Origin of the sequence: Streptomyces cyaneofuscatus (assembly GCF_000718135.1) — a bacterium.
GTDB classification, from domain to species: Bacteria; Actinomycetota; Actinomycetes; order Streptomycetales; family Streptomycetaceae; genus Streptomyces; species Streptomyces cyaneofuscatus.
On sequence record NZ_JOEM01000022.1, the window covers coordinates 1 to 57,671 of the forward strand.

General features: G+C 70.4%; 41 protein-coding genes (1 of these 41 running past the window's edge). 18 read left to right on the top strand and 23 right to left on the bottom strand.

Annotated elements, in window-relative coordinates; genetic code table 11:
• Positions 1-150 precede the first annotated feature (150 nt).
• Together IF17_RS0129520 and IF17_RS1000000137250 are read right to left on the bottom strand one after the other, a co-directional pair.
• On the bottom strand, positions 151-348 hold the full coding sequence (locus IF17_RS0129520; protein ID WP_030572325.1) for an acyl-CoA carboxylase subunit epsilon: 198 nt from the start codon (positions 346-348) through the stop codon (positions 151-153).
• A gap of 73 nt (positions 349-421) precedes the next feature.
• Complete coding sequence (locus tag IF17_RS1000000137250; protein WP_030572328.1) at positions 422-1,318, bottom strand: aromatase/cyclase; 897 nt, start codon at positions 1,316-1,318, stop codon at positions 422-424.
• Between the two features lie 234 nt (positions 1,319-1,552).
• Here IF17_RS1000000137250 and IF17_RS0129530 point away from each other — a divergent pair, with 234 nt between their 5' ends.
• The 4 genes from IF17_RS0129530 (at position 1,553) to IF17_RS0129545 (ending at position 6,545) form a co-directional block, all read left to right on the top strand.
• Entirely contained in the window at positions 1,553-2,299 is a 747-nt protein-coding gene (locus IF17_RS0129530) for a DUF4142 domain-containing protein (protein WP_030572330.1), read from the top strand.
• Positions 2,300-2,435: 136 nt separating this feature from the next.
• Positions 2,436-3,731, top strand: a complete 1,296-nt coding sequence (locus IF17_RS0129535; RefSeq protein WP_030572333.1) for an MbnB/TglH/ChrH family RiPP precursor modification enzyme — start codon at positions 2,436-2,438, stop codon at positions 3,729-3,731.
• 5 nt (positions 3,732-3,736) lie between these two features.
• The gene (locus tag IF17_RS0129540; protein ID WP_030572335.1) at positions 3,737-4,783 is read left to right on the top strand and encodes a TIGR04222 domain-containing membrane protein; all 1,047 of its coding nucleotides are present in this window, start codon (positions 3,737-3,739) and stop codon (positions 4,781-4,783) included.
• 193 nt (positions 4,784-4,976) lie between these two features.
• Complete coding sequence (locus IF17_RS0129545) at positions 4,977-6,545, top strand: alpha/beta hydrolase (RefSeq protein ID WP_030572338.1); 1,569 nt, start codon at positions 4,977-4,979, stop codon at positions 6,543-6,545.
• A gap of 168 nt (positions 6,546-6,713) precedes the next feature.
• Here IF17_RS0129545 and hemQ read toward each other — a convergent pair whose 3' ends face one another.
• Together hemQ and hemG are read right to left on the bottom strand one after the other, a co-directional pair.
• Positions 6,714-7,442 (bottom strand): hydrogen peroxide-dependent heme synthase, encoded by a 729-nt coding sequence (gene hemQ / locus IF17_RS0129550; RefSeq protein WP_026241928.1) that lies wholly within the window; start codon positions 7,440-7,442, stop codon positions 6,714-6,716.
• A gap of 4 nt (positions 7,443-7,446) precedes the next feature.
• On the bottom strand, positions 7,447-8,934 hold the full coding sequence (gene hemG / locus IF17_RS0129555) for a protoporphyrinogen oxidase (protein WP_030572340.1): 1,488 nt from the start codon (positions 8,932-8,934) through the stop codon (positions 7,447-7,449).
• 126 nt (positions 8,935-9,060) lie between these two features.
• Here hemG and IF17_RS0129560 point away from each other — a divergent pair, with 126 nt between their 5' ends.
• Both IF17_RS0129560 and IF17_RS0129565 read left to right on the top strand, forming a co-directional pair.
• The gene (locus tag IF17_RS0129560) at positions 9,061-10,095 is read left to right on the top strand and encodes a DUF4349 domain-containing protein (protein ID WP_030572343.1); all 1,035 of its coding nucleotides are present in this window, start codon (positions 9,061-9,063) and stop codon (positions 10,093-10,095) included.
• A 61-nt stretch (positions 10,096-10,156) separates the two neighbouring features.
• Entirely contained in the window at positions 10,157-11,536 is a 1,380-nt protein-coding gene (locus IF17_RS0129565; protein ID WP_030572346.1) for an FAD-dependent oxidoreductase, read from the top strand.
• A gap of 44 nt (positions 11,537-11,580) precedes the next feature.
• Here the strand turns inward: IF17_RS0129565 and hemE are convergent, their stop codons facing one another.
• The gene (hemE, locus tag IF17_RS0129570; protein WP_030572349.1) at positions 11,581-12,669 is read right to left on the bottom strand and encodes a uroporphyrinogen decarboxylase; all 1,089 of its coding nucleotides are present in this window, start codon (positions 12,667-12,669) and stop codon (positions 11,581-11,583) included.
• A 92-nt stretch (positions 12,670-12,761) separates the two neighbouring features.
• Here hemE and IF17_RS0129575 point away from each other — a divergent pair, with 92 nt between their 5' ends.
• The 5 genes from IF17_RS0129575 (at position 12,762) to IF17_RS0129595 (ending at position 19,339) form a co-directional block, all read left to right on the top strand.
• Complete coding sequence (locus IF17_RS0129575) at positions 12,762-13,427, top strand: DUF3000 domain-containing protein (protein ID WP_030572352.1); 666 nt, start codon at positions 12,762-12,764, stop codon at positions 13,425-13,427.
• Positions 13,428-13,640: 213 nt separating this feature from the next.
• Complete coding sequence (locus tag IF17_RS0129580; protein ID WP_003965521.1) at positions 13,641-14,303, top strand: response regulator transcription factor; 663 nt, start codon at positions 13,641-13,643, stop codon at positions 14,301-14,303.
• A gap of 116 nt (positions 14,304-14,419) precedes the next feature.
• On the top strand, positions 14,420-15,694 hold the full coding sequence (locus tag IF17_RS0129585; protein ID WP_076968504.1) for an HRDC domain-containing protein: 1,275 nt from the start codon (positions 14,420-14,422) through the stop codon (positions 15,692-15,694).
• A 298-nt stretch (positions 15,695-15,992) separates the two neighbouring features.
• Entirely contained in the window at positions 15,993-17,213 is a 1,221-nt protein-coding gene (locus IF17_RS0129590) for a thiolase family protein (protein ID WP_030572358.1), read from the top strand.
• Complete coding sequence (locus IF17_RS0129595; RefSeq protein WP_030572361.1) at positions 17,210-19,339, top strand: 3-hydroxyacyl-CoA dehydrogenase NAD-binding domain-containing protein; 2,130 nt, start codon at positions 17,210-17,212, stop codon at positions 19,337-19,339. The genes IF17_RS0129590 and IF17_RS0129595 overlap by 4 nt, the downstream gene beginning before the upstream one ends.
• Before the next feature lie 66 nt (positions 19,340-19,405).
• On the opposite strand, the gene IF17_RS0129600 is transcribed toward IF17_RS0129595, so the two are convergent.
• From IF17_RS0129600 to galE, 7 genes are all read right to left on the bottom strand, one after another.
• Positions 19,406-20,149, bottom strand: coding sequence for an Ig-like domain-containing protein (locus IF17_RS0129600; protein ID WP_030572363.1), 744 nt, complete (start codon positions 20,147-20,149; stop codon positions 19,406-19,408).
• Positions 20,146-20,964: a rhamnogalacturonan acetylesterase gene (locus tag IF17_RS0129605; protein ID WP_030572366.1), complete on the bottom strand. Its 819-nt coding sequence runs from the start codon at positions 20,962-20,964 to the stop codon at positions 20,146-20,148. The genes IF17_RS0129600 and IF17_RS0129605 overlap by 4 nt, the downstream gene beginning before the upstream one ends.
• Positions 20,954-25,486, bottom strand: a complete 4,533-nt coding sequence (locus IF17_RS1000000137255) for a bifunctional glycosyltransferase/CDP-glycerol:glycerophosphate glycerophosphotransferase (protein ID WP_030572369.1) — start codon at positions 25,484-25,486, stop codon at positions 20,954-20,956. The genes IF17_RS0129605 and IF17_RS1000000137255 overlap by 11 nt, the downstream gene beginning before the upstream one ends.
• 10 nt (positions 25,487-25,496) lie before the next feature.
• Positions 25,497-26,756 carry a CDP-alcohol phosphatidyltransferase family protein gene (locus IF17_RS0129615; protein ID WP_030572372.1) on the bottom strand — a complete coding sequence of 420 codons (1,260 nt, stop codon included), beginning with the start codon at positions 26,754-26,756 and terminating at the stop codon, positions 25,497-25,499.
• Between the two features lie 184 nt (positions 26,757-26,940).
• The gene (locus IF17_RS0129620; protein ID WP_030572375.1) at positions 26,941-28,467 is read right to left on the bottom strand and encodes a DUF8189 domain-containing protein; all 1,527 of its coding nucleotides are present in this window, start codon (positions 28,465-28,467) and stop codon (positions 26,941-26,943) included.
• Positions 28,464-29,561, bottom strand: a complete 1,098-nt coding sequence (locus IF17_RS0129625; RefSeq protein WP_030572378.1) for a PLL family lectin — start codon at positions 29,559-29,561, stop codon at positions 28,464-28,466. Before IF17_RS0129625 ends, IF17_RS0129620 begins: the two co-directional genes overlap by 4 nt.
• A 103-nt stretch (positions 29,562-29,664) precedes the next feature.
• Complete coding sequence (galE, locus tag IF17_RS0129630) at positions 29,665-30,675, bottom strand: UDP-glucose 4-epimerase GalE (protein ID WP_030572381.1); 1,011 nt, start codon at positions 30,673-30,675, stop codon at positions 29,665-29,667.
• A 178-nt stretch (positions 30,676-30,853) separates the two neighbouring features.
• Here galE and IF17_RS0129635 point away from each other — a divergent pair, with 178 nt between their 5' ends.
• Both IF17_RS0129635 and IF17_RS0129640 read left to right on the top strand, forming a co-directional pair.
• A complete protein-coding gene (locus tag IF17_RS0129635) occupies positions 30,854-31,933 on the top strand; it encodes an LCP family protein (protein WP_030572385.1) in 1,080 nt (359 codons plus the stop codon).
• Between the two features lie 39 nt (positions 31,934-31,972).
• Positions 31,973-32,356 carry a hypothetical protein gene (locus tag IF17_RS0129640; RefSeq protein ID WP_030572388.1) on the top strand — a complete coding sequence of 128 codons (384 nt, stop codon included), beginning with the start codon at positions 31,973-31,975 and terminating at the stop codon, positions 32,354-32,356.
• A gap of 32 nt (positions 32,357-32,388) precedes the next feature.
• Here IF17_RS0129640 and IF17_RS0129645 read toward each other — a convergent pair whose 3' ends face one another.
• The 9 genes from IF17_RS0129645 to ngcE form a co-directional block, all read right to left on the bottom strand.
• Positions 32,389-33,855 (bottom strand): amino acid permease, encoded by a 1,467-nt coding sequence (locus IF17_RS0129645; RefSeq protein ID WP_030572390.1) that lies wholly within the window; start codon positions 33,853-33,855, stop codon positions 32,389-32,391.
• 216 nt (positions 33,856-34,071) lie between these two features.
• Positions 34,072-35,985, bottom strand: coding sequence for a 1-deoxy-D-xylulose-5-phosphate synthase (dxs, locus tag IF17_RS0129650; protein WP_030572393.1), 1,914 nt, complete (start codon positions 35,983-35,985; stop codon positions 34,072-34,074).
• A gap of 165 nt (positions 35,986-36,150) precedes the next feature.
• Positions 36,151-37,464: a sugar ABC transporter permease gene (locus tag IF17_RS0129655; RefSeq protein ID WP_030572396.1), complete on the bottom strand. Its 1,314-nt coding sequence runs from the start codon at positions 37,462-37,464 to the stop codon at positions 36,151-36,153.
• Complete coding sequence (locus tag IF17_RS0129660) at positions 37,461-38,249, bottom strand: ATP-binding cassette domain-containing protein (RefSeq protein WP_026241920.1); 789 nt, start codon at positions 38,247-38,249, stop codon at positions 37,461-37,463. Before IF17_RS0129660 ends, IF17_RS0129655 begins: the two co-directional genes overlap by 4 nt.
• Positions 38,250-38,529: 280 nt before the next feature.
• Positions 38,530-39,642: a sugar ABC transporter substrate-binding protein gene (locus IF17_RS0129665; RefSeq protein WP_030572399.1), complete on the bottom strand. Its 1,113-nt coding sequence runs from the start codon at positions 39,640-39,642 to the stop codon at positions 38,530-38,532.
• Between the two features lie 120 nt (positions 39,643-39,762).
• Positions 39,763-40,962, bottom strand: a complete 1,200-nt coding sequence (locus IF17_RS0129670) for an ROK family transcriptional regulator (RefSeq protein WP_018514490.1) — start codon at positions 40,960-40,962, stop codon at positions 39,763-39,765.
• Positions 40,963-41,198: 236 nt separating this feature from the next.
• Positions 41,199-42,149 carry a carbohydrate ABC transporter permease gene (locus IF17_RS0129675; RefSeq protein ID WP_030572402.1) on the bottom strand — a complete coding sequence of 317 codons (951 nt, stop codon included), beginning with the start codon at positions 42,147-42,149 and terminating at the stop codon, positions 41,199-41,201.
• Positions 42,149-43,069 carry a carbohydrate ABC transporter permease gene (locus IF17_RS0129680; protein WP_030572405.1) on the bottom strand — a complete coding sequence of 307 codons (921 nt, stop codon included), beginning with the start codon at positions 43,067-43,069 and terminating at the stop codon, positions 42,149-42,151. The genes IF17_RS0129675 and IF17_RS0129680 overlap by 1 nt, the downstream gene beginning before the upstream one ends.
• Positions 43,070-43,118: 49 nt before the next feature.
• Positions 43,119-44,564 (bottom strand): N-acetylglucosamine/diacetylchitobiose ABC transporter substrate-binding protein, encoded by a 1,446-nt coding sequence (ngcE, locus tag IF17_RS0129685; protein WP_030572407.1) that lies wholly within the window; start codon positions 44,562-44,564, stop codon positions 43,119-43,121.
• Positions 44,565-45,073: 509 nt separating this feature from the next.
• Here ngcE and IF17_RS0129690 point away from each other — a divergent pair.
• Positions 45,074-48,946 carry a GH92 family glycosyl hydrolase gene (locus IF17_RS0129690; protein ID WP_030572410.1) on the top strand — a complete coding sequence of 1,291 codons (3,873 nt, stop codon included), beginning with the start codon at positions 45,074-45,076 and terminating at the stop codon, positions 48,944-48,946.
• 72 nt (positions 48,947-49,018) lie between these two features.
• Here IF17_RS0129690 and IF17_RS0129695 read toward each other — a convergent pair whose 3' ends face one another.
• On the bottom strand, positions 49,019-49,636 hold the full coding sequence (locus tag IF17_RS0129695; RefSeq protein WP_030572413.1) for a histidine phosphatase family protein: 618 nt from the start codon (positions 49,634-49,636) through the stop codon (positions 49,019-49,021).
• A gap of 95 nt (positions 49,637-49,731) precedes the next feature.
• On the opposite strand from IF17_RS0129695, the gene IF17_RS0129700 reads away from it, so the two are divergent.
• The 4 genes from IF17_RS0129700 (at position 49,732) to IF17_RS0129715 (ending at position 55,647) form a co-directional block, all read left to right on the top strand.
• A complete protein-coding gene (locus tag IF17_RS0129700) occupies positions 49,732-50,340 on the top strand; it encodes an FxLYD domain-containing protein (RefSeq protein WP_030572416.1) in 609 nt (202 codons plus the stop codon).
• 377 nt (positions 50,341-50,717) lie between these two features.
• A complete protein-coding gene (locus IF17_RS0129705; protein WP_030572418.1) occupies positions 50,718-52,982 on the top strand; it encodes a transglycosylase domain-containing protein in 2,265 nt (754 codons plus the stop codon).
• 50 nt (positions 52,983-53,032) lie between these two features.
• Positions 53,033-54,319: a polysaccharide deacetylase family protein gene (locus IF17_RS0129710; protein ID WP_030572421.1), complete on the top strand. Its 1,287-nt coding sequence runs from the start codon at positions 53,033-53,035 to the stop codon at positions 54,317-54,319.
• A 149-nt stretch (positions 54,320-54,468) separates the two neighbouring features.
• Complete coding sequence (locus IF17_RS0129715; protein ID WP_030572424.1) at positions 54,469-55,647, top strand: amidase domain-containing protein; 1,179 nt, start codon at positions 54,469-54,471, stop codon at positions 55,645-55,647.
• Positions 55,648-55,740: 93 nt separating this feature from the next.
• Here IF17_RS0129715 and acnA read toward each other — a convergent pair whose 3' ends face one another.
• Positions 55,741-57,671: the 3' portion of an aconitate hydratase AcnA gene (gene acnA / locus IF17_RS0129720; protein ID WP_030572427.1), read on the bottom strand. It continues 787 nt past the right edge of the window; the window shows 1,931 of its 2,718 coding nt (coding positions 788-2,718); the start codon falls outside the window, past its right edge — the gene reads right to left on this strand; it ends in the stop codon at positions 55,741-55,743.

Sequence of the window (57,671 nt, forward strand, 5' to 3'; positions counted from 1 at the left end):
TGCCCTTGGCGTGCTGCGCCTGGGTCGCGCGCTCACTCGGGCCACGCCGGGCCTGCTCACGCAGGGCCAGCAGTTCGGCCACCCGGCCACGCGTGTCGCGGTGGGTCTGCACCATATGCCCCTCCCCTCCTTCGTCCTGCCCGAACGGCCCTACCGCCAGCTGTGCGGGGCCCGGTAGGGCGGGGCGCTGTCCCACCGCCGCCACCGAGTGCCGGGGCGCGGCTTCGGCTGCTCCCTGCGCCCGGCGGCCAGGCAGAGCAGGGTCACGGCCACCGCGGCCAGGTCCTCCTCGGCAGGCCGGCCACGCTCGACACGCAGGACGGTCAGGATATCGCTCGCATCACTCACTACGCCTCCTCCGGCTGTCCCATCACGGTCTCCGCTGCCCCTCGACACCCGCTCGCACCTTTCTGGAGCCGGCTCAGGAGGCCTCCACGACCTCTTTGGCCCGGTCGAGGATCAGGCGCACCTTGGCGCTCAGCTCCCGCCGGACGAACGCCGTGACCGCGGCCACGTCGACCGCCGCGGGAGAGAGGACGACGGTCTGCTCGGAGGTGACCGCGACGCCTCCACGCGTGGGCTCCAGGCGCCAGCGCACGGTGTGGCTGCTCCCGATCGGGGGCAGCACCAGCTGTTTGTAGGCGATGAGGTGTTCCGGCAGGGCGACGCGCGCTGTCCTCATCCGCAGGAGGCTGCCGTCGGCTTCCCGGGTGTCGATCTCCACCAGCTGCAGCCCCTTCTCGTCCTGGAGGGCGTCCGCCCGCACCACATGGGGCAGCAGCTCCGGCCAGGCCGTCACATCGTGGAGCACCGCGTGGACGGAGGCGGTGTCGCCCCCGATCGTGACCTGGTCGTTGACGACGACCCGCCGTTCCGGCTCCAGTTCGGCGGCGGTGCGCAGTGCTTCCGTCTCGGCGTCGGCGATCGCGTCGATCACTCCGGTGGTCGCGATCAGGGACTCGGCGTCGTTCCCCTCGACCTCGTAGCGGTGTTCGAGGCGCACGAGACTCTCCTGCGGGGACAACGGCACGACCACCCAGGACCGTTCCATGAGGGTCAGGGGCGGCGCCGGCTCCTCCGGCCGGAAGTCGATCCGCAGGGCCGCGGCATCCGTGCGCCGCATCGCCACCCACTGCTCCACCCGCTCGTCGGACGTCGTCCACATACCGCAGCGCTCGAAGCCGTCGGCCTGGCCGATCACCTCCGCATGGACGAACGCCCTGAAGATCCACGGCCAGTTCGCGAGGTCCGCGAGCAGCCGGTAGACCTCCTCCGCCCCCGCCGCGACCTTGACCTCGTGCACGCGCGTCTCTGTCATCCCGGGCCTCCCGCTCCGTTTCGACGTACGGCGCGCATCCTCACGCACGGCCCTGGACGCCCACTCGAACCGTCGGCGTCCCGGACGGGAGAAGCTGAACATTCCCGCGCCCGATGACGTATCTCCCGATACCGCCCCACCGGCACCACCGCCAAGTAGCCTGCGGGACACGCCGGTCGGCGGTTGACTGACGCCTGATCAACGCTGTCACGCTTCGTCCCGGGAGACACCTTGTTGCGACGCATCAACGGAACGGCCCTCATCATCGCGGCACTGGTCGCCACGGTGGGCGCACTCGCCTTCCCCGTCTGGTCCTACGCGGACCGCTCGGGCACCGGCGAGGCGAATCTCAACGCCTCCAGCGTCGCCACCCAGTGGGGCCCGCTCTCCGCGACCGACCGGGACTTCCTGGTCAAGGTGCGGCTCGCCGGACTGTGGGAGCTCCCCGCCGGGCAGCAGGCGATCGAACGGGCGCCCAGCGAGGCGACGAAGGCCGCCGGGGACCACCTGGTCGTCGGCCACACGGACCTGGACCGGCGGGCCCGGGACGTGGCGGCGAAGCTCGGGGTCGAGCTGCCCAACCAGCCGACCGACCAGCAGCAGGCGTGGCTCAACGAGCTGACGGCGGCGAGCGGGGACGAGTACGAGCGGAAGTTCGCCAACATCCTGCGGGCCGCGCACGGCAAGGTCTTCGGCCTGATAGGCCAGGTCCGGCACACCACCCGCAACACCCTGATCCGGCAGCTCGCCAGCGACGCCAACCAGACCGTGCTGGACCACATCACCATGCTGGAGGGCACCGGCTTCGTCGACTTCGACGCCCTGGCGCGCGAGGCGGCCGGCGGGTCCACCGCCAGTCCCTCGGGGCCGTCCATGCCGCAGGGCGGACGGGTGCCGCCGGTTCCCGTACCGGTGACGCCGACCGGCGACCAGTCCTTCACCTCGCGCCCGGTGCCGCCGACGATGCCTCCGATGCCGTGACGCGGCCGCCGAAGCCGATGCCGTAACGACACCGAAGCACCGGAACCTCAAATCCTCCTCTGAACGTCCCCCGGTTCGGGTTGGACTCCGCTCGCCGGGGCCATCACCCCGGGACAGAGCGGAGGAGGGGGACACCATGAAGCTGGGCATCGGAATCGGCTGGCGGCCGGAGATCGCGGCCGAGGTGGAGGCGCTCACGGGGGTCGACTGGGTCGAGGTGGTGGCGGAGAACCTCTGCGCCGACCACCTCCCGGACTCCCTGGTGCGCTTGAGGGAACGGGGCGTGACCGTCGTACCGCACGGCGTGTCGCTCGGCCTGGGCGGCGCGGACCGCCCGGACGCCGAGCGGCTCGCCGGTCTCGCGGCGCGGGCCGAGCTGCTGGGGACGCCGCTGGTGACCGAGCACATCGCGTTCGTACGGGCCGGGGGGCCGCTGACCGCGTCGCCGAGGCTGGAGGCGGGCCACCTGCTGCCGGTGCCGCGCACCTGGGACGCGCTGGAGGTGCTCTGCGAGAACGTGGCGATCGCCCAGGACGCGCTGCCCGTGCCGCTGGCGCTGGAGAACATCGCGGCAATGGTCTCCTGGCCCGACGAGGAGCTGACGGAGGGGCAGTTCCTCGCGGAGCTGGTCGAGCGGACCGGGGTGCGGCTGCTGATCGACGTTGCCAACCTGCACACCAACCACGTCAACCTCGGCCAGGACCCGGCGAAGGCGCTGGACGAGCTGCCGGTGGAGGCGATCGCGTACGTCCATGTGGCGGGCGGCGTCGAGAAGAACGGCGTCTGGCACGACACCCACGCCCACCCGGTCACCGCCCCGGTCCTGGACGTGCTGGCCGAGCTGCGCTCCCGGGTCGACCCGCCGGGCGTCCTGCTGGAGCGCGACGACGCCTTCCCGCCCGGCGCGGAGCTGGCGGCCGAGCTGGAGACGATCCGGGGAACGCTGCGGGCGGCGGGCGGCCCGAGCGGGACCGAGCGGCGCAACACCGGCCCGCATAGGGGGACGCCCGCCCCCGCGCGCCCCGGAGCCCGTGACCGTACCGCCGTCGCCCAGACCGCACTGCTCTCCGCGCTCGTCGCGGGCACCCCGGCGCCCGAGGGCTTCGACCACCGGCGGCTGCACGTGCAGAGCCGGGCGCTGGCCGCCAAGCGCGCCGATGTCGTCGCCAAGGTGGCGCCCGAGCTGCCGGAGATCCTCGGCGACGGCTACCGCGCCGCCTTCCTCGACTACGCCAGGACCCGTCCGATGAGCGACGGCTACCGGCGCGACGCCCTCGACTTCGTGGAGCGGATCCTGGTCCACGGCGGCCTCCCCGACCCCGTGGCGCAGCGCCGGCTGACCCACTGGTGGGAGGACCGCTCCGGGCCCCGCCCGCCGAGCCGGACCACCCGTATCGTCCGGGCGGCGCGCGCCGCCCTCGCAGGGAAGTGACCGCCATGGACACGCTCGCTCTGGCACTGACCCTCGCGGTCGCGCTCTCCACCGTGCTGCTCCTGGCGAAGGTGGGGCTCTCCCGGTCCCGCCGCCCCTCGGCCGGCCCCTCCCCCACCGTCCACGACCTCTACGAGGCGGCGTTCCTGAACGGCGGCCCGGCCAGGGTCACCGACACCGCGCTCACCGCGCTGTACGCGGACGGCCGGGTGCTCATCGGCGGCCCCGGCATCATCTCCGTACAGCGTGCGCACGCGCAGGACCCGGTGGAACGCGCCGTACTCCAGGCGCTGTCGGCCGCGCCGAGCGGGGCGCTGCACGCGGTACGGGAGGCCGTGATGCACCACCCGGCGGTGCAGGAGATCGGCGACGGGCTGGCCCAGCGCGGGCTGCTCGTCCGGCCCGCCGAGAGCCGTCCCGTACGGCGGTGGGCGCAGATCCAGGGCGTGAGCTGCTTCGTCGCGTTCCCCCTCTCCATCATCCTGACGGTCATCCAGTACACGTCGCTCGACGACCCGTTCGACATGCCGGTCCCGTTCGTCCTGAAGATGCTGCCCGCGATCCTGCTCGGCGGGATCGGCGGGTTCGTCGTGGCCGCGTCCGCCGCCAACCGGATCACCCGGGCGGGCCGCCGGGCCGCGCAGGCGTTCCGGACCGCGAACGCGTCCGTGCTGACCCCGCCGTACCTCGTCGCCAACCGGGGGCTGCGCGCCCTCCCCGACCCCGTGCTCCAGGCCCAGCTCATCGCGGCGGCCCGGCAGCACACGCGGACCCGCCGGTCGCGGTCCGGCTCCTCGGGGCGCCGGTCGACGGGGTACGTGGGCGGCGCGGCAGGGGCGTCGGTCTTCGCGGCGACCACCGTGTGGTGCGCCGACGCGGGCCCCGGACACACGAGTTGCGGTGGCGGGGGCGGAGGGGGCTGCGGCGGAGGCTCCGGGTGCGGTGGCTCCGGCTCCAGCTGCGGGGGCTCGGGATCAAGCTGCGGTGGCAGCTCGGGAGGCTCCAGCTGTGGCGGGAGTTCGGGCGGCTCCAGCTGCGGCAGCAGCTCCTGAGCCACTACCTGTAGCAGCTCCTGAGCCACTACCTGTAGCGGCTCCTGAGCCACGAACCGTAAGGCTCCCGAGTCACGAACCGTAAAAGGAGTGCGGCAACCGGGTCGTTCCCCGCAACACACCGGCCCGGTGCTGTACTTCACCTTTCCCGCACCCCATCCTCCCCTCTCCGCATCCGCAGAGAGGTCCCGCCGTGAGAGCAGTACCGCTGTACGCAACGATCGGCTCCCTGGTCCTGTCCGCCCTGGCCGCCGTCCCCGCCACCGCCGACGGCGGCCCCGGACCGGCCTCCTCCGCCGAGGAGCGCGGTACGGCGGTGGCGGCGGCCCGCGCCTCGGCCGCCGGGATCTCCTTCGGCGCGTGCCCGGAGGAGGAGATGCTGCCGGACACCCTGAAGTGCGGCACCGTCAGCGTCCCGCTGGACTACGCGCGGCCGGACGGGCGGACCATCGACCTCACCGTCAGCCGCACCCTCGCCACCGGACCGGCGGCCGGCCGGCAGGGCTCCTTCGTCTACAACCCGGGCGGCCCCGGCGCCTCCAGCATCACCTTCCCGCTGATGGGCGAGATGTCCGAGTGGAAGGAGGTCGCCGAGGCGTACGACATGGTCGGCTACGCCCCGCGCGGTGTCGGCGCCTCCGCCCCGCTCTCCTGCCAGAACCCCGCCGCCTTCGCCAAGAGCCCCACCGACTCCCCCGCCCACCCCACGGCCGCGTACAAGGAGCAGCGGATCGCGCAGGCGCGGGCGTACGCGCGGGGGTGCGAGAAGCACGCGGGCGAGGCGCTGCGCCACTACACCTCGCTCAACAACGCCCGTGACCTGGAGGTGCTGCGCGCCGCCCTCGGGGACGAACGCCTCACCTTCATGGGTGCCTCGTACGGCACGTACCTGGGTTCCTTGTACGCGACCCTCTTTCCCTCACGCGTACGCCGTATGGTCTTCGATTCCGCGGTCGACCCGGACCCGGAGCAGATCTGGTACCGCTCCAACCTCGACCAGTCGCTCGCCTTCGAGTCCCGCTGGGAGGACTTCCGGCGGTGGGTCGCCAAGCACGACGACGTGTACGGGCTCGGCCCCACGCCCGAGGCCGTGCAGGGCCACTACGAGGAGGTCCGCACCGCCCTCGCCACGGAGCCGGCGGGCGGGAAGGTGGGGCCGGGGCAGTTCCACGCGGCGTTCCGGGAGGCGGCGTACTACGACGACTACTGGGCGATGCGGGCCACCGCGCTCTCCGAGTACGTCCGGGGCAACCCGGAGCCGCTGGTCACCCAGATGTCGCCGCGCGCGATCACGGCGAAGGACGACGAGAACGCCCGGGCCGTCTACACCGCGATCGAGTGCAACGACGCGCCGTGGCCCGAGGAGTGGGAGGTCTGGGACCGCGACCACACCGACCTCGCCCGTATCGCCCCGTTCCAGACCTGGGACAACGCCTTCACCAACCTGCCGTGCGCCTTCTGGCCCGCGCCCCGGCAGCAGCCGTTGGACGTCTCCACCGGGTGGGGCGAGCTGCCGCCGGTGCTGATCCTGGCGGCGGAGCGCGATGCGGCGACCCCGTACAAGGGGGCGCTGGAGCTCCAGCGACGGCTGCGCGGCGCGGTGCTGGTGACCGAGCGGGACGCGGGGACGCACGGCGTCGGCGGGGCCGGGAACACCTGCGTGGACGAGTACATGCGGCGCTATCTGCTGACGGGCGCGACACCGGACGGGGACGCGGAATGCGCCCCGCGCGCGGAGCCGAACCCCGTCTCGCTGGACTAGAGAAGTGACTGAGCCAGGAACGCGGAAGGGCCCTGCCGGAGTGCGGTGAGTGCACTCCGGCAGGGCCCTCAAGCCGAACCCGGTGTCGCTGGAACGGCGGGCGGCACGGTCGGTGCCTGGTGCCCGTCTTCTGATCTTCCGGGTTGGGGTGGTGCGGGAACTCGCTGGCTATGCGAGCCCGGCCACCAGGTCTGCGACGCTCTTCCTGCGGCCCGTGTAGAACGGGACCTCCTCGCGCACGTGGAGCCGTGCCTCGGAGGCGCGCAGGTGGCGCATCAGGTCGACGATGCGGTACAGCTCGTCCGCCTCGAAGGCGAGGACCCACTCGTAGTCGCCGAGCGAGAACGAGGCGACGGTGTTGGCGCGTACGTCCGGGTAGCCCCGGGCCATCTTGCCGTGGTCCGCGAGCATGCGGCGGCGGTCCTCGTCGGGCAGCAGGTACCAGTCGTAGGACCGGACGAAGGGGTAGACGCTGATGTAGTCGCGGGGCGTCTCGTCCGCGAGGAACGCCGGGACGTGCGACTTGTTGAACTCGGCGGGCCGGTGCAGGGCCATGTTCGACCAGACCGGTTCCAGAGCGCGCCCGAGCTTCGTGCGGCGGAAGAGGTTGTAGGCCTCCTGGAGCTCGTCCGAGGTCTCCGCGTGCCACCAGATCATCAGGTCCGCGTCCGCGCGCAGACCCGAGACGTCGTAGGTGCCGCGCACGGTGATGTCCTTGGCCGCGAGCTGGTCGAACAGCTCCTGGACCTCGTCCGCGTACCCCGCCCGGTCCAGCGGCAGGACGTCGCGCAGTTTGAAGACCGACCAGAGGGTGTAGCGGATGACCTCGTTGAGGTCCTTGGCCTTCTTCCCGGCGTTCGGACTCTTGCTGGATGTCACAGTCTCAGGAGCACTCATACGGCTATTGTCCCGCCTCGCTCCCGGTGCCCTGAACCAGGGTGGGCGTGGCGATGATCTCCCCCGCGATCTTCCCGGTGATCTCCCCGGCGATCTCGTCGGCCGCGCGTTGCGCGCTCGCGATGCAGGCGGGGATGCCGACCCCGTCGTAGACCGCGCCGCAGACCCGCAGGGCGGGCAGCTTCGCGACCTCGTCGCGGATGCGGGCGACCCGGGTGTGGTGGCCGACCGGGTACTGCGGCAGTCCGCCGATCCAGCGGGTGACCTCGCTGTCGACGGGGCGGGCGGCGAGTCCGGTGGCCGCCCGGAGGTCGCGCAGGGACACGGCGACGAGTTCGCCGTCCTCGCGGTGCAGGTGGTCCTCCTCGCCGTACCGGCCGACGGAGGTGCGGAGCACGAAGAGGCCGGGGGCGGCGTCGGCCACCCACTGCCACTTGTTGCTGGAGAAGGTGGAGGCCTTGATGGTGCGGCCGTCGACCGGCGGTACGAGGAAGCCGGAGCGGCCGCGCAGGGCCTCGTACGCCTCGATGTCGCTGCGGCGGAAGGCGAGGGTGACCAGGGCCATCGACGCGTACTCGACGCCGGTCAGCTCGGCGGAGGCGGCCGGGGACTCGGCGGCGAGCAGGGCGGAGGCGGACCAGGCGGGGGTGGCGAGGACGATGCCGTCGGCGGTGATCACCCCGGTGTCGGTGCGGACCGCCCAGCCCGCGTCCGTACGGGTCAGACCGAGGACGGGGGTCTCGGTGAGGATCTGGCTGCCCCCGGCCCGTACGGCGTCGCCCACGGCGTCCGGCAGGGTGCCGATGCCGCCCTCGATGCCCTGGAAGACCGGGCCGGTCTGCTGCCGCGCCGCTGCTCGCTCCTGGATGCGGCGGACGGCCTCCAGCAGCGGGCCGCCCTCCTTCACCGCTTCGAAGAGCTGCGGTACGGCGGCCCGCATCGAGATCCGGTAGGCGTCGCCCGCGTAGACCCCGCCGAGGAGGGGTTCCACCAGGCGGTCGACGACCTCGCGGCCGAGCCGGTCGGCGACGTACGCGCCGACCGCCACGTCGTCGCCGACGGGGGTCGGGGTGAGGTCGCGCTCCTCGGCGATCCGGGCGAGGCCTTCGGGGGACAGCACCCCGTCGAGGGCCGCCGGATCGCCGGGGACGCCCATCACGTGCCCCTTGGGCATCGGGCGCAGCGCGTCGCGCGTCCAGAGGGAGGCGGTCGCGGTGGCGGGCGGCTGGAGTCGGCCGCCGAGGCCGACCGCCTCGGCCAGCGAGACCGCCTCGGGGCGGCGGGCGAGCATCGACTCGGCACCGAGGTCGACCTGGACGCCCGCGACCTCGCCGGTCATGAGCTTGCCGCCGAGCCGGTCCGTGGCCTCCAGGAGCGTGACCCGCAGGCCGGTGGCGACCAGGCGGTGGGCGGCGGCCAGTCCGGCGATGCCGCCGCCGATGACGACGACGTGGCGGGCGGGCGGGTCCGCATCCTGATGTGAACGCTGCATGGGTCCACTCTCTCAAACCCTCTCCGGGCACCGACCGTGACCACTTCGAAACGTACGGCCGGAAACCGGTTCGGGAGGGCCTACGTCGAACCGGCAGTATCAACACACGTCCTGGGGGGACCTGTTATGAACAGCGACAACGACCGCCGCTTCCACCACCGCCGCTCCCGTCTCCGTGCCGCTCTGACGGCAGGCGCGCTCGGCGCGGTGCTGCTCGTCGGCGGCTGCGGGGCCGGCGACGCGTCCGACGCGGGCGGGGGGTCGAACGACCTCAAGGCGAGCGCGCAGAAGGGGGTCGTGGACGAGCAGTACGCCCCGGGCGACGCGGCGGCGTCCGCCGCTCCGGGGGACACGGCGGAGGAGGCCGAGGAGGCGGAGGACGGCAAGCAGACGGAGAAGGCGCCGAAGGCGGGGGTCGCGGGCAGCCATGTCATCCGGACCGCCGAGCTCCTCGTCGAGGTGAAGAGCGCGCCGAAGGCGGCCGCCGCCGCCCGGAGCGCCGTGGAGGCGAGCGGGGGCCTGGTGGCGTCCGAGAACACCGAGCGGATCGACGACCGGCACGAGTCCTCGAACCTCGTGCTGCGCGTACCGCAGGACAGCTACCAGGAGGTGCTGCGCAAGCTCGCCGGCTCCGGGAAGCTGCTCTCCCGCTCCTTGAACGCGAAGGACGTCACCGAGCAGGTGGTCGACGTGGAGAGCCGGATCGCCACCCAGCGCGCGAGTGTGAAGCGGGTGCGGGAGCTGATGGACAAGGCGGAGAAGATCACCGATGTCGTCGCCCTGGAGGGCGAGCTGAGCAGTCGTCAGGCCGATCTGGAATCGCTGCTGGCCCAGCGGTCGAGCCTGAAGGACCGCACCTCGCTGGCGACGATCACGCTGGAGCTGACCGAGCCGGACGCCCCGCGCAAGGGCGGGAAGGACGACGACCCGGGGTTCCTGGACGCGCTGGGCGGCGGCTGGGACGCGTTCGTGACGATGTTCCGGTGGATCGCGGTGGCGATCGGGGCCTCGGCCCCGTTCCTGGTGACGGCCGCGCTGCTGCTGGTGCTGTGGCGGGTGCTGCGCGCCCGGCGGACGGCCCGTACGGCCCCTGCTCCGGCCCCGGCGGCACCGAAGCCGGAGCAGGAGACCAACCGGCCCCCTGAGGCCCTGGCGCCGTAGCCTGGGCTCCCTGACGGCTGGTACAGGCTGGTACGGCCGGCACGGCGAAAGGGACCCGGACATGGCAGCGGAGCGACTCGTGGTCATCGGCGGCGACGCGGCGGGCATGTCCGCCGCGTCGCAGGCCCGCAGGCTGAAGGGGCCGGACGAGCTGGAGATCATCGCCTTCGAGCGCTCCACGTTCACCTCGTACTCCGCCTGCGGCATCCCGTACTGGGTGAGCGGCGATGTGGCGGGGCCTGACGACCTCATTGCCCGGACCCCCGAGGAGCACCGCGAGCGGGACATCGACCTGCGGATGCGCACCGAGGTCACGGAGGTCGACGTGGCGGGGCAGCGGGTGCGGGCGGTGGACAGGGAGAGCGGGGACACGTACTGGACGGGCTTCGACAAGCTGGTGATCGCCACCGGGGCGCGTCCGGTCCGCCCGGAGCTGCCCGGCATCGACGCGCCGGGCGTGCACGGGGTGCAGACATTGGGCGACGGGCAGGCGCTGCTGGACTCGCTGGACCACGCCGCCGGCCGGCGGGCCGTCGTGGTGGGCGCCGGGTACATCGGCGTCGAGATGGCCGAGGCGATGCTGAAGCGCGGTTTCGAGGTGACGGTCCTCAACCGGGGTGAGCAGCCGATGGCGACGCTCGACCCGGACATGGGCAAGCTCGTCCACGACGCGATGGACGGGCTCGGCATCACCACGGTCAACGGCGCCTCCGTCACCAAGATCCTCACGGGTCCCGACGGCCGGGTCAGCGAGGTGGCGACCGAGGAGCGGACCTACCCGGCGGATGTGGTCGTCCTCGGCATCGGCGTGGAGCCGGAGGCGGAGCTGGCCCGGGAGGCGGGTCTCACGGTGGGCCCGCACGGCGGGATCCTCACCGACCTGGCGATGCGGGCCGTGGGCCACGAGAATATCTGGGCGGGCGGCGACTGCGTGGAGGTCCTGGACCTGGTGGCGGGCCGCAGCCGCCACATCGCGCTGGGCACCCACGCCAACAAGCACGGCCAGGTCATCGGGTCGAACGTCGGCGGCGGCTACGGCACGTTCCCCGGCGTCGTCGGTACGGCGGTGAGCAAGGTCTGCGACCTGGAGATCGCCCGGACCGGGCTGCGGGAGAAGGACGCGCAGGCCGTCGGGCTGCGCTATGTCACGGCGACCATCGAGTCGACGCAGCGGGCGGGGTACTACCCGGGCGCGAAGCCGATGACGGTGAAGATGATCGCGGAGCTGCGTACGGGGCGGCTGCTCGGGGTGCAGATCGTCGGCCGTGAGGGGGCCGCCAAGCGCGTGGACGTGGCGGCCGTGGCGCTGACGGCCGGGATGACGGTGGAGCAGATGACGGCGCTGGACCTCGGTTACGCCCCGCCGTTCTCACCGGTCTGGGATCCGATCCTGGTCGCTGCCCGTAAGACGGTGGCGGCGGTGCGGGGCGCCGGAAGCTGACGGGTGGCCCCGGGGGCTCGGAAGCCCCCGGGACACGCCTGCCGTCAGCGCGCGGTCTGCTCGTGCACGTACTCCACGAGCCGGGTCAGCGCGTCCGGGTCCATCGACGGCATGACGCCGTGGCCGAGGTTGAAGATGTGGCCCTCCAGACCGGCGGCGGCGTCCAGCACCTCGCGGGTCTTCTCCTCGACCGCCGGGGTGGGCGCGAAGAGCACGGCCGGGTCCAGGTTGCCCTGGAGCGCCTTGCCGGGGCCGACGCGGCGGGCGGCCTCGTCCAGCGGGACCCGCCAGTCGACGCCGACGACGTCCGCCCCGGCCTCGCCCATCAGCCCGAGCAGCTCGCCGGTGCCGACGCCGAAGTGGATGCGGGGGACGCCGTACGGGGCGACGGCGTCGAAGACCTTCGCGGAGGCGGGGAGCACGGCGCGGCGGTAGTCGGCGGGGGCCAGGGCGCCGACCCAGGAGTCGAAGAGCTGGACGGCGGAGGCGCCGGCCTCGATCTGGACCTTGAGGAAGGCGCCGGTGATCTCGGCGAGCCGGTCCACGAGATCGGCCCAGAGCTGCGGGTCGCCGTACATCATGGCCTTGGTGCGCTCGTGGTTGCGCGAGGGGCCGCCCTCGACGAGGTAGCTGGCCAGCGTGAAGGGGGCCCCGGCGAAGCCGATGAGCGGGGTGGCGCCCAGCTCGGCGGTGAGCATCCCGATGGCCTCGGTGACGTACGGGACGTCCTCGGGGGTCAGGTCGCGCAGCCGGGCCAGGTCGGCGCGGGTGCGGATGGGCTCGGCGATGACGGGGCCGACGCCGGGCTTGATGTCGAGGTCGATACCGATGGCCTTCAGCGGGACGACGATGTCGCTGAAGTAGATCGCGGCGTCGACCTTGTGGCGGCGTACCGGCTGGAGGGTGATCTCGGTGACCAGCTCCGGCATCATGCAGGAGTCGAGCATCGCGATGCCCTCGCGGACCTTCAGGTACTCGGGCAGCGAGCGCCCCGCCTGTCGCATGAACCAGACCGGCGTGTGCGGCACGGCCTCGCGCCGGCAGGCCTTCAGGAACGCCGAGTCTTGGGTGGCGTCGTTGCTGGCGGCGGTCGTCGTCTGCTGCTGGCCCGTGGGGCTGGTGTTGGCACTCACGCACCAAATCTTCGCACGCATGGCGAAGGAGCCCGGCGCCGCACGGGTGTCTCTCCCTGCACGAGGCCCGCGTTCCGCCTACTCTTCCCGGCATGGCTCCGGCTCAGGGACAATTTTCCGATCATTCCGACAGTGTTGACAGCAAGGACAAGGACGCGGCGAAGGACCCTCCCGTCCCGCCCGCGTTCCGATCGGCGGTCGACGCGCTGCGCTCGGCCCGGCTCCGCCCGGAGCTGGAGGTGGAGACCACACGGCCCCCGCAGCGCCTCGCGCCCCACGCGTACGCCCTGGAGGCGGCGGTGGTCGACGGCGAGGACGATCTCGCGGACGGCCGGCTCGTCCTGCTGCACGATCCGGCGGGTCACGACGCCTGGCAGGGCGCGTTCCGGCTGGTGACCTTGGTGCGGGCGGAGCTGGAGCCGGAGATGGCCGCCGATCCGCTGCTGCCGGAGGTGTGCTGGTCCTGGCTGACCGGGGCGCTGGACGCACGCGGATTGTCGTACGGGGAAGCCGGAGGGACGGTGACACGCGCCGGATCGCACTACTTCGGTGCGCTCTCCGCGCGCCGTCCGGCGACGCAGATCGAGATCCGGGCCTCGTGGACGCCGCGCGAGGGGCGCGGCGGGGTGCCGGACGCGGCGTCGCACCTGATGGCCTGGGGTGATCTGCTCTGCCAGATCGCGGGGCTGCCGCCGTCCGACCCGACGGACGCGGCGGTGGTGACGCTGCCGCAGCGGCGCGGGCCGCAGGTTTCGTAACACCGCGTCACCCATTTCGCACACCTGCCGACTCTCTTTTCGTACAATCGATCGCGCGTCCTATTTGCCCGAATTGTTACTCACCAAATCGTGATCTTCCTCTAAAGGAGGACGGGTCTGCTGCCGAAGAGGTCAATGACCCTTCAAGCACGGTTCGCCCCGGCTTCATCCCCCGAGCCGGCCCCCGTCCCGCCACTCCCCCCAGGAGGCCTGGTGTCCGTTCTCCTTGAGCAGCCCGCAAGCCTGGTCGCCTACCGCCCGAACAAGCCGACGGCCATGGTCGTCGTGGCCGACCCGCGCGTCCGTTCCACCGTCACCCGCCATCTGTGGGCCCTCGGAGTACGTGACGTCATCGAGGCGTCGTCCATCGCGGAGGCACGTCCCCGCGTCGGCAACCCGCGCGACATCTGCATTGCCGACGTCCACCTGCCCGACGGTTCCGGGCTGACCCTGCTGTCCGAGACCCGCGCCGCAGGCTGGCCCAACGGTCTCGCCCTCTCCGCCGCCGACGACATCGGCGCCGTTCGCAACGCCCTCGCGGGCGGTGTGAAGGGGTACGTCGTCACCGGCACCCGAACCAACATCGGCCACCCCACCCGCCCCGGCGTCGCCCCCATCGGCGCCAATGCCGCACGTATGCACCGCCGGCCCCCCGGGTCCCCGAGCCACCCGGGCGGCTACCGCGAACTGTCCGGACGTGAGGTGGAGGTGCTCCGCCTGGTCGCCGAAGGCCAGTCCAACAAGGCCATCGGCGTCTCGATGGGCCTCTCCGCCCTGACCGTCAAGTCCCACCTCGCCCGCATCGCCCGCAAGCTCGGCACCGGGGACCGCGCCGGCATGGTCGCCGTCGCCCTGCGGACGGGCATCATCCACTGACCCCCACCCCCGCCGGGACGTGCACCGATGCGTCTCCGGCTGGATTACGCGCATGGCCACCCGTCGACGGAACGTTCCGTCGACGGGTGGCGCGTATACACAGATACCCTTGACGCGTGACCGACGCCCAAGAGACCGCAGCAGACAGTTCACTGCGAACCACCGGGGGCGCTCCCCCGGACGACGTCGCCCCGGCGCCGATCCCCTTGCTCGAACCGCGCGAGGGCATTCCCCCGGTGGTGGCCTCCGACGACGCCCTCGCCCGGGTGGTCGCGGCCTTCGCCGCGGGCACAGGACCGGTGGCCGTCGACGCCGAGCGCGCCTCCGGCTACCGCTACGGCCAGCGCGCCTACCTCGTACAGCTGCGCCGCGACGGGGCGGGCAGCGCGCTCATCGACCCGGTCGGCTGCCCCGACCTCACGGGGCTGTCCACCGCGCTGACCGGCTCCGAGTGGATCCTGCACGCCGCGACGCAGGACCTCCCCTGCCTGCGGGACATAGGCATGGCTCCCACCTCGCTCTTCGACACCGAGCTGGCCGGACGGCTCGCGGGCTTCCCGCGCGTCGGCCTCGGCGCCATGGTGGAGAACGTCCTCGGGTACGCCCTGGAGAAGGGCCACTCCGCCGTCGACTGGTCCACCCGCCCGCTGCCCGAGCCCTGGCTGCGGTACGCCGCGCTCGACGTGGAGCTCCTGATCGACCTGCGCGACGCGCTGGAGGACGAGCTGGAGCAGCAGGGCAAGCTGGAGTGGGCCCGGGAGGAGTTCGACGCCATCGCCTCGGCGCCGCCCGCCCCGCCCCGCAAGGACCCCTGGCGCCGCACCTCGGGGATGCACAAGGTCCGCCGCCGCCGTCAGATGGCGGTCGTCCGCGAGCTGTGGAACGCCCGGGACCAGGTGGCCCAGCGCCGCGACGTCTCCCCCGGCAAGGTGCTCGGCGACGCCGCGATCGTCGAGGCCGCTCTCGCCCTGCCCGCCAACGTGGCTGCGCTCACCGCACTGCCGGGATTCGGCCACCGGATGGGCCGCCGTCAGCTGGAGCAGTGGCAGGCGGCCGTGGAGCGGGCGAAGGCGCTGCCGGAGTCGGAGCTGCCGCAGCCCGGCCAGCAGCCGGCCGGTCCGCCGCCCCCGCGCTCCTGGGCCGACAAGGACCCGGCCGCCGCGGCCCGGCTCTCGGCGGCCCGCACGGCCGTCTCCGAGCTGGCCGAGCGGCTCCACATGCCGCAGGAGAACCTGATCACCCCGGACACCGTGCGCCGGGTCTGCTGGGAGCCGCCGAAGATCGTGACGCCGAGCGCCGTCGAGGACACGCTCGCCGGGTACGGGGCCCGGCACTGGCAGATCGAGCAGGTCGGCCCGCTCCTGGTCCGGGCGCTCGCCGCCACCGCCTGACCCGCTCACGCGGATGCCACCCCCGGTCACCGGCCGGGGGTTTTCCGCTGTCCGGAGCCTGTCCCGGCCCGTCCGGGCCCTGTTCGCGGTCCGAACCGATGGTCGAAATCGCGCCAGGTTCGGAGCCTCTTCCTCCGCCTCACGAGCGCTTCGGCGGATACCGGACCGATGTGACCTTCGACGCTCCGGCCATGGGGGGTGGGCAGTCTGGTTACCCGCAAGTAGCATGAGGGCAGGCGGTGCGCCCCACGGGCGTGCCCCGCAGCAGTGCCATCCCGCACCCTGGAGGAGAGCCATCGTGCCTCGTACCATCCGGGACGTCGTCTTCGTCGACGGCGTCCGCACCCCGTTCGGCAAAGCGGGCCCGAAGGGCATCTACCACGAGACCCGCGCCGACGATCTCGTCGTGAAGGCCATCCGGGAGCTGCTGCGCCGCAACCCGGACCTGGACCCGAAGAAGATCGACGAGGTCGCCATCGCCGCGACCACCCAGATCGGCGACCAGGGCCTCACCCTCGGCCGTACCGCCGGAATCCTGGCCGGTCTGCCGCAGTCCGTCCCCGGCTACTCGATCGACCGCATGTGCGCGGGCGCGCTGACCGCCGTCACCTCGACGGCAGGTTCCATCGCCTTCGGCGCGTACGACATCGTCGTGGCCGGTGGCGTCGAGCACATGGGCCGCCACCCGATGGGCGAGGGCGTCGACCCGAACCCGCGGTTCGTGTCGGAGAAGCTGGTCGACGAGTCCGCCCTCTTCATGGGCATGACGGCGGAGAACCTGCACGACCGCTACCCCACGATCACCAAGCAGCGCGCCGACGAGTACGCGGTGCGTTCGCAGGAGAAGGCCGCCAAGGCGTACGCCAACGGCAAGATCCAGCAGGACCTCGTACCGGTTTCGGTGCGCCGCACCAACGCCGAGGCCGGTGAGACGGGCTGGGGCCTGGTCACCGCCGACGAGCCGATGCGCCCGGGCACCACCATGGAGTCCTTGGCCGGTCTGAAGACCCCCTTCCGCGCCCACGGCCGCGTGACGGCCGGTAACGCCGCGGGTCTCAACGACGGCGCCACCGCATCCCTGCTCGCCGCCGAGGACGTCGCCCGCGAGCTGGGCCTCCCGGTCAAGATGCGCCTCGTCTCCTACGCCTTCGCGGGCGTCGAGCCGGAGGTCATGGGCTACGGCCCGATCCCGGCGACGGAGAAGGCGCTGGCCCAGGCCGGTCTGACCATCGACGACATCGGTCTCTTCGAGATCAACGAGGCGTTCGCCGTGCAGGTGCTCGCCTTCCTGGAGCACTACGGCATCGCCGACGACGACGCCCGCGTGAACCAGTACGGCGGCGCGATCGCGTACGGCCACCCGCTCGCCTCCTCCGGTGTCCGGCTCATGACGCAGCTGGCCCGGCAGTTCGAGGAGCAGCCCGAGGTCCGCTACGGCCTGACGACGATGTGCGTCGGCTTCGGCATGGGCGCCACGGTCATCTGGGAGAACCCGAATTTCGACGGAGGCAACAAGTGAGCTCCACCACTGAGCTTCTGAAGGGTGCGGCCGAGCTGTTCCCGGGCGAGGTCGTCACGCAGGCGCACGTACGCCACCTGGACCTGCCCTCCGGTGCCGGGCGGTTCGCGCTCATCACGCTGGACAACGGCCTGGACCACACCAAGCCGACCACCTTCGGACCGCAGTCGCTGGCGAACCTGAACGCCGCGATCGACCAGGTCGAGAAGGAGGCCGCCGACGGCACCATCACCGGCGTCGGCATCACCGGCAAGCCGTTCATCTTCGCCGTCGGCGCCGACCTCAAGGGCGTCGAGCTGCTCGGCCGCCACGAGGACGCGCTCGCCATCGGCAAGGGCGGCCACGACGTCTTCCGCCGCCTCTCCGGCCTCGCGGTTCCCACCTTCGCGTACTACAACGGCGCGGCGATGGGCGGCGGTGTCGAGGTCGGTCTGCACTGCTCCTACCGCACCGTCTCCACCGCCATCCCGGCGTTCTCGCTGCCCGAGGTCTTCCTCGGCCTGGTCCCCGGCTGGGGCGGCTGCGCGCTGCTCCCGAACCTGATCGGCGCGGACCGCGCGGTCTCGGTGATCATCGAGAACTCGCTCAACCAGAACCGTCAGCTCAAGGGCAAGCAGGTCTTCGAGCTCGGGATCGCCGACGCGATCTTCGAGGGCGCGGACTTCCTGGAGCAGTCGCTGATCTGGACCGCGGCCGTCCTCAAGGGCGAGCTCGCCGTCGAGCGCCCCGAGATCGACCGCGGCGAGGGCTGGGACGCGGCTGTCGCCCGCGGCCGGGCCATCGCGGACTCCAAGGTGCACGGCGCGGCCCCGGCGGCGTACCGCGCGCTGGACATCATCGCGGCGGCCAAGGACGGCGACCTGTCCGCCGGCTTCGACGCCGAGGACCAGGCCCTCGCGGACCTGATCATGGGCGGCGAGCTGCGCAGCGGCATCTACGCCTTCAACCTGGTCCAGAAGCGCGCCAAGCGCCCGGCCGGTGCCCCGGACAAGAACCTGGCCCGCCCGGTCACCAAGGTCGGCGTCGTCGGCGCCGGTCTGATGGCCTCGCAGCTGGCGCTGCTGTTCCTGCGCCGCCTTGAGGTCCCGGTCGTCCTCACGGACATCGACCAGGAGCGCGTCGACAAGGGTGTGGGCTACGTCCACGCCGAGATCGAGAAGCTGCTCGGCAAGGGCCGCATCAACCAGGACAAGGCCAACCGCCTCAAGGGCCTGGTCTCCGGTGTCCTCGACAAGGCCGAGGGCTTCGCGGACGCGGACTTCATCATCGAGGCCGTCTTCGAGGAGATCGGCGTCAAGCAGCAGGTGTTCGCGGAGGTCGAGGCGGTCGCCCCGGCGCACGCGATCCTCGCCACCAACACCTCCTCGCTCTCGGTCACCGAGATGGCCTCGAAGCTGAAGAACCCCGAGCGGGTCGTCGGCTTCCACTTCTTCAACCCGGTCGCGATCCTCCCGCTGCTGGAGATCGTGCGCGGCGAGCAGACCGACGACGCCTCGCTGGCGACCGCGTTCGGTGTGGCCCGCAAGCTGAAGAAGACCGCGGTCCTGGTGAAGGACGCCCCGGCGTTCGTCGTCAACCGCATCCTCACCCGCTTCATGGGCGAGATCCAGAACGTCATCGACGAGGGCACCCCGGTCGAGGTCGCGGAGAAGGCCGTCGAGCCGCTCGGCCTGCCGATGTCCCCGCTGGTCCTTCTGGAGCTGGTCGGCCCGGCGATCGGCCTGCACGTCTCCGAGACCCTGAACCGCGCCTTCCCGGAGCGCTTCACGGTCTCCGAGAACCTCGCGGCGGTCGTGAAGGCCGGCAAGCGCGGCTTCTACGTCTACGACTCCGGTGCGCCGGTCCTCGACCCCGAGGTCGCCGCGCTCCTCAAGCAGGGCGACACCGTCCTCACCGAGGAGCAGACCCGCGACCGCGTGCTCGACGCGGTGGCGCAGGAGATCGGCCTGATGCTGGACGAGGGCGTCGTCGCCGAGGCCCAGGACATCGACCTGTGCCTGATCACCGGTGCGGGCTGGCCCTTCCACCTGGGCGGCATCACGCCGTACCTGGACCGTGAGGGCGTCTCCCAGCGGGTGAACGGCAAGCCGTTCCTGGCGCAGGGCGTGGCGAGCGTCCCGGCCTAGCCTCTGCTACGGGTGGGGGCCCGGCGCACCGTTCGGTGTGCCGGGCCCCTTGGCGTATCCACGGCGTCAGCGTCCCGGTGCCGTGGTGCGCAGCACTCCCGGTGCGGCGCCCAGGTCACCGACGTGGACCGTCACCCGTCCCCGCACGGGGACACCGGTGCCCGGGTCGAGGACGTAGTCGAACCAGTCGTACCCCAGGTGGCCGTGGAACGGGTCGTAGATCACCGATCCGTCCGGCTCGACCGCGGTGACCCCGTGGCGGGCCGGGCCGACGCCGATGAGCCGTACGCCCTCCCCCAGTCCGTCGGCGAGGCCCTTGAGGACCCCGCGGTGTCCCGGCAGCAGCAGCATGCTGCGGCCCTGCGGGGGCAGGGCGGCGATCCGGAAGCCGCGGTCCTTGAGGGAGGAGGTCGTGGAGGTGAGGCTCGTACCGTTGCCGGCGATGATGCCCGCGCGCAGGACGGGGACCAGGAAGGCGTCGGGCGGCACATAGGCGTTCACCCGGAGGGTGAACCTGGCGATCCGCTCCACGCCAGGTGTGGTCGATGTGGCGTAGCGGTCGCCGGTGGGCAGCAGCTTGAGACCGGCCAGGTTCTCGATGGTGGCGACCCGGGTGAACGATTCCGCCATGAGGTAGCCGTAGAAGCGGGCGCCGTCGCCCTCCGGGGTGAGGATCCACTCGCAGGCGATCTGCTCACCGGGCCGCACCGGCAGCGCGGGGTCGCGGTCGCAGCGGAGCTCCGAACGGCAGACGATCGAGGGGGTGTCCTGCTGGACGCTGTGCAGGCGCGCCAGGGTGAAGGTGCTCATGAGGGTTCCGCCTCCCAGCCCGTGCCCAGGGTGCGTGCCCGTGTCAGCTCGTGGTGGGTCGCGTCGTCGGGCCAGGTCACCGCGTCCGGCGGGAAGTGCGCGCGGTCGAGGTCGACGGCCCAGTGCGCGGGCACGACCTGCTCCGCCACCAGCGAGTAGGCGACGAAGCGGGCGCAGGCGAGGGCACCGTCCGGCGTCATATGGACCGGGTCGCGCAGCCCTTCGGGGTAGTTCGGGTGTTCGCCCGGCTCCAGGTTGACGAAGAAGGGCCGTACGCCTTCGGGCCCGAGCTCCGCCCACCACTGGTGGCTCCGGTTGTACAGGTCGATGTAGGGGACGCTGCATTCGGCCGCCACGTCGGCCATCGCCATCGGGTACTCCGTGATGCTCCTCGGCAGGTTGCCGTGCACGTCGTGGGTGTCGCGTTCCGGCGGGCTGACGAGAACCGGGTGGGCGTTGCGCTCGCGGGCCCCGTCGATGAACGCCCGCAGGTGCACGGGGAAGTCGCCGTAGGCCTCGGCGTGGAGCCACTCGTCCGGTTTGGCGTCGTTGATCCCGAAGCAGATGAGCAGGTAGTCACCCGGGGAGATGTTCGCCAGGATCCAGTCGAGCCGGCCCCGCTCGTGGAAGGTCCGCGCGCTCGCCCCGGCCCGGGCACAGTTCACGACCTCGATCTCAGGCGTGAGGAAGAAGTGCAGCACCTGCCCCCAGCCGGTCATGGGGGCCTTGCCGGCCTCGCGCGTCACGGTGGACGAACCACCGGCCAGGAAGATCCTGGGCGGCCGCGGCGGCTGGTGGAACCCCTCAGACAGCACGCTCCCAGCTGCCCTTCTCCTGGATGTGCGGAGCGCCGTGGAGGCCGGCGTCGGCCAGCGGCGCCACCTCGGGGGCCGGCAGCAGTTCCGCCACCGGGCCGGACGGGCCGAGGTCGATGGCGCTCGCGTCGCCGAGGGCGTCGATCTCCTCGTACACCCGCTCGCAGTTCCCGTCGCCCCGGTGGGCGAAGAAGAACTCGGCGCGCTCCCGGTAGGGGCTCTGGACCGTGAACTTCCGGGCCATGGCCGCGATGATCTCGTCGACGGCGGCGTCGACGGTGCGGCAGACCGGGCCGAAGCCGTCCTCCGACAGGTTGAAGTAGCCCCGCTTGTAGTGCCGTCCGTAGAAGTCCTCCTCGTCGAAGGGGACATGGACCAGCGGGATGCCCATGTAGGCCACGTCGAAGAAGACCGAGGAGTAGTCGGTGACCATGAGGGAGCACTCCTTCATGGCCTGCTGGACGTTGCGGGTCTTCGGGTCGGCGACCTGGATGGCGGGCGAGTCCAGGCGGAAGTGGTGCAGGTGCGGCCGGATCTCGTAGTGGGGGAAGAACTCCAGGTCGACGCCGAAGTGTTCCAGCGCCTGCGCGAGTCTCCGGTCGGAGAGCAGCGACCGGTAGAACCGGAAGTACTCGGACTGGGTGAAGGCCGTCTTGGCCGGTCCGGCCGCCTTCTTGTAGGAGGCCGTCACGATCCACTGCCGCCAGGTCGGCATGAGCAGGATCCGCGGCCGTTTCGTGGGTTCCCGGCGCAGGGCGTCGAAGCGGGGCAGGCCGGCCAGCACCGCGCGGTCACCGAACCCGGCCTCCAGCGCCAGGTATTCGCGTTCCTGGCGGCCGGCGGCGACGATCAGGTCGTAGCTGGTGATCCGCTGATCGATCCCGGACGTCACGTCGTTGTAGCTGATGCCGTGCGTCAGGAAGACCCGCTGGTACTTCACCAGCTCGCCGAAGCGGTGCAGGAAGAGCACCTTCCGGTAGCCGTCGGGCACCAGATAGGACTCGGAGTCGTACGAGCCGATCAGCTTGGTCGCGTGCAGCAGGTACATCCGGTGCTTGAAGGAATTGAGCTTGAGCACCCTGCCGAACCCGGCGACCTTGGCGTGGTCCGGGGACTTCCCGTCGATGACGTAGTAGGCCTTGCGGCGCTTGCGGTTGGTCCGGATCCACTTGAAGAAGTGGTACGAGTTGTCCTGGGCGGTGTCCGACCGCTCGCCGATGAGCCAGATCTCCCGGGAGTTGAGGAACGGATAGGTCAGCCAGTAGGCCAGCCGCATCCGCCAGCCCGGGTTGCGGGTCTTGAGGATGCGGATCTCGCGGGCCGTGCGCCACAGCGCGTGCTTGGCCCGGGCCCGGAGCTTCCGGTCGACGAACCGCAGGTGGAGCGCCTCCTGCGCGCCGATGGTGAGCATGTAGGGGTGCCGGCCGATCCGCCCGGGGCCCTTGAGACGGTGGAGCGGCAGCCGCGCCTTCATGACGACGTTGCGGTGGCGCACCCCGTCCACCCGGTGGACGCGGAGCCGGAAGTCCCCGACCCCGAAGCCGCCGCGGACCAGGTCCGCGAGAGGGATCTCGGCGTACCAGCCGGCGTACAGGTCACGGTTGTTGCGGGTGTTCCACAGGTCGCGGCGGGCCACCTGCCGCAACGGGACGCTGATCTTGGCCTTCGCCGTCTGGTGGACGAACTCCAGCCGGTTGTCGAGGGGGCCGCTGATGTCCATGCCGGGGAAGGCCATGCAGCCCTCCACCACCAGCACATCGCCTCGGGTACGGACCGACTCCACCACGACGTTGGGGTCGTTGACCCGGGCGGTCCGGGTGTTCCCGGCACCGCCGTCGAAGTCGCGGTGGAACCCGTCGTCGTCGATCTCCAGCCGCAGGGGCGCCTCGGCGAGGGCGGGTGCCGGATCGCAGAAGAGCTCCAGGTTGCCGCTCTTGGCCGCGTAGTGGTCGAGCTGCTGGGCCGGGTTGGTCGCGTACTCCAGGATGATGTCGTCGGGTATCTCCGCGTAGTGGCGGTGGAGGTCCGGAAACATCTCCTCCAGCTGCCTGCGGCCCATGACGCTGCGGGCGTTGCAGAGGAAGCCCTTGTAGGTGCGCGTCACATAGCGCTGGAACATGCGCCGGACGTCGGCCGGCTCGGTGACGGTGTAGTTCAGCAGGAAGTGGTTGAGCCGCAGGTGGTCCCGGTAGTTCGCCGGTTTGCTCCACAGGGAGTCCATGATGGACGACCCGTCCGGGCGGCCCCGGTAGTAGTAGACCGGGCGGTCGACGATGCTGATCGCCTCGGCCCGCAGCATGCTCGGCAGGGTGACCCAGGCGTCCTCGAAGTGGACCCCCTCGCCGAAGCGCACCCCCAGGCGGCGCAGCAGGCCGGTGCTGAACACCTTGTTGCAGGCGGACCCGCTGAAGATCAGGTCCGGCACCGCGGCCAGGTCGTCGATCCGGCGGTCCCCGCTGCCGAAGTACTGCTTCCAGGGGCCGTAGGGGCGGTCCGGGAAGTTCACCAGATCCCCGACGACCACCTCGGAGCCGTCCCGCCAGGCGGCCTGGAGCATCAGGGAGAGGGCCTGCTCGCCGAGGATGTCGTCGGAGTCGAGGAAGGTGACGTAGGGGGCGGTGACGAGGTCGAGGCCGTTGTTACGGGCGTTGCCGAGCCCGCCGTTCTCCTGGTGGACCACGGTCACGTTGGCGTAGTGGAGCGCGAAGTCGTCCAGGATCCGCGGCGTCTCGTCGGTCGCTCCGTCGTCGACCAGGATGACCTGGGTGGCGGCGAAGCCCTCCTGGGCCGCGATGGAGGAGAGGCAGTCGTCGAGGTACTGGGCGACGTTGTAGCAGGGGACGACGACGGCCATCTCGAAGGGGTGGTCCTGGGTGGCGAAGGGCCGGTGGAGCCGGCCGCGCCACCACATCCACGGTGCGTCGGGGTCCATCTGGGCGGACTCGAAGGTCCGGTGGCCGGCGGTCGCGGCGCGCAGGGCCAGGTTACCGCTGACGGTGCGGTAGCCCTCGAACTCCTCGTCGTCCGAGGTGAAGCGGAGCCCGCCGAGTTCGGCGTCGCGCACGTTGAGGGGCGATCGCGACCTGGCCCGGTTCCATTCGACGACGAGGGAGACGTTCCAGACGGTGCTCTCCGCGTACGTGTCGCCGATGAGGGCCGCGAGGTCCGCCGCCCCGCCGAAGGAGACGAAGCGGTCGTCGATCTCGACGCCCGGGACGGGGGCCGTGATGTCCTTCTTGGTGTGCCGGTTGCGCACGGCCAGGGTGAGCTTGAGGTCGTCACCGGACGTGATGCGCCCGAACCGGTTGACCAGCCGGCCCTGGAACCGGAACTTCGACGGCGCGTCGAGCGACCAGGTGTCGAGCTGGGCGAAGAGCGGCTCACGGGCGAGCTTGTCCTGCGTCAGTCCGAGCTCGGTGACGTCGAGCATGCGCCGGGCGTCCGGCAGGTGCAGGTGGTCGCCCGACCAGTAGACGCGGCCCTCGTCCTCCAGGAGGAAGGACGACAGCACGCTCTTGCGCTGGGCGTAGTCCAGCGTCGTCAGCGCCGCCTCGATCTCCTGGTACATGACGAGGTACGCCCGCACGCGGTCCACCGGGTCGCACAGCTCGAAGGCCTCGTCGCTGACCGTGCGGAGATAGCTGCTCGCGATCTCGGCGAAGCCCTGCTGGAACTCCGGGTCGCCCTCGGAGAGCGCCCGCATGTAGAGGCGGAGGTCGTGCGCGAGGAACTTGGAGTCCTTGCGCACCTTGAGCTGCCACAGGCCCCGGTCCAGGAGGAAGGCGTCGGTGGCGCGGTGCACGGCGACCCGGTCCGTGATGCTGCGCAGCTCACCGGTGCGGCCGGTGATGGATGCGCCGTCGGGCTCCCACATCCACCGGTACACGGGGTCGGTGATGATGGTGATGCCGTCGGCCAGGCAGCCCGCGACGGTGGAGAAGTAGGTGTCCTCGTAGAACACCCCTTCGGGGAACCACACGCCCGACCCGCGCAGGAAGTCCACCCGGTAGAGCTTCGCCGCCGCGATGGGGTCGGTCAGCATCAGGGGGAACTCGGCGAGGCCCGGCACCGTACGCGCCATCGCGTACACCTCCGGCGCCCATCCCTCGGTGTCGCCGGTCGCCCGGTTGACCCGGACCGCCCGGCCGGCGGTGATGTCGCTGCCGCTCTCCAGCGCCCCGGCGAGCAGCAGTTCGCAGGCGCGCGGCGGCAGTTCGTCATCCGCGTCCAGGAACGTCACGTACCGGCCGGCCGCCTGCGCGATGCCCAGGTTGCGGGGTGCGCCGACACCGCCGCTGTTGGTGGGCCTGCGCAGCACGCGGACGCGGTGGTTGTCACCCGCGAAGCTCTTCACGACGTCGAGGGTGCCGTCGGTGGAGGCGTCGTCGACGACGATCACCTCGACCAGTTCGTACGTCTGGTTGACGGCCGACTGGAGGGCCTTGCCGATCGTCGTGGCCGCGTTGTAGGCGGGGATGACGACGGTGACCCAGACGTCGGGGGTGTCCTGTTCGTAGCTCATCGAGGCTCCCTCACTCGCCCGGGTGACCGTGCTGCTGCGGCTGGTGGGTGTGGGGGGCTGTGTACAGGGGCCGGATCTGTGTCCGGGTGGCGGCCCCGTGGTCCGAGGGCCGCTCGTAGGCCTGCGGGAAGTCCTGCGCGTACGGCGGCGGCCACGCGTCGCGGACCGGCGGCTCGTAGGGGTCCGTGTAGGGCTGGTCCGCGTAGGGCTGGGGGTACGGCTGGAAGCCCGGGTCGTCCTCCGGCTGCGGGTTCAGCAGCTCGGCGTCGGCCAGGATCTGTTCCGGCACTCCGCGGCGGTGCCGGCCGCGGTGGAGGTGGGGGGATATGGTCCCGGACGTGCTCGGGGCGTTCGCGTTCAGCTCGGCCATGACCTCGGTGAAGTCGCGGGTGGAGAGCCAGAACTTGTACATGATGATGAGCTCGAAGATGCCCATCAGCACGGCCGAGACCAGGACCGTCATCAGGATGTGGCCGATCAGCGGCCCCACGATGAAGATGAACATCTGGAACTCGATGCCGCTGATGAGGTGCGGCCTGATCCGGCTGCGCAGCAGGGCCTGGCGCACCCTGCGGTACCAGGGGAACCGGTGGCGGAACTGGGCGTGCAGGTCGACGACCTGACCGGCGCCTGCCTGCTTGAGCAGCTCGGCCTCGGCCTCGGGGTTGTCGCGCAGGAGGTCCTCCATGAACTGGACCTTCGGCGCCTCCTCGTCGGCCCGGGAGGCCTCGGCGGCGAGCTCCGCCTCCCGCTGCTCCTTGGTGACCTTCTCGATCTTCGCCCGCATCGACATGCGCATCTTGTAGATCTGGAGGGCGTCGACATAGCGGAGCATGTCGAGGAAGACCACCACCAGGGCGGCGAGGAGAAACCTTTCGTCCTCGGTGCTGAGGTACTGGCCGCCCATCAGGGCCAGGGCGCAGAACAGCACCCGGATACGGTCGAAGACGTAGTCGAGCCAGCCGCCGAAGACCGTGCCGTTGCCCTTGAGCCGGGCGAGCTTTCCGTCGATGCAGTCGAGGATGAAGCTCAGGTGGTAGAGCGCCGCCCCGATGACGAGGGACTGCGTGTCCCCCTTGAGGAAGAACCCGGCCGAGCCGAGGCCGATGAAGAGCGCCGCCCAGGTGACCCGGTTGGGGGTGATGAAGTCGAACCGCGCCATGACGATGAGCATGCGGGTCGCGACCGGGTCGACCAGGGCCACCGTCCACCAGGCATCACGTTTCTTGCAGGTGAGCTTCTGGACAGCACGCAGGGAGAGTTTGGCCATGACCCCTCAGTCACGAGAACGACAGCGAACACCCCCCGGGCCACGCACAGGGAGCCTCCATGTTCACGTAACCCCCGCGGGTTCTTCACATGAGAGATACTTGGACTTTATCAAAACCTGAACAGCGAACCGTCAGGTTTGTTGTCAAGAAGGTCTCCGAGCGATCAAGAATGATGAGCCGTCGTCACACTGCGTTCCACTCGCCGAAGTGGAAGGCCCCGGTCGGTGACAGACGGTTCGCCACCGACAGCCGGGCCCCCGCGCCGACGGTTGCCAACGTCACTCCCCCGGTGCGGTCGCGGACCATCGCGGGCATCAGGGCTGAGGGGGCGCCGAGGTCGTTCCACCAGACCCCCGCGTCGGGCCGACCCTGGGCATGGGCGCCCACCACACACGCGCCGTCGGGCCCGGAGCGTACGAGAGCGGAGAAGGTCCAGCCCTCCGACTCGACGCCCGGCACCCCGGTGACCGGTCCCCCGCCGTCCGCGCCGCCGAGCGGGAGCACGGACGCGGTGTCCGGCTGCCAGACGCAGGGCTCGTTGGTGCGCAGGTCCCGGAAGAGGAGCGTGCCGGGCTCGGGGCCGGCCGCCAGCGATCCCGGCGCCGGGGAGACGGTGATGCTCCGGTCCTCGGTCCAGGGCGCGCCGGCCCCGGGCCGGAACCACCGCACCACGGTGGCGGAGTCCCGGGCGCGGGCGAAGACCTCGACGTCCCCCCGGGCGGTGACGACGGTCACGATCTCGTCCGCGATCCGGACCCCGCTCAGGTGCTGCCACGGCGTCCAGCTCCCGTCCGCCCCCTGCATGCGGTAGCTGACGCTGTGTCCGAAGTTCCGGGCGAAGACGAGGAGCGCGCCGGACGCGTCGAAGGCCGCCGCCGGAAACCCGCCCTCGCGGCTCTTGTGCCGGTCCCCGGGGTTGGGGCTGCCGAGGGAGTGCCACGGGGTGAGGGGACCGCCGGTGCGGTACTGCGCGGCCCGCACGACGGACACGTCCTCGCCGCCGTCCTTACGCGGCGTCCTGCGGAGCGCGAAGAGGTGTACGAATCCCTGCGGGTCACGGCAGACGGTCAGGGCGGGCATCAGCCGGGGTCCGGCGAGGGTCTCGGGCCCCCGCCAGACGCGGCCGCCCGGTTCGGCCTGGGTCCAGCGCAGCACTCCGCCCGCCGAGGGCAGGAAGGCGGTCAGCCTTCCGTCGAAGCCCTCGGCCAGCCAGTTCACCGTCGGCGGGTAGCGCAGCGGAGCGGTGATGTCGCCCCGCTCGTCCGCACCCGCCCTGCGGCACTCGACGAAGACCGGCTCCCCCGTGGCGAGTTGGTGGTCACGGGCGGCCGCGAGCGCGTCGAGGGCCGTGGCGGCGTGGCCGGGCGGTACGTCGTACGCGGGCACGCCGGTGCCCTCGTCGTACGCCGACCGGACCGGGTCGGGGTCCTGTACGAGCAGCCGCTGCGGGCGGACCTCGCGGAACTCCTTGAGCAGGCTCTCCCGGCCACGCCCCTGCTGCCCGCCGAGCGTGCGCGGGGCGTGGGCCACCCGGCAGCCGCGCCCCTCGGCTTCGGCGAGTGCCCGGTCCAGGGCGGTCCGGCCCTCCTTGCCGTCCTCCTCGGAGCAGATCACGCCGATGGCGACAGCGCGCTGCCCGGCGACGAGCGGCACCGCGTCCCGGTGCTTCGCGACGACGACCGTCACCGTCGGGAGAGCGGCGGTACTCATATCCGCCGCCAGTCACTGAGGGTCAGGCCCTGGCCGTCCTCCTGGCGGGCGACCGCCGGCCGCCCCTCGGTGTCCAGGGCCGCCACCACCACGCGCCCGTGGCCGTCCCGAGCGAGCGACGGATCCCCCTGGCAGCGCATCGCGGTGTCGGTCCACCACACACCGGACTGCTCGCCCTCGGTCGCGCACACCCCGAGGGTGACGGTCCCGGCGATGCCCCGGACGGCCAGCACCGTGCAGTCGATGCCGTCCAGTTCGGTCCGGAGAGCGGCGATACGGCCGTCCGCCGGGGCCCCGCCCAGCGGCACGGGCCACGAACCGGGACGCAGGGCGACCACACCCCCGCCGGCCGCGTCGGTCAGGTAGTACGTGATCCGGCCGGCCGCGGTCTCCAGCGGGGCCACCGAACCCGGCACCGGTACCACCTGTGCCTCGTCCCCCCGCTCCATGGGCCTCCCGGGCGTCATCTGGCGCAGGTGCAGGGCCGACACCCGGGTGGGGACGAGAACCTGGACCAGGGCGTCCGAGGTCGCCGCCGGGACCGGGCCGTCCGTCGCCCCGGCCGCGTCGAGCACGGACCAGGGGACCCAGGCCCCCTTCCGGTTCTCACGGCGCAACGCCACACCGCCGGGACCGGTCGGGACACAGACGTAGAGAGCACCGTCGGACCGGACGGCCCCCGTCGGCGCACCCACCTCCACGGCCTTCTCGATCTCCTTGAAGGGGTTCCCGAGCGAGTGCCACGGGGTCATGGGCCGGCCCGTCTGGTACTGGGTGGCGTACATGACGTCGACGTGGGACAGGCCGTCGGCCCTCGGCCGGGTCCGGAGCCCCAGGAAGTGCACGTAGCGGTCCTGTCCGTGCACCACGCCGAGGTGGGTGATCCCCTTGGCGGGGAGGGATTCCGGCCCGTGCCACCGGGAGCCGCCCGCCGTGGTCTGCGTCCACCGCAGGATCGTGTCCTCGGCATGGACGTAGACCGTCAGCCTGCCGTCGTATCCGGTCACCAGCCACGGGCCGCCCAGGGGGCGGGGGGAGGCGGCCGCGGCGGAACCGTTCCGAGGTCCGGCGAGGCGCGGGGAGGCGCTTGGCATGCTGGTGGTCACCCTCCGGGGCTGGTGGCCCTCGCCGGGCGAGGGGACAGGTCGGTCGTGGGGGCAGGGCAGGGTCGGTCAGCGTGGGGCAGGGCAGAGCCGGTCAGGCGGAGGGGGACTCGGCGGACGGCCGGCGCGCGGCCGGGTGGAGCCCGCACCAGCCTTCCCAGGCCGAAGCCACCATCGCGCGGACGTCGTGGCGGGCCGACCAGCCCAGCTCCCGCGCGATGCGGTCGGCCGAGGCGACGACCCGGGCCGGGTCGCCGGGCCTGCGGGGGGCGGAGACCGGCTCGGCGGCGGGGCCGTACCCGGTCACCTCGCCGATCAGGTCGATCATCTCGCGTACCGAAACGCCTTCCCCACGGCCGATGTTGACCGTCAGATCCGTTCCGGGAGCGCGGCCGAGGAGAGCCTTCGCCGCCGCCAGATGGGCCGAGGCGATGTCCTCGACGTGGATGAAGTCGCGCTCGCAGGTGCCGTCCGCGGTGTCGTAGTCGTCGCCGAAGACCACCGGCGCCGCGCCCTCGGTGAGCTTCTCGAAGACCATGGGCACGAGGTTGAAGACGCCGGGGTCGACGAGGTGGGGGGCCGCCGCGCCCGCCACGTTGAAGTAGCGCATCGAGGCGGTCGCCATGCCGTGGGCCCGCCCCGCCGCCCGCACCATCCACTCACCGGCCAGCTTGGTCTCGCCGTACGGGTTGACCGGGGCGCACGGCGTGTCCTCCGTGACCCGCTTCACGTCCGGCATCCCGTACACGGCGGCCGACGAGGAGAACAGGAACGCGCGCACCCCGCTGTCCGCCGCCGCCTCCAGCAGCGTCCCGAGCCCCTGGACGTTCTCCCGGTAGTAATGGAGGGGCCGCTCCATGGACTCCGCGACCTGCTTCTTCGCCGCGAGGTGCACGACTCCGCGCACCGACAGATCGCTCATCGCACGCCGCAGGCAGGAGGCGTCGAGCGTCGACCCGTGCACGAAGGGCACCCCGTCGGGAACGCGCGCACGGTCTCCGGTGGAGAGGTCGTCGTAGACGGCGACGGGCTCACCGGCCGCCGTCATGGCGCGCACGACATGGGCCCCGATGTAGCCTGCACCGCCCGTTATCAACCAAGTCATGAGCGAATAATAGTTCGACGCGCCCACGGCCCCTTATCCACGTCGGCCCATCCGCGCCAGGGCTCATCTGTTCTATAGTGCTCGGTCTGTCGAACATTCACGGACCGGTCACACCCCCCACCCGAGTCCCCCGTACTCCCCTGCTCCCTGGGCGAAGAGATTTGAGGACTCGAGCACGATGAGCCATGACGAGACGACACCCGGCCCCCGCGCCTCCCGACGCGCGGCGAAACCGCTCAAGCGCCGCCGCGGCCTGAAGTTCACCCTCGGTGTCCTGCTCGTCCTGCTGCTCGCCGGTGGCGGCACCGTCTACTGGCTCTTCAGTCAGCTCGACGGCAACATCAAGGGCGTCGACATCAACAAGGCGCTCGGCGAGGACCGTCCGGAGAAACTCCCCACCAGCGGGCAGAACCTGCTGGTCCTGGGCTCGGACTCGCGGGCCGGGGCGGAGAACAAGGAGCTGGGCGGCGGTGGGAGTGTGAGCGGCGCCCGCTCCGACACCGCGCTGGTCGTCCACATACCCGAGGGCCGGGCGAAGGCCGTCGCCGTCTCCATACCGCGCGACACTCTGGTGACCCGGCCCGAGTGCGTCAAGGACGACGGAACGACGGTGCCGGCCAAGGAACGCGAGATGTTCAACGCCGTCTACTCCCTGGTCGGTCCGGCCTGTGTGGTGAAGACGGTGGAGAAGATGTCCGGCGTCCGCATCGACCACTACCTGGAGATCAACTTCGCCGGGTTCAAGGACCTGGTCGACGCCATCGGCGGCGTCACCGTCGACGTACCGCAGGACATCAAGGACAAGGCGAGCGGGCTGGACCTCACCGCGGGCCCGCAGAAGCTGGACGGCACCGAGTCCCTCGCGTACGTCCGGACCCGGCACGGCATCGGCGACGGCAGTGACCTCGGCCGCATCGGGCTCCAGCAGCAGTTCCTGATCGCCCTGCTGAGCGAGGTCAAGTCGCAGGACCTGCTGGGCAGTCCGGCCGGCTCGTACCAAATCGCCAACTCGGCCACCAAGTCGCTCACCACCGACTCGGGGCTCGCCTCGCTCACCTCGCTGGCGGAGTTCGCCCGCTCGATGAACGGCGTCGACCCGGCCTCGATGGAGACGATCATGCTGCCGGTGGCGTACGACAAGATCGACCGGGCCCGGGTCGTGGCGGCCGAGCCGCAGGCCGGTCAGCTGTGGAAGGCGATCCGCGAGGACACCCAGATCCCCGAGGAAGCGAAGAAGTCCCCCGCCACCGGCGGCTGACGGTCCATCGCGACCTGCTCCCCGTGGCACCCTGCCGGGATGAGCGAGGACGCGGCGGTACTGGTGATCGTGGACGGAGCCAACGTGGTCGGGTCCGTGCCCGACGGCTGGTGGCGCGACCGGCGGGGGGCGGCGGAGCGGCTGCGGGACTCCCTGGTCCCGTACGCGGCGGCCGGGCTGCCGGGGCTGCCCGGCCCGGCCGAGATCGTGCTCGTGGTCGAGGGAGCCGCCCGGGGCGTCGCGTCCGTGGCCGGGGTCCGGGTCGAATCGGCCCCCGGCAGCGGTGACGACCTGATCGCCGGGTTGGCGGCCGCCGCCGGCCCGGACCGGGAGTGCGTCGTCGTCACCGCCGACCGAGGGCTGCGGCAGCGGGTCGAGGCGTACGGGGCCCGGTGCGTGGGGCCCCGTACCGTACGGCCTTAGGGCGTGTCCGGCCCTGATCAGCCGGACACACGCTAGCGGCCCCTCTTCCCCAGCAGGCTGTGGGAACGCCCGTACACGAAGTAGATGACCACGCCGAGCACCATCCAGGCGCCGAACCGGACCCAGGTCTCCACGGGCAGGTTGAGCATCAGCCACACCGACGCGGCCACCGAGACGATCGGGAGCAGCGGCACCCAAGGGGTGCGGAACGCGCGGGGCAGGTCGGGCTGGGTGCGGCGCAGGACCAGGACGCCGAGGGCGACGACGACGAACGCGAAGAGCGTGCCGATGTTCACCAGGGTGGCCAGCTCCTCGATGCTCGTGAACCCGGCGATGATCGCGATCAGCACGCCGAGCAGGATCGTCGGGCGGTAGGGCGTGCGGAAGCGCGGGTGCGTCTTGGAGAAGAAGCGCGGGAGCAGCCCGTCGCGGCTCATCGCGAAGAAGACCCGGGTCTGGCCGAGCAGCAGGATCATGCAGACCGTGGTGAGGCCGACCGCCGCGCCGAAGCTGATCAGCCCGGCGTAGAAGGGGTGCCCGGTGGCCTTGAAGGCGTCGGCCAGCGGGGCGCTGACGGAGAGTTCGCTGTAGTGCTGCATACCGGTGACCACGAGCGAGACCGCCACGTAGAGCACCGTGCAGATGATGAGCGAGCCGAGGATGCCGCGCGGCATGTCGCGCTGGGGCAGCTTGGTCTCCTCGGCGGCGGTGGCCACCACGTCGAAGCCGATGAAGGCGAAGAAGACGATGGAGGCGGCGGTGAAGATGCCCATGATGCCGAAGTTGGTGGGTTCGTAGCCGAACATCAGCTGAACCAGCGGGGCGTCCCAGCCGCCGCCCGTCTCCTGCTTCTCGGCCGGCGGGATGAAGGGCTTGTAGTTCTCGGCCTTGATGAAGAACAGCCCCGCGATGATCACCATGAGGACCACGGCGACCTTGATGGCCACCACGACCGAGGTGACCCGGGCGGACAGCTTCATGCCGACGACCAGGATGGCGGTCAGTACCAGCACCAGGGCAAAGGCCAGGATGTCGAAGCCGAATCCTTCCGCCACATCCGGTCCCGAGAGCACTTCGGGCATCGTCCAGTCGACGTTGTCCATCAGCGAGCGGACGTAGCCGGACCAGCCGACCGCGACCACCGCGGTGCCCAGAGCGAACTCCAGCACCAGGTCCCAGCCGATGATCCAGGCCACCAGTTCGCCCAGCGCGGCGTACGCGAAGGTGTACGCGGAGCCGGCCACCGGGACGGTGGAGGCGAACTCGGCGTAGCAGAGCGCGGCCAGCGCGCAGACGACGCCCGCCACGGCGAACGCGATGGCGGTGGCCGGGCCCGCCGTCTCCTTGGCGACCTGGCCGGTGAGGACGAAGATGCCGGTGCCGATGATGACACCGACGCCGAAGACCGTCAGGTCCAGGGCGGAGAGGGACTTCTTGAGCGCGTGTTCCGGCTCCTCGGTGTCACGGATCGACTGTTCGACGGACTTGGTGCGGAACATGCCGTTTCCGCGGGGTGGTGTGACCTGCGCGCTCACCTGCGTACCTCCACGCACTCGTTGTGAACGCCATGATGGGGACCGGGGGCCGCATGATCGCGCCATCTGGCCCGTTTCATGCGAACGGGCCGGGAGAACCACCCGTACAGGGGCGGTTCTCCCGGCCCATCGGCCGTACGGAGAGGTACGCGGACCCGGTCCTGATCCGCCGGACACGCCCTAGTCGCGGGCGGGCTCCACGGCACGGCTCTCGAAGCGGCCGTCCAGCTTGGCGACCAGACCGGTGACCTGGCGGGCGATGTCCGGGGCGGTCAGTCCGATCTCGGCCATGACCTCGCTGCGGGAGGCGTGGTCGAGGAAGACCGGCGGGATGCCGAAGTCGCGCAGCGGTACGTCGACGCCGGCGTCGCGCAGGGCCTGGGCGACGGCGGAGCCGACCCCTCCGGCGCGGCTGTTGTCCTCGACGGTGACGACGACGCGGTGGCGTTCGGCGAGCGGGGCGAGGGCCTCGTCGACCGGTTTGACCCAGCGCGGGTCGACGACGGTGGAGGAGATGCCCTGGGCGTCCAGCAGGTCGGCGATCTCCAGGCACATCGGGGCGAGCGCGCCGACCGAGACGACCAGGACGTCGGGGCGGGCCGTCTTCGGCTCGCGCAGGATGTCCATGCCGCCGGCCCGGCCGACGGCCTTGACCGCCGGGCCGACCGCGCCCTTGGAGAAGCGGACCACGGTGGGCGCGTCGTCGACGGCGACGGCCTCGCGCAGCTGGGCGCGGACCTGGTCGGCGTCGCGCGGGGCGGCGATGCGGAGGGTGGGCACGCACTGGAGGATCGACATGTCCCACATGCCGTTGTGCGAGGCGCCGTCCGTGCCGGTGATGCCGGCCCGGTCCAGGACGAAGGTGACGCCGCACTTGTGCAGGGCGACGTCCATGAGGACCTGGTCGAAGGCGCGGTTGAGGAAGGTGGCGTAGACCGCGAAGACCGGGTGGAGGCCGCCGGTGGCGAGACCGGCCGCGGAGACCGCGCCGTGCTGCTCGGCGATGCCGACGTCGTAGATCCGGTCCGGGAAGGCCTTCTCGAACTTGCCGAGGCCGACCGGCTGGAGCATGGCTGCGGTGATCGCGACGATGTCCTCGCGCTCGTGGCCGAGCTTGACCATCTCCTCGCCGAAGACGGAGGTCCAGTCGAGGCCGGAGGTGGAGATGGGCAGGCCGGTGTCCGGGTGGATCTTGCCCACCGCGTGGAAGCGGTCCGCCTCGTCCTCCAGGGCCGGGGTGTAGCCGCGGCCCTTCTGGGTGAGGCAGTGCACGATGACCGGGCCGCCGAAGCGCTTGGCGCGCTGGAGCGCGGATTCCAGGGCCTCGATGTCGTGGCCGTCGATGGGGCCGACGTACTTCAGGCCGAGGTCCTCGAACATGCCCTGCGGGGCGATGAAGTCCTTCAGGCCCTTCTTCGCGCCGTGCAGGGTCTCGTAGAGCGGGCGGCCGACGACGGGCGTGCGCTCCAGGATGTCCTTGCCGCGGGCCAGGAACCGTTCGTAACCGTCGGTGGTACGGAGCGTGGCGAGGTGGTTGGCCAGGCCGCCGATCGTCGGAGCGTACGAGCGCTCGTTGTCGTTGACGACGATGACCAGCGGGCGGTCCTTGGCGGCGGCGATGTTGTTCAGCGCCTCCCAGGCCATACCGCCGGTGAGCGCGCCGTCACCGATGACCGCGACGACGTGGTCGTCCTTCTTCAGGACCTCGTTCGCCTTGGCCAGGCCGTCGGCCCAGCCGAGGACCCCGGAAGCGTGGCTGTTCTCGATGATGTCGTGCTCGGACTCGGCCTGCGAGGGGTAGCCGGAGAGGCCGCCCTTCATCTTGAGGCGGGAGAAGTCCTGGCGGCCGGTGAGCAGCTTGTGGACGTAGGCCTGGTGGCCGGTGTCCCACAGCACCTTGTCCTGGGGCGACTCGAATACCCGGTGCAGGGCGATGGTGAGCTCGACGACGCCCAGGTTGGGGCCGAGGTGTCCGCCGGTCTTGGACACCGCGTCCACGAGGAAGGTGCGGATCTCCTCCGCGAGCTCCTCCAGCTCACCGAGGCTGAGCCGGTCCAGGTCGCGCGGTCCCTTGATGCGGGTCAGCAGATCCACCCGTGCCTCCTTGCGTTTGAGCTGATCGAGCGTGCCGATCCGATGAGTCTAATGTTCCACTGCCGGGCCTGGGCAGCGGGAGCCTGTGTTCGAGCGCGGCCGGCCCGGGACGCGCAGGTGCCCGGCACCCCTGTGGGGCGCCGGGCACCTGCGCGGATCCGCGGGTCAGGCGCGGCCTGCGGTCTTCTGGGTCTTACGGGTGACGGAGTCGATGACGACCGTGGCAAGCAGCACGGCGCCGGTGACCATGTACTGGATCGGCGTGGCGATGCCCTCCAGCGACAGTCCGTACTGGATGGAGACGATGACCATGACACCGAGCAGCGCGTTCCAGGTGCGGCCGCGGCCGCCGAAGAGGCTGGTGCCGCCGATGACGGCCGCCGCGATGACGTTCATCAGCAGGTCGCCGGTGCCGGAGCCCTGGTTCGCCGCCGCGATCTTGGAGGCCCAGAACAGGCCGCCGATCGCCGCGAAGGTGCCCGCGATGGAGAAGACGGAGATCCGGATCGCGGTGACGTTGATACCGGCGCGCCGGGAGGCCTCGACGCTGCCGCCGAGCGCGAAGATCTTCCGCCCGTAGGCCGTGCGGCGCAGCAGGAAGTCCGTGCCGACCAGGACGATCAGGAAGAGGACCAGGGCGAGCGGCAGGCCGCGGTACTGGTTGAACATGTACGCGGCGGCGAACGCGAACACCGCGAGGACGCCGGTACGCACCGCGATGTCGGCGATCGGCCGGGACGGGATGCCCGCGGCCTCGCGGCGGCGGGTGTCCAGGAAGGCGGCGGCGAAGTAGCCGATGACCGCGATCGCGGCGAGCCCGTAGGCGGCGGCGACGTCGGAGAAGTAGTACGTGGTCAGCTTGCCGACCACCCCGTCGCCGTCCAGGTTGATGGTGCCGGAGTCGCCGAGCAGCTGGAGCATGAAGCCGAGCCAGAACAGCAGGCCGGCCAGGGTGACGGCGAAGGCGGGTGCGCCGATCCGGGCGAAGAAGAAGCCGTGGATCGCGCCCATCACGGCGCCGCTGACGATGGCGACGAGGATCGCCAGCCACTCGTTCATGCCCTGGGTGACGCTGAGCACCGCGACCAGGGCGCCGGAGACACCGGAGACGGAGCCGACCGAGAGGTCGATCTCACCGAGCAGCAGGACGAAGATGATGCCGACGGCCATCATGCCGGTGGCGACCATCGTGGTGGCGATGTCGCTGATGTTCTTCGCGGAGAGGAACTCGGAGTTCATGCTCTGGAAGACGATGGCGATGATCGCCAGGCCGACGACGACCGGGATGGAGCCCAGGTCGCCACCGCTGATCTTGCGCTTGAACTCGGTGATGTAGCCGCCGAAGCCCTGCTCACGGATGAGCAGGCGGGGGTCGACGACCGTGGCGGCGCCCTCGGCCGCGTCCGGGTTGCCGACCGGCGGCGCGTCCGCCGGGGCGGAGGTCTTGTCCAGCGAGGTCGCGGACTTGTCGGTGGTCACTTGGAAACCTCCGCGTTGCGCGCCGCACGTCGGGTCACGGCGTTGTCCGTGGCGCCCGTGATGGCGGAGATGATCTCTTCCTGCGAGGTGGTCTTCACATCGAAGACCCCGTTGTTCCGGCCCAGCCGGAGCACGGCGACCTTGTCGGCGACGGCCTTCACATCGGCCATGTTGTGGCTGATGAGGATGACCGCGTGGCCGCGCTCGCGCAGCCGCTCGACGAGGTCGAGGACCTGGGCGGTCTGCTCGACGCCGAGGGCGGCGGTCGGCTCGTCGAGGATGACGAGCTTGGGCTCACCGAGCATCGACCGGGCGATGGCCACCGTCTGGCGCTGGCCGCCGGAGAGCGAGGCGATCGGGATGCGGACGCTCGGGATGCGGATGGAGAGCGTGGACAGCAGCTCGCGGGAGCGGCGCTCCATCTCCACCTCGTCCAGGATGCCGAACTTGCGCAGCTCCCGGCCCAGGTAGAGGTTGCCGACGACATCGATGTTGTCGCACAGCGCGAGGTCCTGATAGACGGTCGCGACGCCGAGGTTCTGGGCGTCGTGCGGCTTGTCGATCTGGACGGCCCTGCCCTCCCACTCGATGACTCCCTCATCGATGGGGTGCACTCCGGCGATCGTCTTGACCAGCGTTGATTTACCGGCGCCGTTGTCGCCCACCAGGGCGACCACCTCACCGGCGTGGACCTCAAGCTCTACATCGGTGAGTACCTGGACGGCACCGAATCGCTTGGAGACCCCTCGCAACGCCAACACGGGCGTAGCGGTCACGTGAACCATCTCCTTCGCCGCCTGACCGGCGGGGGATGCCGCGCCCGGGGGAAGGCGCGGCGGTCGAGCAGAAGAAAAGAAAAAGGGGGGAAGCGTTCCGTCCGGCGCCCCGCCCGGTAGCGGGACGGTTGGTGGGCGGGACACCGGACAGGCTTCGTGGCGCGCGCGGGCCGGCTGTGCGGCGGCGCGTGCGCGGCAGGGGTGCCGTGGCGCCTTCGCGTGGACGCGTCGGGCGGTACGGCGGGGGGGCGTCCTCTCCGGCCGTGACCGGCGGGACGCCCCCGGGGGCCTACTTCAGGCCGATCTTGTCGCAGGAGGCCTTGTACTTGCCCGAGCAGATCTCGTCCAGCGTCCAGATGCCGTCCTTGATGACGGTGTCCTTGATGTTGTCCTTGGTCAGCGAGATGACCGGGACGAGGACCGTCGGGATGCCCTTGGTCGTGGCGCTGTCGACCTTCGAGGTGGCGATGGAGTCGAGCTTCTCGCCCTTGGCGAGCGCGACGGCCATCTCCGCGGCGACGATGCCCTCGGCCGGGTAGGACTTGTAGACGCTCATGAACTGCTCACCGGTGACGATGCGCTGCACGCCCGCCAGCTCGGCGTCCTGGCCGGTGACCGGGGGGAGCGGGGAGAGACCGGAGGCCTTGAGGGCGGTGATGATGCCGCCCGCCATGCCGTCGTTGGCGGAGTAGACGCCGTCGATCTTGTCCTTGCCGAGCGCGGTGATCGCCGCTTCCATGTTGGCGTTGGCGTTCTCCGGCTTCCACTCCTTGGTGTCGTACTCCTTGCCGTACTTCACCTTGCCGTCGAGGACGGACTTGGCGCCCTTCTTGAAGAGCGCGGCGTTCGGGTCGGTGATCGCGCCGTTCATCATCACGATCGTGCCGCCGTCGGCCTTGTCGCCCAGGGCCTCCAGCAGGGCCTTGCCCTGGGCCCGGCCGACCTCTTCGTTGTCGAAGGAGGTGTAGGCGTCGATGGGGCCCTCGGCGAGGCGGTCGAAGGCGACGACGGGGATGCCCGCGTCCTTGGCCTTCTTCACGCTGTTGGCGATCGCCTTGGAGTCGACCGAGCCCACGATGAGGGCGTCGACCTTGTTGGTGATCATGGTGTCGACCTGCTGCGACTGCGTGTTCGCATCCTGCTTGGCGTTGGCGTAGATGACCTTCGCCTTGCCATCGGTGAGCTCGCCGATCTTCTTCTCGATGATCGGGCGGTCGAACTTCTCGTAACGGGCCGTCTGGTTCTCGGGGAGGAGCAGACCTATCTTCAGGTCGTCGCCCTTCTTCTCCGAGCCCTGTTCGGCCTTGTCGCCGGACTCCTTGGCGCTCCCGCAAGCGGCCAGCGAGATCGCCATCGTGGTGGCGGCAACGGCAACGGCGGCACGACGCATACGCGTGTTCATTCTCGAACCTCCCTGACGAGGCCGCGACGTTGCGGCCGAGGTGGCTGGAAGTCAACTCGGCCGCAGGGCCAGCGTCAAGGAGTAAATCCTTAACGAGATGACAACGGTGCCATTCGTTATCTAAGTGAAGGCAGGAGTCGCTGCGGGGAGGGTGCTCTCCAAAAGGGTTGAATCCCCCATCTCGCTCAGCACGAGGGCCAGGGCGCCCAGCACCTCGGCGCGGCCGCCCAGGGCCCCGGGGAGCACGGAGAGCTGCCGGGCGGCGCTGGGGATCGCGTAACGCGACACGGAGTCCCGTATCGGCCCCAGGACGAGCTCCCCGGCCTCCGCCAGCGAGCCGCCGAGCACGACCCGGCTGGGGTTGAGCAGGTTGCACAGGTTGGCGACACCGCTGCCTATGTGGCGGCCGACGTCACCGATCACCCGGCGGCACCCCGGATCGCCCTCACGGGCCAGCTGGACCACCCGCTCCATGGTGAGCCCGGGGCCGTGGCTGGGCTGGAGCAGGGGCAGGACGTACCGCGCGGCGGTGAAGGTCTCCAGGCAGCCGCGGTTGCCGCAGCGGCAGACCGGGCCGGACTCGTCGAGCGTGATGTGGCCGATCTCGCCGGCCGTGCCGCCGGGGCCCCGGTAGATGGTCCCGTCGATCACCAGACCGGCGCCGACGCCGCTGGCGACCTTGATGTACGCGAGGTCCTTGACGCCCCTGCCGCTGCCCCAGACCAGCTCGCCCAGGGCTCCGAGGTTGGCGTCGTTGTCGACGTACACCGGGACGCCGAGGCGGCCGGAGAGCTCCTCGCTGGGGTTGATGCCCGTCCAGCCCGGCAGGATCGAGGTGGAGCCCAGCGTTCCGGACTCCACGTCGATGGGTCCGGGCACGCCGAGGCCGACGCCGATGATCTTGTCCGGGCCGATGCCGGTCGCCTCTATCAGCCGGTTGACCAGCACTTCGGCCCGGTCGAAGCCCTCGGCGGAGGACGCGTCGACGTCCAGCGGCTCGGACTCCTCGGCCAGCACCTGGTGGGCCAGGTTGCCGACGGCGACCCGCAGGTGCGTGTGGCCGAAGTCGACCCCGATGACGATGCCCGCGTCACCGCTGAGGGAGACGCTGCGGGCCCTGCGGCCGCCCGCCGAGGTGGGCGTCACCTCGACCGTCCCGCCGTCCTTCAGCTCCCGGACGATATTGGAGACCGTGGCTGCGGAGAGCCCGGTGCTCCGGGCGATCTCCGCCTGGGTGAGCGACCCCGCCATCCGTACGGCGCGTACGACCCGCTCCAGATTGGCCCTGTGCAGCGATGTCTGCGACCCGGGAGTCTCCATCGACTCATCCACTCCTGCCCTTGGCGGGCGGTCCAGAGGACCGCCCCGGCCGGGGCAGCAGCGATGACACCCCGGCTTCCTCCAACATGTGAACTCTAAGCTGACCGTTCGGGGGTACCTTCCGTCAAGACCTGAGCACCGGCGCACCCACAACGGCCCGGTGCCCCGGCGGAGAAGTTCTCCGCCGGGGCACCGGGCCGTTGTGGATATGTGACCTTCTTACGCGTACGCGTGACCTACTTGAGCGCGCCCGCCGTCAGACCGGAGACGACCTGGCGCTGGAAGATGATGTACGCCGCCAGCACCGGGAGCATCGCGATCACCAGGCCGGCGAAGAGGCCGGAGTAGTCGCCCTTGTACCCCTGGCTGGAGGCCAGCTCCACCAGGCCCTGGGCGAGCACCCGCTTCTCCGGGTCGGTGTTGAGCACCGTCGGCAGCATGTACTGGTTCCACTGCCCCAGGAAGTTGAAGATGCCGACGCTGATCAGGCCGGGCTTGGCCATCGGCAGCATCACCTGGAAGAACGTCCGGGTGTGCGAGGCCCCGTCGATGATCGACGCCTCCGCGACCGAGGTCGGCAGCGTCCGGAAGAACGAGGTCAGGAAGAACACGGTGAACGGCAGCGAGTACGCGATGTACACGAGGATCAGGCCGTGGATCGTGTTCAGCAGCCCCATGTTGTCCATGACGTAGAACAGCGGGACCAGCGCCAGCATGATCGGGAAGCTCATGCCGCCGACGAACAAGAAGTAAATGAAGCGGTTGCCCGGGAACTCGAAGCGCGCGAGCACATAGGCGGCCATCGACCCGAGGACAAGGGTGCCGACGAGCGACCCGCCCACCACCAGGATGGTGTTGAGGAAGTACTCGCTCATATGGGCCTGGCTCCAGGCCCGGCCCCAGGCGTCGAAGTTCAGCGAGCTCGGCAGCGACCAGGGGGTGTTGAAGATGTCCGAGTCGGTCTTGAACGAGGACATCACCGCCCAGAACAGCGGCAGCACCACCATGACCGCCCACAGGATGAGCATCCCGTGCGAGAAGACGTTGAGGACCTGGCCCTCGCTCTTCTTCGCGGGGGCGGAGGAGCCCGTGGGGGCCGTACCGGTGCGCTGGGCGGGCACCTTGGCCGCGTCGGTGCCGGAGGAGGGCCCGGAGGCGCCGGAGGGAGGGGTGTCGGTGGTCTTCATCAGAACTCCAGCCGCTCGCGCCGGCCCACCCGCATGACGATGGCGGCGAACGCCAGGGTCACGAGGAGCAGGGCGACACCGATCGTGGTCGCGTAGCCCGCCTGTCCGTCACGGAACGCCGACTGGTAGACGTACAGCGGCAGGACGGTGGTCGAGTAGTCGGGCCCGCCGGGGCCGACGCTCATGATGTGGACGATGGCGAAGCCCTCGGCGCCGAGCGCCAGGATGCCCATGTAGACCCAGCCGGACTGGACCGTGTCCCACAACAGGGGCAGCGTGATCCGGAAGAAGGTCGTGAAGCGGCTCGCCCCGTCCAGCAGGGCGGCCTCGTAGAAGTCCTTGGGGATGGAGGCCATGCCCGCGGAGAAGAGCACCACGAAGAAGCCGGTGGTGCACCAGACCAGGACGCCCATGATGACCCAGAGGGCCAGCTCCGGGTCGCCCAGCCAGTCGGGGACGTCGTCGAAGCCCACGGCCTTGAGCGTGCCGTTGATCATGCCCTGGGCCGGGTCGAAGGCGAACTGGAACAGGATGGCCACGATCGCGATCGAGAGCACCTGCGGGAAGAAGTAGGCGATCTTGTAGAAGCCCGAGCCCCGGACGCCCGCGATGGCGGCGCCCTTGCGGCGCCGGCCGCCCACATTGAGCATGAAGGCGAAGAAGAGCGCGAGGCCCAGCGTCACCAGCGGCAGCAGAACCGCCAGCAGCACACTGTGCTGCAGCGATTTCCAGAAGATGTCGTCGTCGAGCATCTTGGTGTAGTTGTCGAACCCGACCATCTTGAAGTCGGGACTCAGCCCCGTCCAGTCCGTGAACGAGTAGTAGATGGACTGGATGAAGGGCCAGATGACGAAGATGACGTACAACGCCATCGGGACCACCAAGAACCCGACTATGAACCGGTATTTACCGTGTTGCATCGTTACCGACTCCGACCTTCCCCGAGCTGCCGCCGCTGGTGACGCGTGATCACGCGTGCTTGAAGTGCTTGATGGACTGGTCCTTGGCGGTCGCGTCGGCGAAGGCCTGGATCTTCTTGATGGTCTCGGCCGGGGTGGCGCGGCCGGCCATCATCTCGCCGAGCGCGGCGACGCCGATCTGCTCCTTCTGGAGCTTCACGTACCAGTCCTGCAGGCGCGGGTTGACCACATTGGTGCCCGCCTTCTCCAGGGCCGCGACACCGGACTTCAGGCCGTCGGAGAGCTCGATGCCGTCGGTGCCGCCGTTGAAGGCGGAGAGCGACTTGGTGTTGGTGGTGAAGGACTTGGAGGAGGCCTCGCTGAGCATGATGCGCAGCTGCTCCATGCCGCCCGCCGGGTTCTTCGCCTTGGACGGGACGATGAACGGCTCGCCGCCGGACGCCCAGATGGTGCCGAAGGGCAGCTTGTCCGAGGAGTCGAGGGAGGAGGGGGCGCCCACGGACAGCTTGAAGTCCTTGGGGATGATCGCCGCTTCCTCGTTCTCGACCCAGGAGCCGTTCGGGATGAACAGCGCCTTGCCGCGGGCCCAGGCGCCCTGCGAACCGCGGTGGTCCAGGCCCGGGGTGCCCTTGAGGATGTAGCCCTTGGCGTAGAGCTCGTAGTACGCCTCGAAGGCGGCCTTGACCGCGGGGTGCTCCCAGGCCTTCGGCTCCAGGTTGTCGATGGCGTTCAGGACCTCGACGCCGCCGATCTTCCCGATGAACGGGTAGAGCGAGAACGGGATGTAGTAAGGGTGTTTGCCGGGGTAGGTCCAGCCGGCGATGCCCTTCTTCTTCGCCTTCGCACAGAGGGCGAGCATGTCGTCCCAGGTCTCCGGGTACGTGGCGTCGAGCTTGTCCAGCGCGGTCTGCGAGTACCAGACGCCGTAGACCGTGTACGCGTAGTACATGATCCAGACCGGGTCGCCGTCGAACTGGCCCATCTCGACGATGCCCGGCCGCAGGGTGTCGCGGACCGTCTTGGCGGGGTCGTCGATGGAGGGGGCGTCCAGCAGCGGGGTGAGGTCGGTGAGCTGCTTCTTGCCGACCAGGACGCCCATGTCCATCTGCTGGGCGCCGGAGTTGTCGATCAGGTCCGGCGGGGTGCCGCCGTTGAAGCGCGGCTGGAGGACCGACTGGATCTTCTGCGTCGCAGAGAACTTGATCTGCGCCTCGGGGTAGGTCTTCTTGTAGACGTCCCGGGCGTCCTCGGCGTACTTGGTGCCGAACCCGCCGTCGAAGATGACGATCTCCAGCGGGGCGCTGCCGTTGACGGCCAGCGGGTTCTTGTCGGTCTTCTCGCCCTTTTCGACCTTGTCGTCGGTGCCGCTGTCGCCGCTCGCGCAGGCGGACAGGAAGCTCATCGTCGGAACAGCGATCAGGCCGAGTGCGGCAGAACGCTTGATCAGATCGCGACGGCCAAGGCCCTCATTGTTCTGAGCGGAGGTGGATCCCATGCTCAAGTCCTCGCCTTCTCCAGGACTCAGGCGGTGTACCGGTCACCCGTCGAAAATTCGCCTCAGGCGAAGGGCCCCGCCACCGCGGTCGGTTGCGCTCGGGTCGTGCGGATATGCAGGTGTACCGGAGAAAAAGAACCGGCGGAGTGGGGGTGGTCGGAGAACCGTACCGCCAGGGCGTCCATGACTCCCCGGAGACGTCCCCTTGTTCCCCCGTGTGCGCATCCGTCGGAAACGGCTGTGCAGATGGCGACAGGTATAGTCCACTTGTCGCCAACTGAGCAAGATCGAATGCACGTTGGGACGGCAGTCTTTCCCGAGTTGAGACCTCGCGGACTCCTCGGCACCGTGCGCCCTCACCCAGGGGCGGCTTTCTCCCCTTACGGCCGATTCGCGCCGCGCGCCTCCGGCAACACCCTTGACACGTCCTGTCACTTGGATCCCTACTGGACCTTGCATCCCGCTATGACAACGTTGTCCAAGCACGCTCCGGGGAGGAATGGCTCGGTATGCAGCCACCACGAGGTCTCCACCATGGCGCTGGAAAAGCCTTCAGCAGCGCCGCCCGTACGAGACGGAGCCGCACGGCCGCCGTCCTCGCGGCATCACTCGCCCTGGCCCTCGCGGCCCCCACGGCCGCCGTCGCCGGCCCGTCCCAGGCACCCCAGAAACCGTCGGGCGAAAGGACGTTCCGCTCCTCGTTCGAAGCGGACGAGAAGCAGCCGGACTGGCGCAACACGGTAGAAGAAGGACCGGACGGCACCGCGCGCTCGTCGGGTGTCGACGGCGGATTCTCCGCCGGGATACCGGGCAATGTCACCGACCGGGTGACCGAGGTCCGCGCCAGCGCCGAGAACACCGCGGGCGGCGAGGTCAAGGAGAACCTGGTCGATGTCGAACCCGGCTCCAAGTGGCTGGCGTTCGCGAAGACCGGCTGGGTCGAGTTCGACCTGGACGAGCCGGTCAAGGTGGCGACGTACGCGCTCACCTCCGCCAACGACCACGCCCCGCGCGACCCGAAGGACTGGACGCTCAAGGGCTCGGCCGACGGCAAGGAGTGGACCGACCTGGACCAGCGCACGGGCGAGAGCTTCGCCAAGCGGCACGAGACCAAGTCGTACGATTTCGCCTCCGACACCGCCTACCGGCACTTCCGCCTGGAGATCACCGCCAACAACGGCGCGCCGGACATCCTCCAGCTCGCCGACGTTCAGTTCTCGAACGGTGACACCTCCGCGCCCGTCCCCGACGAGATGCGCAGCCAGGCCGACCGCGGGCCCTCCGGCTCGCCCACCGCCAAGGCGGGTGCGGGATTCACCGGAAAGAAGGCACTGCGTTACGCGGGTACGCACAAGCCGGACGGCCGGGCGTACTCGTACAACAAGATCTTCGACGTGAACACGGCCGTCACCAAGGACACCGAGCTCTCCTACCTCGTCTATCCGCAGATGGGCGAGACGGACCTCAACTACCCCGCGACCCACATCGCGGTGGACCTGGCCTTCACCGACGGCACGTACCTGAGCGAGCTGAAGGCCACCGACAGCCACGGCGGGTTGCTGACCCCGCAGGGCCAGGCGGAGGCCAAGCGCCTCTACGTCAACCAGTGGAACAAGGTCGCCTCCCGCATCGGCACGGTGGCGGCGGGGAAGACGGTCGACCGGATCCTGGTGGCGTACGACTCCCCCAAGGGCGCGGCGAAGTTCCAGGGCTGGGTCGACGACATCGTGATCGAGCCGAAGAAGCCGGCCAAGCGCAAGGCGCACCTCTCGGACTACGCCCTCACCACGCGCGGCACCAACTCCTCCGGCGGCTTCTCGCGCGGCAACAACATTCCGGCCACCGCCGTCCCGCACGGCTTCAACTTCTGGACGCCGGTGACCAACGCCGGTTCGCTGAGCTGGCTGTACGACTACCACCGGGGCAACAACGAGGACAACCTCCCCACGCTCCAGGCCTTCAGCGCCAGCCATGAGCCGAGCCCCTGGATGGGCGACCGGCAGACCTTCCAGGTGATGCCCTCGGCCGCGGCCGGCACCCCGGACGCCGCCCGCACGGCCCGCGCGCTGCCGTTCCGGCACGAGAACGAGACCGCGAAGCCGCACTACTACGGCGTCACGTTCGAGAACGGCCTCAAGACCGAGATCGCGCCGACGGACCACGCGGCGCGGATGCGGTTCACCTACCCCGGCAAGGACGCCAGCCTGGTCTTCGACAACGTGTCGAACGCCGGCGGTCTGACCCTGGACCCCAAGACCCGCTCCTTCTCCGGCTACACGGACGTGAAGAGCGGTCTGTCCACCGGCGCCACCCGCATGTTCGTGTACGGCGTCTTCGACGCGCCGGTGACGGACAGCGGCAAGCTGAAGGGCGGGGGCGGTGACGACGTCACCGGCTTCTTCCGCTTCGACGCGGGCAAGGACCGCACGGTCAACCTGCGTCTGGCGACCTCGCTGATCGGCGTCGACCAGGCGAAGAAGAACCTGGCGATGGAGATCCCGGAGTCCACCTCCTTCGAGAAGGTGCAGCGCAAGGCGCAGCAGGCCTGGGACGACATCCTGCGGACGATCGAGGTCGAGGGCGCCAACGAGGACCAGCTGACCTCGCTCTACTCCAGCCTCTACCGGCTCTACCTCTACCCGAACTCCGGCCACGAGAAGGTCGACGGGAAGAACAAGTACGCGAGCCCCTTCTCCAAGCCGACCGGCACGGACACCCCGACGCAGACCGGCGCGAAGATCGTCGACGGCAAGGTGTACGTCAACAACGGCTTCTGGGACACCTACCGCACGACCTGGCCCGCCTACTCCTTCTTCTCCCCGAAGAAGGCCGGCGAGCTGGTGGACGGCTTCGTCCAGCACTACAAGGACGGCGGCTGGACCTCCCGCTGGTCCTCCCCCGGCTACGCGGACCTGATGACCGGCACCAGCTCGGACGTGGCCTTCGCGGACGCGTACGTCAAGGGCGTGAAGTTCGACGCGGAGGCGGCGTACGACGCGGCGGTCAAGAACGCCACGGTGGCCCCGCCCTCCTCGGACGTCGGCCGCAAGGGCATGGAGACCTCGGTCTTCACCGGTTACGCCAACACCGCGACGCACGAGGGCCTGTCCTGGTCGCTGGAGGGCTACCTCAACGACTACGGCATCGCGCGCATGGGCGAGGAGCTCTACAAGAAGACGAAGAAGGCGCGGTACAAGGAGGAGTCCGCCTACTTCCTCAACCGGGCGCAGAAGTACGTCAAGCTCTTCGACGAGAAGGCGGGCTTCTTCCAGGGCAAGAAGCTGAACGGCGACTGGCGCCTCCCCTCGGACAGTTACGACCCCCGCGTGTGGGGCTACGACTACACCGAGACCAACGGCTGGGGCTACGCCTTCACCGCCCCGCAGGACAGCCGGGGCCTGGCCAACCTGTACGGCGGCCGCGCGGGGCTCGGCAAGAAGCTGGACACGTACTTCTCGACGCCGGAGACGGCGGGCCCGGAGTTCGTCGGCAGCTACGGCGGGGTCATCCACGAGATGACCGAGGCGCGTGACGTGCGGATGGGCCAGTACGGGCACAGCAACCAGGTCGCCCACCACGCCACGTACATGTACAACGCGGCCTCGCAGCCCTACAAGACGCAGGAGAAGGTCCGCGAGGTGCTGGGCCGCCTGTACGTGGGCAGCGAGATCGGGCAGGGCATCCACGGCGACGAGGACAACGGCGAGCAGTCGGCCTGGTACCTCTTCTCCGCACTCGGCTTCTACCCGCTGGTGATGGGCAGCGGGGAGTACGCGATCGGCTCGCCGCTCTTCAAGAAGGTCACCGTCCGCATGGACAACGGCCGCAAGCTGACCGTGAAGGCGCCGAAGAACAGCGACAAGAACATCTACGTGCAGGGCGTGAAGGTCAACGGCAAGAAGTGGACCTCCACCGCGCTCCCGCACGATGTGCTGGCCAAGGGCGGCACGCTGGAGTTCGACATGGGTCCGAAGCCGTCCGCCTGGGGCACGGGCAAGGACGCGGCCCCGGTCTCCATCCAGAAGGACGACCAGGCTCCGGCGCCCAAGGGCGATGTGCTGAAGGGCGACAGCGCGCTGTTCGACAACACCTCGGCGACGTCGGCGGAGGTCACCTCCGTCGAGCTGCCGGCCGGCGCGTCCGCCAAGGCGCTCCAGTACACGCTGACGTCGTCGTCGGCGGACAAGGCCCCGAAGGGCTGGACGCTCCAGGGTTCGTCGGACGGCAAGAAGTGGACGGACCTCGACCGCCGCTCCGGCCAGTCCTTCGCCTGGGACAAGCAGACCCGGGCCTTCTCGGTGGACAAGCCGGGCACGTACGCGCAGTACCGGCTGGTGCTCACGGGTCCGGCGACGCTGGCGGAGGTGGAGCTGCTCTCCTGATCCGTGACTGACACACGCAGGCGGCCGGTACCTCGCATGGACGGGGTGCCGGCCGTCGGCGCTCGAGGCGTCTCAGGCCTCGTGCAGGCTCTCGGGCAGGGCCACGTTGAGTGCGGCGACGACCGGCCGGCCGTGCTCGGTGCCGAGCCGGGAGACGGCCCCGGTGGCGAGCTGGAAGAGCCGGCCCTCGGCGGGGGTGAGACCGAGGTACCGGGCGGTGAGGACGCGCAGGAAGTGCGAGTGGGCGACGAGCGCGATGTCCGCGCTCCCGATCCCCTCGGCGGCCGACCGGACGCCCGCGAGCACCTGGTCGGCGCGCTGCCCGACGTCTGCGGGGCTCTCGCCGGGGTGCTCGTCGGAGCCGGGGTCGACACCGTCGGTCCAGAGGTTCCAGAAGGGGCGGGTGCGGCGGATCGCCTGGGTGGTGATGCCCTCGTAGCCGCCGTAGTCCCATTCCCGCAGCTCGGGGGTGACCCGGGGGGCGTGGAGCCCGGCCAGCTCGGCGGTGCGGCGGGCCCGGATCGAGGGGCTGACGAGGGTGAGCCCGATGTTCCGGTCGGCGAGCAGCGGCACGAGGGCGCGGGCCTGGCGCTCGCCGGTGGCGGTCAGGGGGAGGTCGGTCCAGCTCGTGTGCTGCCCGGAGCGGGACCATTCGGTCTCGCCGTGCCGGATGAGGATCAGCTCGCCCATGGAGGTCCGTTCACTCTCTGTACGGGTGGTGGTGGCGTGGGTGGGGCCACGTACCGTAAGTCCCTCACCTGGCCGACTTCCCGTGGGGGGACCTCATGTCCGACAACTTGCCGCCTCCGCCGCCCGAACAGCCGCAGCCGTCGCCCTGGGCGCCTCCCGCCGCGCCGCCGGGCAAGCCGCAGCGTACGGGGCTGATCGTGTCGCTCGCCGTGGGCGGTGGGCTGGTCGTGGCGGGGGCGCTGGTGGCGCTCGTCTACTCCCTGCTGGACTCGGTCTCGGACTCCATCGCGCTGCCGCCCGCACGGTCGGACGCGCCCTACTCCGGCCCGTACGACGAGGAGCCTTACGACGAGCAGCCGTACGGCGAGGACCCGGTGGAGGAGGAGCCGGTCGAGGAGGAGCCCGAGCCTGTCGCGTCCGGGCCGGCCGCCGAGCGGGACGTCACCATCACGAAGTGCGTTCGGGACTCGCTGATCGGCTGGCAGCACGCCGATCTGACGATCGTGAACGGGAGCGGGAGCCCGGCGGGTTACGTCGTGTTCGTCGAGTTCCTGGATGCGAAGGGCACGGTGCTGACCGGCGGCATCGCGACCACCGACGACCTGGCCCCCGGCGCATCGGTGAAGGTGAAGGCGCAGGGGGTCGGCGAGGTGCCGACCGGCACGACGTGCCGCGTCAAGCAGGTGACGCGGGACCCTATGTAGCACGCCCATGCCGTGTGCGATGCGCTGAGGAGAGCGCCGGGCGGACCCGACAGACACCGGTCAGCCATGATGTGACCGGATTCGCCCGAGCATCATGTGGAGATCGTGCGAAGCACGCTGGTAATTTGAGAGCCGCGATCCGTTGAGGTCGGGGGGGAGTCAGGGTTTGCGACCGCCGTACGGCAACCGGATCAAGCCCTCGTACGTCTGTACTACCTGCCTGCCTGCGCGCGCCGCGTAGGGAGTACGGAGAGAGGCCGATCGTGACCCAGGCAGGGCAGGGAGCGCACGCTCAGGGAGGCGAGGGGGACCCCTCGGAGTCCCGTCCCTCGGCAAGCAGGCGTTCCCTCGGGCGGCGGCTCGTACCCGACGAGACGATGCAGCTCCGCGTACCCGAAGGCGGCATACCCACCGCCCCCTCCGGAGAGCCGTCGATACCCGGCGGAGGGCGGCGCGAGATATCCGACGACATCGCCGACATACCCTCCGAACCGGATGAAGCCGGACGGACCGCACCGAGCGGCGACTCCCCGACGACCGCCTCCGGATCCCGCGCCTCCCGCCGCGCGGACGCCAAAGCCGCCCTGCCCGGCCGACCGGGTACCCGGCGCCGCCGCAAGGCGCCCAAGTCGGCACCCGCCGCCCGCCTCACCGCCGCGGTCACCGCCGCCACCGCCGCCGTCGTCGCCGTGCTCGGCCCCTGGCTGCGCCGCGTGCGGCCGCACTACCCCCGGCCCGGCCGGACCGGCTGGAAGCGCTGGGTGCCCACCTGGCGGCAGGCCGGAGGCGCGGCCCTCGCCTCGTTCGGGCTCAGTGCCCTGACCCTGACCGTCGCCTACGCCGCCACCGACATCCCGGAGAACCTCAACTCCTACGCCACCCAGCAGGACACCGTCTACTTCTGGGCCGACGGCACCCCCATGGCCCGCGCCGGCTGGGTGCAGCGGCAGGAGATGGAGCTGGGCGACGTGCCCGAGGATGTGCGCTGGGCGGTGCTCGCCGCCGAGAACGAGAGCTTCTACAGCGACCCCGGCATCTCGGCCAAGGGTCTCACCCGCGCCATCCTGCGCACCTTCGGACAGGGCAGCACCCAGGGCGGCTCGACCATCACCCAGCAGTACGTCAAGAATGTCTACCTCAGCCAGGAGCAGACCTACAGCCGCAAGTTCACCGAGGCCATGATGGCTCTCAAGCTCGACAACAAGATGAGCAAGGACGAGATCCTGGAGGGGTACCTCAACACCAGCTGGTTCGGCCGGGGCACCTACGGCATCCAGCGCGCCGCCCAGGCGTACTACGGCAAGGACGTGAGCGAGCTCAACGCCAGCGAGGGCGCCTTCCTCGCCACCCTCCTCAAGGGCGCCGGACTGTACGATCCGTCGCTCGGCGCGGCCAACCGCACCCGTGCGCAGGAGCGGTGGAGCTGGACGCTCGACCGGATGGTGAAGATCGGCAAGCTGTCGCCGGAGGAGCGCGCCGGCTACCGGACCTTCCCGAAGACGCTGGAGAGCAATCCGCTCTACAACACCGGTGAGCAGAGCGACTACCTGGTGGAACTCGCCACCCAGCACGCCAAGAAGGCGGCGGGCATCTCCGACAAGGACTTCGACCGCGGCGGCTACCAGATCTACACGACGTTCGACAAGAAGCGCGTGGACCAGCTCACGAAGGCAGTCGGCGCGGCCCGCGACAAGGCCCGCAAGGACAACCCGAAGGCCGCGAAGCACGTCCATTACGGCGCCGCCTCCGTCGCCGTGGACGGGCGGATCCTGGCCATCCACGGCGGGCCCGACCACCGTAAGCAGGGCTACAACGAGTCCAACGCGACCACCGTGCCCGCCGGCTCGGCGTTCCAGCCGTTCGTCTACGCCGCAGCCCTGGAGCACGGCGTACGCAAGAGCCGGGACGGCGCCCCCGAGCCGGTGACGGGCGAGACGGTGTACGTAGGCGACGACAAGGTGCCCGTCACCACGCCGGAAGGGCCCTACTGGGACCGCAGCGGCCGCAAGGTCGCCGCGAAGAACGACGGCGGGCGGTCCTACGGGCAGATATCCCTGCACCGGGCCCTCGCCAACTCCGTCAACACCACCTTCATGCAGCTCGGCCTGGACACCGGACTTGACAAGGTCCGTGCCACCGCCCAGGACGCCGGACTGCTGCGCTCCAGCCTCGGCGCCCAGGTCCCCGCACTGGCCGCCGGCAGCTCCACGCCCAGCGCCATCCGGATGGCCAGCGGCTACACCACCTTCGCCGCCGAGGGCCGGCACACCGAGCCGTACACGATCCTCAAGGTCACCCGCAACGGCCACAAGGTCGCCACGGACACCCCGGACCCGCGCCGGGCCATGGACGCCGGCACCGCCGCCGAGGTGCAGTCCGCCCTGACGGACGCCTTCCGTACCGCCTATCCGGAGACCGCCGCGAAGGCCGGCGGCGAGGTCGCCGGAAAGCGGGGCACCACCGAGGGCGACACCGCCGCCTGGTACGTCGGCACCGAGAAGAAGGTCTCCACCGCGGTCGTCGTCTACCGCATCGACCTGGCCAAGAGCCTCGAACCCCTACCGCTGGAGGGACTGGCCGGCACGATCGCCGACAGCGTCCCCTATGGCATCTGGTCGGAAGCCCTGAGACCGCTCGGCTGACCACCGGCGCCGACCGGCACCGTCCACGCCCCCGAGAGATTGAGCCGCAGATGAACAAGCCGTCGGGCCGACGTCGTAAGGACCCCGCACCCCGCCGTCTCCCCGCCCGCCCCCGAACGCTCGCCGTGGCGGCGGTCCTCGTCGTCGCCTCCACCCTCGGCGGCTACCTGGTCCTGTCCGGCACCGACGACACCACCCCGACCGCGTCCGCGACGAACCGCTCGGAGCGCAAACCGCTGTCCGGGGCCTCGCGGGAACCGGCCTGGGACGGCAAGGTCGAGGTGCTCGGCGACGGCTCGACCTCCTACACCGGCCCGCAGAAGGGGCAGCTGAAGCCCCGGCCCCTCAAGCCCGGCGAGAAGCCGCCGCAGTTCGTGGTCTTCTCCTGGGACGGGGCCCTCCAGGGCGATGACGGACTGTTCGCGCACTACCGGGAGATGGCCAATCGGTACGACGCCCACATGACCTTCTTCCTCACCGGCATCTACCTGCTGCCCAAGGGCAAGAAGGACCTGTACGACCCGCCGCAGCACCCCCGGGGCAGCGCGGCCATCAGCTTCCCCACCGACGAGCACGTCTACACCACCCTGGAGCAGCTCGCCGGGGCCTGGAAGGACGGCAACGAGATCGGCACCCACTTCAACGGGCACTTCTGCGGCGCGCAGGGCGGCGGCGACTGGAGCGTGCCCGAGTGGAAGAGCGAGATCGACCAGTTCTACGGCTTCGTCGAGAAGTGGAAGACGAACACCGGCAGGACCGATCTCGACCCGCTGCCGTTCGACATACGCCGCGAGGTAACCGGCGGCCGGGCTCCCTGCCTCGAAGGCCAGGCCAACCTCCTCAAGGCGGCCAAAAGCTACAAATGGCGCTACGACGCCAGCTCCGCCGGTGACTTCCAGATATGGCCGCAGAAGAAGAACGGCATATGGGACTTCCCGCTCCAGATGCTCCCGTACGAGGGCGGCAAGTACCAGGGCCTGTCCATGGACTTCAACTTCCTCTACAACCAGTCCGACGGCAAGACCGACGGCGACCCGGCCATGCACCCGAAGTGGCAGCAGGAGACCCTGGACACCTACACAGCCGGGTTCAACCGCGTCTACTACGGCAGCCGTGCCCCGCTGTTCATCGGCAACCACTTCGAGGAGTGGAACGGCGGCATATACATGAAGGCCGTCGACCGGATGATAGAAACCGTGTGCACCAAGAAGGACGTCAAGTGCGTCTCCTTCAAGGAGCTCGCCGACTGGATGGACGTCCAGAAGCCCGCCACCCTGGAGCGGCTGCGCAGCCTGGATCCCGCCCAGTCCCCGGACTGGTCCACCGTCGTGAAGTGACCGGCCAACGGCCGTCAACCTCACGGGCGGTGACAGTCCGAAAACCTCCTTGCAACAGTCGCCCACCTCCTTCACACCAGCTGCACAGGGCATGCGAAGATGCCGCTTAGCTCGGCGGTCCCATGCCGGGAAAAGAGGGAAGAACGCCAGTGAAGTCAAGAAAACTGAAGCACACGCGACGCCGGGCGACGATACTCACGGCGGCGGCCACATCGGCCGTCGCGGGCGTCGCACTGCTGCCCAACTGGAACGCGGGCGCCTCCACGGCGGCCGAGCCCCAGGTCGACGCCAAGACCAAGGCCGCCTTCCAGAGTCTGGCCGACGCGGTCTTCACCGACCGCACCAACGCGCTGGTCGACCAGCCGCGCCACGGCGGCAAGAAGGCCCTCGCCGGACGCTTTTCGGGCAAGGTGGAGCTCTCCTCCGGCATCGGCCGCACCGAGGACGCCGCCCGGAAGCAGCTCGACGACCGCAGGAACCGGCTGGCGAGCAACGGCGAGAAGTACAGCGCCGGCAGCACCAAGGTCACCCTGGACCGCACCGAGGTCAAGGGCCGCACCGCCGTCGTCGTGGTCACCGAGAACACCACCCTGACCTACGCGAAGGTCACCGGCGGCGAGCCGGGCACCACCGGTTTCCAGGCCCACCACGAACTGACCTTCAGGGCGGACAAGCAGGGCTCCTGGAAGGTCACGAAGATCCGCGAGGCCGGCGACGGCTACCTCGCGGTCAACCAGCTCGCCCAGCCGAAGACCACGACCGTGGCGGCCAAGACCACCACCACCACTCCGGCTGCGCCCCGCGCCGCCATCACGAAGCGCCCGACGGCCGTCCCCAAGAAGCTCACCGGCGGCGAGTACGACTACCAGGCGATGGCCGCGTACGCGGAGAAGTACTGGACGAACTACAACCCGGCCTACCCCAACTTCAACGGGGCCGGTGCGGGCGGCGACTGCACCAACTTCGTCAGCCAGTCGCTCAAGGCCGGCGGCTGGAAGCATGTGCCCGGTTACGTCTACGACTACACGCGCTGGTTCGGCACCGCCGACATCCAGTCGCACTCCTTCGTCGGCGTCAACGAGTGGTCCTGGTTCGCGCAGAACTCCAAGCGCACCACCAGCCTTGCCAACGTCTACCAGATGGACGTCGGCGACGTCCTCCAGGTCGACTTCAACAAGGACGGGTCCAAGGACCACACCATGATCGTCACGTCCCGCCGCAACGGCGTGCCGTACCTGACGTACCACTCCACCAACACCCTGCGCCGTTCGGTGACGAGCATCATCTCGTCCTACCCGAACGCCGCGTACTACGCCTACCGCACCTGACGGTCGGCCACCCCCGAACCACAGCGCCCCTCGTCCATGGACGAGGGGCGCTGTGGTGTCCCGGCCGGCCTTCTCACTCGGCCGCCGGTCCGCCTACTTGCGGATCAGGCTGCGGAGCACGTACTGCAGGATGCCGCCGTTGCGGTAGTAGTCCGCCTCGCCGGGGGTGTCGATACGGACGACGCCGTCGAACTCCACGCCGGTGTCGGTGGTGACCTTGACCGTGCGCGGGGTGGTGCCGTTGTTCAGCTCGGTGACGCCGGTGAAGGAGAAGGTCTCCTCACCGGTGAGGCCGAGGGTCTCGGCGTTCTGGCCCTCGGGGAACTGGAGCGGGAGGACGCCCATGCCGATGAGGTTCGAGCGGTGGATGCGCTCGTAGGACTCGGCGATGACGGCCTTGACGCCGAGGAGCGCGGTGCCCTTGGCGGCCCAGTCACGGGACGAGCCGGAGCCGTACTCCTTGCCCGCGAGGATCGCGAGGGGGGTGCCGGCGGCCTGGTAGTTCTGCGAGGCGTCGTAGATGAACGACACCGGGCCGTCCGCCTGGGTGAAGTCGCGGGTGTAGCCGCCCTCGGTGCCCGGCGCGATCTGGTTGCGCAGGCGGATGTTGGCGAACGTGCCGCGGATCATGACCTCGTGGTTACCACGGCGCGAGCCGTAGGAGTTGAAGTCACGGCGCTCGATGCCGTGCTCCGTGAGGTACTTGCCGGCCGGGGTGTCGGCCTTGATGGCGCCGGCCGGGGAGATGTGGTCGGTGGTGACCGAGTCGCCGAGCTTGGCGAGGACCCGGGCGCCGGTGATGTCCTCGACCGGGGTCGTCTCCATCGTCATGCCCTCGAAGTACGGGGGCTTGCGCACGTAGGTGGACTCGGAGTCCCACTCGAAGGTGTTGCCGGTCGGGATCGGCAGCGCCTGCCACTGGGCGTCGCCCGCGAAGACGTCCTGGTAGGACTTGTTGAACATGTCCTCGCCGATGGCGTTCGCCACGACGTCGTTGACCTCGGCCTCGGTCGGCCAGATGTCGGTCAGGTAGACCGGCTTGCCGTCCTGGTCGACGCCGAGGGCGTCCTTGGTGATGTCGACCTTCATCGAACCGGCGATGGCGTACGCGACGACCAGCGGCGGGGACGCCAGGTAGTTCATCTTGACGTCGGGGTTGATCCGGCCCTCGAAGTTACGGTTGCCGGAGAGCACCGAGGTGACCGCGAGGTCGTTGTCGTTGACCGCCTTGGAGACCTCCTCCGGCAGCGGGCCGGAGTTGCCGATGCAGGTGGTGCAGCCGTAGCCGACGAGGTTGAAGCCGACCTTGTCGAGGTACGGGGTCAGGCCCGCCTTGTCGAAGTAGTCGGTGACGACCTTCGAGCCCGGGGCGAGGGTGGTCTTGACCCACGGCTTGCGGGTCAGGCCCTTCTCGACCGCCTTCTTCGCCACGAGCGCGGCGGCGACCATGACGTACGGGTTCGAGGTGTTGGTGCAGGAGGTGATCGCGGCGACGGTGACGGCGCCGTGGTCGATCTCGTACGTCGAGCCGTCGGGGGCCGTGACGGTGACCGGCTTGGACGGGACGCCGTTCGGCGTCGTGGACGGGGCGTCGGAGGCCGGGAAGGACTCCTTGCTCGCCTCCATCTCGTCCGACACGTAGTTGCGGACGTCCTGCGCGAACTGCTGGGAGGCGTTGGCCAGGACGATGCGGTCCTGCGGGCGCTTCGGGCCGGCGATGGAGGGGACGACCGTGGAGAGGTCGAGCTCCAGCTTCTCGGAGAAGTCCGGCTCGGCGGCCGGGTCCAGCCAGAGGCCCTGCTCCTTGGCGTACGCCTCGACGAGGGCGACCTGCTGCTCGTCGCGGCCGGTCAGGCGCAGGTACTTCAGCGTCTCGTCGTCGATCGGGAAGATCGCGGCGGTGGAGCCGAACTCCGGCGACATGTTGCCGATGGTGGCGCGGTTGGCCAGGGAGGTGGCGGCGACGCCCTCACCGTAGAACTCGACGAACTTGCCGACGACGCCGTGCTTGCGGAGCATCTCGG

Excerpts from the sequence above, each read along its gene's own strand:
- IF17_RS1000000137250 (WP_030572328.1), bottom strand. The coding sequence starts at position 1,318 with ATGACAGAGACGCGCGTGCACGAGGTCAAGGTCGCGGCGGGGGCGGAG.
- IF17_RS0129535 (WP_030572333.1), top strand. The coding sequence starts at position 2,436 with ATGAAGCTGGGCATCGGAATCGGCTGGCGGCCGGAGATCGCGGCCGAG.
- IF17_RS0129540 (WP_030572335.1), top strand. The coding sequence starts at position 3,737 with ATGGACACGCTCGCTCTGGCACTGACCCTCGCGGTCGCGCTCTCCACC.
- hemQ (WP_026241928.1), bottom strand. The coding sequence starts at position 7,442 with ATGAGTGCTCCTGAGACTGTGACATCCAGCAAGAGTCCGAACGCCGGG.
- hemG (WP_030572340.1), bottom strand. The coding sequence starts at position 8,934 with ATGCAGCGTTCACATCAGGATGCGGACCCGCCCGCCCGCCACGTCGTC.
- IF17_RS0129560 (WP_030572343.1), top strand. The coding sequence starts at position 9,061 with ATGAACAGCGACAACGACCGCCGCTTCCACCACCGCCGCTCCCGTCTC.
- IF17_RS0129565 (WP_030572346.1), top strand. The coding sequence starts at position 10,157 with ATGGCAGCGGAGCGACTCGTGGTCATCGGCGGCGACGCGGCGGGCATG.
- IF17_RS0129575 (WP_030572352.1), top strand. The coding sequence starts at position 12,762 with ATGGCTCCGGCTCAGGGACAATTTTCCGATCATTCCGACAGTGTTGAC.
- IF17_RS0129600 (WP_030572363.1), bottom strand. The coding sequence starts at position 20,149 with ATGAGCACCTTCACCCTGGCGCGCCTGCACAGCGTCCAGCAGGACACC.
- IF17_RS1000000137255 (WP_030572369.1), bottom strand. The coding sequence starts at position 25,486 with ATGAGCTACGAACAGGACACCCCCGACGTCTGGGTCACCGTCGTCATC.
- IF17_RS0129615 (WP_030572372.1), bottom strand. The coding sequence starts at position 26,756 with ATGGCCAAACTCTCCCTGCGTGCTGTCCAGAAGCTCACCTGCAAGAAA.
- IF17_RS0129620 (WP_030572375.1), bottom strand. The coding sequence starts at position 28,467 with ATGAGTACCGCCGCTCTCCCGACGGTGACGGTCGTCGTCGCGAAGCAC.
- IF17_RS0129625 (WP_030572378.1), bottom strand. The coding sequence starts at position 29,561 with ATGCCAAGCGCCTCCCCGCGCCTCGCCGGACCTCGGAACGGTTCCGCC.
- galE (WP_030572381.1), bottom strand. The coding sequence starts at position 30,675 with ATGACTTGGTTGATAACGGGCGGTGCAGGCTACATCGGGGCCCATGTC.
- IF17_RS0129635 (WP_030572385.1), top strand. The coding sequence starts at position 30,854 with ATGAGCCATGACGAGACGACACCCGGCCCCCGCGCCTCCCGACGCGCG.
- IF17_RS0129640 (WP_030572388.1), top strand. The coding sequence starts at position 31,973 with ATGAGCGAGGACGCGGCGGTACTGGTGATCGTGGACGGAGCCAACGTG.
- IF17_RS0129645 (WP_030572390.1), bottom strand. The coding sequence starts at position 33,855 with ATGTTCCGCACCAAGTCCGTCGAACAGTCGATCCGTGACACCGAGGAG.
- IF17_RS0129660 (WP_026241920.1), bottom strand. The coding sequence starts at position 38,249 with ATGGTTCACGTGACCGCTACGCCCGTGTTGGCGTTGCGAGGGGTCTCC.
- IF17_RS0129665 (WP_030572399.1), bottom strand. The coding sequence starts at position 39,642 with ATGAACACGCGTATGCGTCGTGCCGCCGTTGCCGTTGCCGCCACCACG.
- IF17_RS0129670 (WP_018514490.1), bottom strand. The coding sequence starts at position 40,962 with ATGGAGACTCCCGGGTCGCAGACATCGCTGCACAGGGCCAATCTGGAG.
- IF17_RS0129675 (WP_030572402.1), bottom strand. The coding sequence starts at position 42,149 with ATGAAGACCACCGACACCCCTCCCTCCGGCGCCTCCGGGCCCTCCTCC.
- IF17_RS0129680 (WP_030572405.1), bottom strand. The coding sequence starts at position 43,069 with ATGCAACACGGTAAATACCGGTTCATAGTCGGGTTCTTGGTGGTCCCG.
- ngcE (WP_030572407.1), bottom strand. The coding sequence starts at position 44,564 with ATGGGATCCACCTCCGCTCAGAACAATGAGGGCCTTGGCCGTCGCGAT.
- IF17_RS0129690 (WP_030572410.1), top strand. The coding sequence starts at position 45,074 with ATGCAGCCACCACGAGGTCTCCACCATGGCGCTGGAAAAGCCTTCAGC.
- IF17_RS0129695 (WP_030572413.1), bottom strand. The coding sequence starts at position 49,636 with ATGGGCGAGCTGATCCTCATCCGGCACGGCGAGACCGAATGGTCCCGC.
- IF17_RS0129700 (WP_030572416.1), top strand. The coding sequence starts at position 49,732 with ATGTCCGACAACTTGCCGCCTCCGCCGCCCGAACAGCCGCAGCCGTCG.
- IF17_RS0129705 (WP_030572418.1), top strand. The coding sequence starts at position 50,718 with ATGCAGCTCCGCGTACCCGAAGGCGGCATACCCACCGCCCCCTCCGGA.
- IF17_RS0129710 (WP_030572421.1), top strand. The coding sequence starts at position 53,033 with ATGAACAAGCCGTCGGGCCGACGTCGTAAGGACCCCGCACCCCGCCGT.